Here is a 55734-nt window from a genome sequence, read left to right as displayed (position 1 = left end):
GGCCATGGTCGGCTGCGGGCCTTCCTCTTCCGGTTCCGCCTGCCGCAGCACGTGGATGACGCCCTGGAGGTCGACCAGCGCCTGGTACGCGCTGGACCGGATGACTCCGGCCGCCTGGCTGATCTCCTCCGGCGGCGCGTCCGGCCGGAACTCCAGCGCGCCCGCGTGCATGCTCAGCAGCGAGAGCCGGTGCGCCAGCACGTCGTGCATCTCCCGGGCGATGCGTTCCCGCTCGCGCAGCCTGCCCTGGCTGACGCGCAGTTCCTGTTCCGCCTCGGCCCGCTCCGCGCGTTCCGCCAGCGACACCACGAGCTGCCGCCGCGCCCGGACGCCCATCCCCCACAACACGGCGAGCACGCTGAGCGTCGCCGCGATGCCGACGGCCATCCAGTACACGAGCGGCGTGTCCGGCTCCAGGCGGTAGATCCGGAACTGCACGAGCGGGGACAGCACGCCCAGCACGAGCAACGGGATCACGGTGGCCGTCTTGCGGTGCACGGCGACGGTGAACAGCGCGATCGCGCTCGCCCCCGACGCGTGCACGAACCAGACCGACAGCACCATGAGCACGAGCGCCAGCTGCACCGGCCACCGCCGCCGGAACCACAGCGAGAGGCAGGCGGCGATCGAGACGGCCAAGCTGAGCGGCAACGAGATCGAGGGGACCACGTCCGGGTCCCGCACCCACAGCGACAGCAGGCCCATGATCAAGGCGCACAGCACGCACAGCCCGTCGGTCAGCCAGTCGCGCAGCGAGCGGCGCGCCCGGCCGCCGCCGGGGTGCGCGGTCGCCTCGAGTGTCGCCGGGAGCATCGCCGGGTACTCCGGTCCGCGCCCGGCGGCCCGTTCCGCGCTCACCGGCGTGCGGGTTCGGGTTCGGGGGCCTGCCCAGCGGCCACGAAGGGCGCCAGCAGCCCGGGGACGGCCTCGCCCGCGAACGCCACGCCGTCCGGAAGCCGGACGTCACGCACCTGGTACGCACCGCCCTTGCCCGCCGCGGTCACGGCGCTGACGGTGACCAGCCCGGACAGGCGCTGGCCCGGGGAGCGCGAGATCCGCCACCCGATCACGCCGTCGCGGCGCAGGGCCACGGTGTGCCGCCGCAGCGTCCCGTACCGGGTGACCAGGTAGTCGCCGGAGACGTCGTGGCCGAGGGCCCGGTAGGCGTCGACACCGAGCAGGACCCCGAGCACGACGCCGGCGGCCGCGACGATCCCCACGCTGGGCAGCACGGCCGGGGCGAAGGTCCAGCCGAGCACCGCGAGCACGGCGGCCGGCACGAGCGCGGCCAGGACCGCGCGAAGCAGCCGGCGCCGCAGCGCGGCGGGCGGGTGCGGCCGCAGCCGCGTGGCCGCCGTCGGCGACGGCGACTGTTCCGCGATCGCCGCCGCGATCCGGTCGGCTTCCCCGCGCGGCACGGCGGGGGTGACCACCTGCATGCCCGTGTAGTCGTCGTCCGAGGCGCCGAGGCCGGTCGCGAGCACCTCGACCCGGCCGGCCCCGAACAGCCGCAGCGGCAACGGTTGCGTCACCTCGACCCCGCGGACGCGCCGCCGGTCGATCGCGATCTGCCGGGTCGTGAGGAGACCGCGGCGAACCCGGTAGGTGTAGCGCCCCTCGATCTCGAAGCGGTAGCGCCACCACTGCTCGCAGAACAGCAGCAGGCTGCTCAGCGCGCTGAGGACGGCGAAGACGGCCCCGAAGGAAAGGATCACCTGGACGGGCGAAGCCTCCTGGAAGAACCGGGCCAGCCACCGGAAAACCCCGTCGAGGCTCAGGCCGAACCAGTCCGCCACCCGGGTCGCGAGCGCGACGAGCCCGACGATCGCGAGCCCGCCCCACATGGTGAGCGGCGCGTAGCGGATCCACGACCACCGCAGCGCGGCGATCGTGCCGTCCTCGGCCGGGTCATCCTCCGCCGCCGTACCGGCGCCCGCGAGCAGTTCCGCCTGCAGGGCGAGCGCGTCCCGCTTCGACAGCGCCGACAGCGTGACTTCGTGGTCCTTGCCCTGCGGCCCGCTGCCGGTGCCGATGCGCACGATGACGAGCGCGAACAGCTGCTGCGCGGGCCCGGCGGTCAGGTCGACCCGGCGCACGCGGTCGCGCCGGATCGAGCGGTGCCGGCGCAGCACCAAGCCCTTGCGCAGCTCGAACACCTCGCCGGTCACCCGGAAGTGGGTGGTGAGCAGCTGAACGACCTCGTACACCGTGACCGCGGCGAAGGCGACGCTGACCATCCCGAGCTTGTACAGCGACGCGACCTCGAGCTCGCCGCCGGTCCACAACGCGTACGCGCCCAGCGAGGCGGCCGGCGGCACGAGCCATTTCAGGTGGACGCCGAGCGTCCGGAGGCTCAGCCGCCGCCAGCCGGCGCCGGCGTCGGCCGGGCGTTCTGGCATCCCGTCACGCCCCTCCCCAGTGATCACTGGGCTCGACGATAGCAAACCGGCCGATCTCGCTGTAACCGCCGGAACACGCACGGGAATCGCCGAGCGGGAAGGAAAGCGACGCGAAAGACTAGGGGTTTCGCCCCGGTCCCGGGCCCAGGGTTGCCGGTGGGCCCGGCAGCACAGGAAAGTCCGGGACATTCCTCGTACCCCGACCGCAGGAGAGTGACGTCCGTGGCCGACACCCCGGAGGCGCAGCCGTGGATCCGGCGCTACCACCCGATCCCCGACGTGCCGGTCAACCTGGTCTGCCTGCCCTACGCCGGCGGCTCGGCGAGCTACTTCTTCCCGGTCTCCCGTGCACTCGCGCCGCGGGTCGGCGTGCTCGCCGTGCAGTACCCCGGACGCCAGGACCGCAGGCGCGAGCCGAGCGTGTCGAGCATCGGTGAGCTCGCCGACGCGGTGACCGCCAACTTGCTGCCCCACACGGATGTGCCGCTGGCGATCTTCGGCCACAGCATGGGCGCGACGCTGGGCTTCGAGGTCGCGCTTCGGCTGGAGAGCGCGGGTGTCGCCCCGCTGGCCCTGTTCGCCTCGGGTCGCCGGGCGCCGTCCTGCCACCGGGACGAGCGGTACCACCTGCTCGGCGACGCCGAGTTCGTCGCCGAGATCAAGTCGCTCAGCGGCACGAACGCGCACCTGCTCGACGACGAGGAACTGCTGGCGACGGCACTGCCCGCCCTGCGCAGCGACTACCGGGCCGCGGAGACGTACCGCTACGAGCCGGGACCGCCGCTGCACTGCCCGATCCACGCGCTGGTCGGCGAATCGGACCCGAAGGCGACCGTGGCGGAGGCCCGAGCCTGGGCCGGCCACACGACGGCGGACTTCACCCTGCACACCTACCCCGGTGGGCACTTCTACCTCGACGAGCACGCGCCGCGCGTCCTGGACGTGATCTCGCGGACGCTGACCGCACGCCCGCGGGATCTTTCGAATACCGCGAAATAGCCACAGGTCGTCTTGACGGCGCGAACGCCTGACCATCGGCGGCCTCGGTCAAGACCGTTGCCACCTAGGCACGCGACCGGGCACTGGGCTTCAATGGGACGCGCCGAGCGCGGGAGTACCCGGCCCGGCATCCGGAGCACCATGCCATCCCTTAGGGATACCAGCGCTGGTGCGGCAAAACAGACACCCCCAGCTGGATTGCCGCGCCAGCGCGCTTCTCCGGCGCCGAAGCGTCCTATGTGGACATTCATGACCCCCTCGACGATCCGCGAACCGCACCCTCGACGACTGTGACCCACGCCACTGACTGACCAGCTGACCGATCTGGTCAGTATGGTTGAGTCATGGACGACAACACCACACGCCGGGTACTGGTCGTAGGAATGGGCGTCAGCGGGATCGCCACCGCGGCGCGGTTGCGGGCCGCGGGCTGGACGCCCGTGCTGGTCGAACGCGCGCCGGGGCGTCGCTCCGGCGGCTACTTCGTCGCCCTGTTCGGGGCGGGCAAGGCGGCGGCCACCCGCCTGGGCCTCGGTGCGCACCTGCACGACCGCGGCAGCCCGCAGCCGCCGGTGAACCTCGACCGGAGCGGGCGCCACCGGCCGGGCGCGGGCTTCGGCGACCTGCCCGGCAAGCCGTGGCTGATGTTGCGCGGCGACGCCGAACAGGCCGCCTTCGAGGTCCTGCCCGGCGACGTCGAGATCCGCTACTCCACCGTGCCCACCGCGATCGAGCAGGACGCCACCGGGGTCGACGTCACCCTGCGGAACACCGTGACCGGCACCGAGGTCACCGAGCGGTTCGACCTCGTGGTCGGCGCCGACGGGCTGCGCTCGACCGTGCGGTCACTGGTGTTCGGCCCCCACGATGACCACCTGCGCCGGCTCGGCTACATCGTCGTGGCCTTCGAATACGACGGCACCCCGGCCGGCCTCGCCCCCGGGCAGGGCGCGACGCTGCTCGAGCCCGGCCGGTCGATGTGGGTCTTCGCCTTCACCGACCACAACCCCACGATCATGCTGACCTACCGCACCGGCGACGTCGACGCCGAGTTCACCGCCACGCCCGCCCAGCGCGTCCGCGCCGCCTTCGGCCCGCAACCACTGGGTAGCACGCTCGGCGACGTCATCGACCACCTGGAGTCGGCCGGCAACGTCCTCTTCGACTCCGTCGAGCAGGTGCGGATGCCGCGGTGGCACCGCGGGCGTGTCGTCCTGGTCGGCGACTCCGCCTGGTGCGTCACGCTCTACGCGGGCATGGGCGTCTCGTCCGGGCTGACCGGCGCCGACCTGCTCGGCACCATGCTCGAGCGCCACGACGACGTCGAAACCGCCCTCACCGAATGGGAACGCGCCCTGCGCCCCTACATCGACCACTACCAGGACAGCGCGTTCAGCGACCGCAAGATCTTCATGGCCGACAGCCGGCCGGAGGTCGTGTTCCGCCGGGTGCTCCCGAAACTGGCCAAGACCCGGCTCGGCGGGCGCCTGCTCGAACGCGTGCTGCGCGTGGAGGACATCGAGAAGTTCAAGAATGCCGATATCGTCGGCGGGGTACTCGACGCCACCCCACCCGGAAGGACCAGCGTTGCCGGACCTGCCTGAACACAGCTCGCCCAAGGCGGCGCGCATCCTCGCCGCCGCGGGTGAACTGCTGCTCGCCCGCGGCAGCAAGGGCGTCACCATCTCCGACGTCGCCACCCGCGCCCACATCGGCAAGGGCACCGTCTACCTCTACTGGAAGACGAAGGAAGATCTCCTGCTCGGCCTGATCAGCCGCGACTTCATCGGCCTCGCGGACGCCGTCACCGAAGCGGTCACCGCCGACTCCGACCTCGCCCGGCCGTCCCGGCTCATCCCCCGCATGCTGACCACCGCGGCCCGGCACCCGTTCGTCGACGCCCTGCGCCGCGGCGACGACGGCCTCCTCGGCGCGCTCACCGAAGACCCGCGTGCGGCGAAACTCCTGGAAACCCTGAGCCCGGACGCGATGATGTCCGGCGTGCTGCCGATCTGGCGCCGGCACGCGCTCGCCCGGACCGACTGGCCACTGGCCGAGCAGGCGCTGGCCCTCCACGCCCTGCTCACCGGGTTCATGGCGGCCCCCGTACCGAGCCGGTTCCGGCCGGAGCCCGTGGTCCCGGAACAGGTCCTCGCCAAGTCGGTCACCGCGTTGCTCGGCCCGGAGCGCGCGACCCCGGCGCAGGTCCGGGCCACCGCCGCCGAAGGCAGCCAAGCCCTCGCCGAGGCGCGGGAGACGGCGCTCGAGCTGATCTCCGCGCCGGTCTCCGCCGGCTGAACACGCTCTCCCGCCGCCGGCACCGGAAATTTTCACCGCGCGCCGCACCAGGTCAGCGCGCCGAATCGGCGACGACCGCCCATCGGCCGATTGACGACCGGGCCGCGGCCGGTAGCGTATGGGAGCGCTCCCACAAGCCGGCGGCAGGAGTTTCCTCATGGGTGCTCGACGACGACACCACCTCAGGTCCGGAACGGCGAGCGGCTGCGTGCTGGCCGCGGTGCTGACCGCCCAGGCCATCGCCGCACCGCCGGCGTCCGCCGCCGAGCTCAGCCTGTCGGTGGACGTGTCCGCCGCCCGGCACCCGATCAGCCCCGGCATCTACGGCCTCAACGGCGGCGATCCGGCGTTCAACGCCGAAATCGGCCAGACGGTCGCGCGCTGGGGCGGCAACGCCTCCAGCCGCTACAACTTCAAGAACCACACCTACAACACCGGCAGCGACTGGTACTTCGAAAACATCGTCGCCGACCAGGAACACACCGTCGAAGGCATGGTCGGGGCCAACCTCGGCCGCGGCATCAAGCCGGTCGTCACCGTGCCCCTCAGCGGGTGGGTGGCCAAGGACTCGCCGTCGTCCCACCCGTTCGCCTGCGGGTTCCCGGCGACCCGGTTCCCGCAGCAGGACAGCTTCGACCAGTGGGACCCCAACTGCGGCAACGGTCAGCTCGGCCAGCAGAACCTGACCGGCGTTCCCACCGACACCTCGGTCCCGGCGGACGCGGCGTTCGACGGCGAGATGGTGTCGCACCTGGTGGACCGGTTCGGCACGGCGGACCGGGGTGGCGTGCCGATCTACGAACTCGACAACGAGCCGGTGCTCTGGTCCAGCACGCACCGGGACGTGCACCCCCAGCCGGTCTCGGACGACGAACTGGGCGGCAAGGGCACCGCGGCCGCCGCGGCGATCAAGGCCGCCGATCCCAGCGCGGCGGTGCTCGGTCCGTCCGGCTGGGGCTACTGCGAGTGGGTCGCGTCCGGAGTGGACGGTTGCGGACCGGGTGCCGATTCGGCCGCGCACGGCGGGCTCAACCTGTCCCAGTGGTACCTGAAGAACATGAAGGACTACAGCGACGCCCACGGCGGCAAGCGTTACCTCGACTACTTCGACCAGCACTTCTACCCGCAGATCAGCGGCGACAAGACACCTGAGGCCAATGCGCTGCGGCTGCGGTCCATCCGGTCGCTGTGGGACCCGACCTACGTCGAAGAGTCCTGGATCGGCCCGGGCGGCGTCAACGCGCCGCCGCTGCAGTTCATCCGCACGATGAAGTCGTGGGTCGCCCAGTACAACCCCGGGACGAAGACCGCCATCACCGAGTACAACTGGGGCGCGCTGGACGACATCAACGGCGCGCTGGCGGAGGCCGACATCCTGGGCGTCTTCGGCCGGGAGGGCCTCGACCTCGCCACGATGTGGGGCGAGCCCAAGCCGACCGACCCGGGCGCGTACGCGTTCCGGATGTACCGCAACTACGACGGCGCGGGCAGCCGGTTCGGTGACGTCAGCGTGTCGGCGACCGCCGCCGACCAGGGTCAGCTGGCGGTGTACGCGGCCCAGCGGTCCGCCGACCAGGCGCTGACCGTGATGGTCGTCAACAAGACCGGCGGCGACCTCACCGCGCCGCTGTCGGTGGCCGGGTTCGACAACGCCGGTGCGGCACAACGGTTCACCTACAGCCCGGCCGACCTGGGCGCCATCGTGCGCGGCGCCGACCTCCCGGCGACCAACGGCCGGGTCGACGCGACCTACCCGGCGAACTCCATCACGCTGCTGGTCCTGCCGCCGGCCGGGTGCACCGCGAGCCTCCAGGTCAACGGCGGCTGGGGCACCGGCCACGTCGCGACGGTGACGGTCACCAACGACCGCCGCACGCCGATCACCGGCTGGCGAGTCGGCTGGACCTGGCCCGGCGACCAGCAGGTCACCAACTCGTGGAACACCACCCTCAAGCAGAACGGCGCGAGCGTGGTGGCCGGCGACGCCGGGTGGAACGGCCCGATCGGCCCGGGCGGCAGCACGACCTTCGGGTTCCAGGCGAGCGGGACAGCACCCCCACCGAGACTCACCTGCACACCCGCCTGAGAACACCCGACCCTCAACGCGCCCTACGGCAGCGTGCGGGCAAGCGCCCGGCCCGCCGCACGGCCGGAAAAGATGCAACCGCCGAGGAACGTGCCTTCCAGCGCGTTGTAGCCGTGCACCCCACCGCCGCCGAAGCCGGCGACCTCGCCGGCGGCGTACAAGCCGGGGAACGGGGAGCCGTCGGCGCGCATGGCCTGGGAATCCAGGTTCGTCTGGATCCCGCCCAGCGTCTTGCGCGTCAGGATGTTGAGGCGGACCGCGATCAGCGGACCGTGCTCCGGGTCGAGGAGCCGGTGCGGCTTGGCCACGCGCGCCAGCCGGTCACCCAGGGTCCGGCGGGCGTTGGCGATCGCCATGAGCTGCAGGTCCTTCGAGAACCGGTTGCCGACCTGGCCGTCGCGGGCGGCGATCTGCCGTTCGATCGCCGCGACCTCCAGGGCCGGGCCACGGGCGATCTTGTTCATGCCCGCGACGAGCTCGCCGAGGGTGTCGGCGACGACGAAGTCCACGCCCCGGTTCTTGAAGGCGTCGACCGGTCCCGGCGCGCCCTTGCCACCGCGGCCGACCAGTGTGCGGCGGAGGTCCTTGCCGGTGATGTCGGGGTTCTGCTCGGACCCGGACAGCACGAATTCGCGGTCGATGATCGTCTGGTTCAGCACGAACCACGAGTAGTCGTAGCCGGTCGACAGGATGGCCTTCATCGACTGGTTGGTGTCGAAGCCGGGGAAGTTCGGGGCGGGGAGCCGTTTCCCGGTGGCGTCGAACCACATCGACGACGGACCCGGGATGATCCGGATCGCGTGACCGGGCCAGATGGGGTCCCAGTTGTGCAGGCCTTCGGTGTAGTGCCACATCCGGTCGCGGTTGACCAGGCCGGCGCCGGCCTGCTCGCTGATCGCGAGCATGCGGCCGTCGACGTGGGCGGGCACGCCGGGAATCATCGTCTCCGGGCACGGGCCGAGGCGGGCAGCCGGCCAGTTGGCGCGGATCAGGTCGTGGTTGTGCCCGATCCCGCCCGAGGTGACGAGCACGGCCTTGGCCCGCAGTTCGAAGCCGCCCACGCCGGTCCGGGACGACGCCTGGCCGCGGTCCAGTTCCGACGGCTCCAGCACGGTGCCCCGCACCCCGGCCACGGCGCCGTCCTCGACGATCAGCTCGTCGACCTGGTGCCGGAACGCGAACCGCACCAGCCCGCGGCGTTCGGCCGCCAGCACCGGCTCGGCGAAGATCCGGACCACCTCGGGGCCGGTGCCCCAGGTCAGGTGGAACCGCGGAACCGAGTTGCCGTGGCCGTCCGCCGTGCCGCCCCCGCGCTCGGCCCAGCCGACCACGGGCGTGAACCGCAGGCCCAGGTCGTGCAGGTAGGGCCGCTTCTCGGTGGCGGCGAACCGGACGTAGGCCTGCGCCCACTGCCGGGCCCAGTGGTCCTCGTCGTCGCGGTCGAAGCCGGCGGAGTCCAGCCAGTCGCGCAGAGCCAGCTCGTAGGAGTCCTTGATGCCGTTGCGCCGCTGCTCCGGGCTGTCGACGAGGAACAGGCCGCCGAGCGACCAGAACGCCTGGCCGCCGAGGTTGGCGCGGTTTTCCTGCTCGACCACCAGCACCCGGCGTCCGGCCTTGGCGAGCTCGTGGGTCGCGACGAGGCCGGCAAGGCCGGCTCCCACCACGATGACGTCCGGTTCTCCGGTCATGATCAGTCCTTGCTTCCGGTGCTGTAGGCGGTGACGACGCGGGCGAACAGCTCGGCTCGGCGCTGCCACACCACGGGGTCGCCAGGTTCGGTGAAGCACTGGGCGGCGGTGCCGTCGTGCACGGCGATCAAGGCCTGCCCCAGCGCGTCCGGGTCGGGCACGGTCCGGCCGATGCGCTCGAGGAGGGCCAGCAGGAAGGGCAGGAACGACGCGGCGATCGCCCGCTCCCGGCCGGCGATCACCTCGCGCAGCCCGGGGGTGCGGAGGGCGTGCGCGGTGAACTCGGCGCTCACCCGGTACCACTCCTCGTCCATCGGCACGACCCGCAGGACCTGGTCGACGACGTCGTCCACATCGGTCACGGCCGGCACGCCGCCGGTCTCGAACACCTGCCGGGCCTCGGCGATCTGCGCGGTGGACCGCTGCTCCCACATGGCGAGGAACAGCTCGTCCAGTGACGCGAAGTTCGAGTAGAAGGCTCCCCGCGTGTAGCCGGCGTGGGCGCACACCTTGTCGACGGTCGCCCGGCCGAACCCGTCCCGGGCGAAGACCTCGAGGGCGGCATCCAGCAGCCGGCCCCGGGTTTCGGCGCGTCGCTTCGTCACCCGTGGCTCGCGGGCTCCCCGTCCTGCGGTCATCGCTCCTCCTGTTCGATACAATAATGCATCGGATACGTCCGCGTATGCAAGCCGGGCGACGCCGGAGTGACGCGGCGCACCCGCCGGCCCGACCTCTCCGGCGGGCTCCGGCGCGGGCCCGGGTGATCACTGAAAGCGTTTTCAGTGCAGACGACCCGCTTGGCCCACTCGGGGCGCCGCCGGCCGGTGCTACCGTCGCCTCACCGGAGATCCCGCTCCCGGTGGGAGCGCTCCCGGATCCGGTGTCCGGCACATTCTTGCCCGCAAGGAGGCGTGCAATGGGTTCGCACGGAAGCATTCCCCGCAAGAAAGCGCTTGCAGTGAGCGCCGCGCTCGTCACGATCACCGCGTTGGCACCGCCATCGGCCGCCGCGGCCACCACCCTCTACGTGGCACCGAACGGCAAGGACTCCGCCGCCGGTACGCAGGCGGATCCGACCACCTTGCCTTCGGCGCTCACGCGAATCGGTTCCGGTGGCACGATTTCGCTGCGCGGCGGGACTTACTCCTACGCCCAGACCGTCACCATCGCGCCGGGCAACAGCGGCACCTCGAGCGCACGCAAGACCCTCTCCGCCTACCCCGGCGAGACGCCCGTGCTGAACTTCTCGGCCATGACGGAAGACCCGGCCAACCGCGGGCTCGCCGTCAACGGCTCCTACTGGCGCGTCGCCGGCATCGTCGTCGAACGGGCCGGGGACAACGGGATCTTCGTCGGCGGGAGCAACAACGTCATCGAACGCGTCGTCACCCGCTTCAACCGCGATTCCGGGCTGCAGATCTCCCGGATCGCGTCGAGCACGCCGAAGGACCAGTGGCCGGCGAACAACCTCGTCGTCAGCTCGGAATCGCACGACAACGCCGACTCCGACGGCGAGGACGCCGACGGGTTCGCCGCGAAGCTCACCGCCGGCCCCGGCAACGTCTTCCGCTACGACGTCTCCCACCACAACATCGACGACGGCTGGGACCTCTACACCAAGACCGACACCGGCCCGATCGGCCCGGTGACCATCGAGGATTCCCTCGCCTACGCCAACGGCACCCTCAGCAACGGCACGGTCAACAAGAACGGCGACCGCAACGGCTACAAGCTCGGCGGCGACAAGATCGCGGTCAACCACATCGTCCGGCGCGACATCGCCTACCGCAACGGCCACCACGGGTTCACCTACAACAGCAACCCCGGCTCGATGTCCATTTCGGACAACGTCGGCATCGACAACGCCGAGCGCAACTTCTCCTTCGACACCGGCACTTCGGTGTTCCGCAACGATACTTCGTGCCGCTTCGCCGGCGGCGGTTCGAACGACAAGACGGTCGGCAACGTCGACAGCTCGGACCAGTTCTGGACCGGTAAAAACGGCTCCCGCTGTTCGGCGTACGCCGGAACGATGAAGTGGTCCTTCGCCTCCGACGGCCGCCTCGTGGTCACCTTCGGCTGAGCTCCGAGCGCAATCCGTGCGCGGGCCGGCCCGAGCCGGCCCACGCACGGCGTCGGTCACCAGGCCAAGTGCCGCCAACCTGTTGAAATGCTGTGAACCGGACAGAACTGGCACTCCCCGCACCGCCCGCGCGTTCACCGGGTAGTGGAAACGGAGGGACCATGGGTGCACTAGGGACACTGCTCGGGTTCGCGTTGAGCCTGTACCTGCTCGTGCTGATCGCGCGGATGGTGCTGGACTGGGTCGCGGTGGTGGCGAACACCCCGCCGTGGGCGCGGCGCGCCCGGGGCCTGGCCTACGCCGCGACCGAGCCGGTGATCGGGCCGGTGCGGCGGGTCGTGCGGCCGGTGCGGCTCGGCGGGTTGTCGCTCGATCTGGCCTTCACGCTCGTCTTCATCGGCGTGATCGTGCTGCGGAGCATCGTGTACGCCCTTTAGAGCGTGCCGCGGAAGCTCGCGGACAGCCGGTCGACGCCGCGCTCCAGCTCGGCGCGGAGCCCGCGCAGGTCGACGCCGTCGGGGTCGATCAGGGCCTGCATCGAGATCCCGCGCAGCTGGGCCAGCATCGCCGAAGCGTAGGAATCGGGGTCGCGGACGCCGGTGATGGACCCGTCCGCGACCCCGCTGGCCACGGTCTGCGCGATGGCGAACCGGAACCGGCGGTCGGCCTCCGTCAGCGCGCCGCGCAGGGCCGAGGACTCCGCCGCCGCGTCGCCCCACAGGGCGAGGAACGCTTGGTTGAGCGTCGGCATCGTGCGGATCAGCTCGAAGATGATGTCCAGCAGCGCGCGCAGCATGTCCATCGGCGTCGCGTTCGCCGACCCGGTGCGGGCCGCGACAGCCTCGCTGTAGACGTTGGTGAACTCCTCGACGGCGTGCTCGACGAGCCGTCGCCCGAGCCCGTCCTTGTCGCCGAAGTGCTGGAAGACGACCGACCGGGCGTAGCCGGAGCGGGCGCAGACGCCGCCGATCTTCAACCTGCCGAAGCCCTCTTCGGCGATCAGGTGAGCGGCGGCATCCAGGATGCGTGCCTCGACGGCTCCCTCGCCGTCCTCCTGGATCCGGCCTTCGGTGGCGCGGTCCACGCGGGTCATGTTAGCGACTGCAACCGCGGCGCACTGGCCGAGCCGTCAGCGGATGGTGCGAGGACCGTCAGCGGCCGCCCGCAATCTCGGCGTCGGCACCCACCGACCCGAGAGGAACCCCTCCGATGACCGCCAAGACCGTGCTCGTTTCCGGGGCCGGCATCGCCGGCCCGTCCGCCGCCCACTGGCTGCACCGCGGCGGCTACCGCGTCACCGTCGTCGAGTCCGCCCCCGCGCCACGCCCCGGCGGCCAGGCCGTCGACTTCCGCGGTGAGCAGGTGAAACTGCTGGTCGCGATGGGGGTCCTCGACGAGATCCGCCGGTACGAGACGGCGATGGGCGACCAGACCGTGCTCGATCTCGACGGCCGGCCCGCGCTGACCTTGCCCGGCGCCGCGTGGAGCGGCGAGGTCGAGATCCTGCGCGGCGACCTCGCGCGCATCCTGTACGAGCACACCGCGGACCACACCGAATACGTCTTCGGCGACCGAGTCACGAGCCTCACCGAGACCGCGGACGGCGTCGAAGTCACCTTCCGCCACGGCCCACCGCGCACGTTCGACCTGGTGGTGGGGGCCGACGGCGTGCACTCCGGCGTGCGGGCCGCGGCCTTCGGGCCGGAGCCGGACTTCCGCACCGACCTCGGCTTCGGCATCGCCGGCTTCACCGCGCCCAACCACCTCGGGCTCGACCACACCAGCATCTCGTACAACGAGCCCGGCCGCGGCGTCAGCGTGGGCAGCCACCGGCTGCCGGACCGGCTGCACGTCAACCTGGTCTTCGCGGCCGACGGCGTCGAGTTCCACCGCCGCAGCGCCGCCGAGCAGAGCGGGCTGCTCGCGCAGTTGTTCGCGGACACCGGCTGGGAGACGCCGAAGCTGCTCGAAGCGCTGCCCGCGGCCGACGACCTGTACGTCGACTCGATCAGCCAGATCCACCTCGACCGCTGGTCGAAGGGCCGGGTCGTGCTCCTGGGCGACGCCGCTTGGTGCGCCGGGCCGGGCGGGTCCGGCACCGGGCTCGCGATGATGGGCGCCCAGGTGCTGGCCGGGGAGCTCGCGGCGGCCGGCGGCGACCACGTGACGGCGTTCGCGAAGTACGAGCAGCGGCTGCGCAAGCCGGCCGCGGTCGGGCAGAAGAACGGCAAGGGCTCCGGCAACTTCCTCGCGCCGCGCACGGCCGCGAAGATCCGCAGCCGCAACCGCGCCTACCGGATGCTGAGCACGCGGCTGTTCGGCGGCATCTTCACCTGGATGACGGACCGCGCGGCCAACGCGCTGGACTACCGTGAATACCCGGCGCTCACCACCGCGTGAGCCCCGATCTTCGTCTCATCGGGGGACACCGGCAGCGGCCCGGCGTGACGTGGGTCACTCTTGACGCCATGTCAATACGTCGGGCCGCCGACGCCCCGGTCCGGACAGGGCTCGCCGGCCTGACCCTGCTCGCCCTCGGCGTGGTCACGGCGTTGAACGTGCGCGCCCTGCCGGTGCTCGGCGACGGGACGGCCTACTCGGCCGAGTTCACCGAAGCGGCCGGGCTGATCGAGGGCAACGACGTCCGCGTCGCCGGCGTCGAGGTCGGGCACGTGTCGGCCGTCCGGCTGCGCGGCGACCACGTGCTGGTTTCCTTCCGGGCCAAGGGAGCGTGGCTGGGCGACGCGACGAGCGCGGCGATCCGGCTGAAGACGCTGCTGGGCCAGAATTACCTCGCCCTCGACCCGCAGGGCGAAGGCACGCTCGACCCGGGCCAGCCCATCCCGCGCTCACGCACCACGGTGCCCTACGACATCCTCGCGGCGTTCGGCGAACTGTCGTCCACAGTGGACCGCATCGACACGACACAGCTGGCGAAGAGCTTCGACACGCTGTCGGCGACGCTGGCGAACACCCCGCAGAGCGTCCGCGCCGCCCTTACCGGGCTCTCGCGGCTGTCGGATTCGCTCGCCTCACGCGACAGCCAGCTCGCGAGGCTGCTCGGCAACACCCGCGTGGTTTCGCAGACACTCGTCGACCGCGACGCGGCGGTGCGCCGGCTCCTCGAGGACGGAAACCAGCTGCTCGAAGAGGTGATCAACCGCGAGACGGCGATCAGCACCCTCCTCGACGGCGCCCGGAGGCTGTCGACGGAGTTGTCCGGGCTGATCGCCGAGGCTCCCGTCGGCCCCCTGCTCACCCAGCTCGACCAGCTGACGTCGATGCTGCAGCGCAACCAGGACGCGCTGGCCGCGGGGATCCGGGGTTTCGCACCGTTCGTCCGCCTGGGCACCAACCTCGCCGGAAGCGGCCGGTGGATCGACGGCTATCTGTGCGGGCTGGTGCTGCCGTCGTTCGGGCCGGTGAACGAAGAAGGCTGCCACGGTTAGGGTTTCGGTTCTGCTTGGCCGGAGTTCGGGCGGCACGCCTTTGGTTCGGGCGGTCGGAGGCCGGGCATACCGCCGCCGGTTCCGGCGACCGGCGACCGGCGACCGGCGACCGAGCCAACCGCCTCCGACTCCGCCGACGACCGGACCAACCACCCCGACTCCGCTGACCGGCCGGACCAACCACCCCGACTCCGCTGACCGGCCGGACCAACCACCCCCGTCTCCGCTGACCAGCGACCGAGCCAACCACCTCCGGCTCCACCGAACGACGACCGGACCAACCACCTCCGGACCCGCCGACCAGCGACCAGCGACCAGCGACCAGCGACCAGCGACCAAGCCAACCACCTCCGGCCCCGCCGACCGGCGCCCGGCCCAACTGCCGCAGCCGGTTTTCCACAAGCGGGGCTCGCTGTGGACAGGGTGGGCACCTCGTGGCAGTTTCGGCGATTCCGTCGGTGTGCGCCGATAGACTGGACTTGGGCACGCCCCCCTTGGGAGGGCGGGGAGCTGCCCGCCGGCTCCGCAGGTGCGCATGAGGTGCGGGAACGCGTCCCCGGCCTGGCCGGGACCACCCAGAGCGACCAACGGTCGGCTGTTGCCGTCGCAAGGTGGTGCACTGAGGTGCTCGAGCCGCCGATCGCGTGGTCAGGCAGCCCACAGCAGTCAGATGAGCGGGAACCTCGGCGTTCTGCGCACTCGCGGCAGCACAGCCCCCGTGATCCCTGCACCTGCCGTTCTCCCGGTATGCCGTGATCCCCTGGACAAAAGCATGGTCAGACCTAAGCTCTCCGGCGCGCACTCCCCTGCGCCGCGGCGCACATCAAAGGCTCGCGACCTTCGTCCAGTGTGTACACCTCGCACCTGCAGGTGGCCCGCGACCGCCCGGCCTGCACGACGACGGCGCGGGCGCGCAGGACCGCGCCGACCGCCGGCCGGAGGTAGTCGATCGTGAAGCCGGCCGTGAGCAGCGCGGGTCCGAGGGCGGTGCCCGCGGCGAAGGTCAGCGCGTTGTCGGCGGCGTAGGCGAGGACACCTCCATGGAGGTAGCCGTTCTGCTGCTGGAGTCCTACGCGGATGTCCAGTTCGAGCGTGGCCGCACCGTCGCCGAACTCGGTCAGCCGGGCGCCGAGCAGTCGGCTGAACGGCTGGCTCGCCAGGCCGTCGCACGCTGCCGCGAAATCGAGCATGACCCCTCACTTCACTAGTGAAGTCAGCATGGCGCCGCGCTGCTCCGGCTGTCAAGATCGGGGCGTGCCCGAACCCGATCAGCGCTTGTTCTTCCTGCTCCAGCGGGCCGCCCACCGGCTCCGGGTGGCCGCCGACCGCCGCTGTCTCGCCGCGGCCGGCATCACCACCGCCCAGCTCGGGGCGCTCTTCGCCGTCGGGGCGGGTGGTTCGACCCAGCGAGAGCTCGCCGAGCAGCTCGGCCAGCGCGAATCGGCGGTGACCGCGATGGTGACCCGGCTCGTCGAGGCGGGCTTGGTCGCCAAGCAGCCTCACCCGCGTGAACACCGGGCGGTGGTGCTGCGGCTGACGGCGGCGGGCGAGGAAGCATTGGCCCGCGCCGCCCCGGCGATCGAGGAGTTCAACGCACGGCTGCTGGCCATCCTGGGCGACGACGGGTTCCGGGACACCGCCGAAGGCGTCGGCAAGCTCGCGCGCAGCGAGTGGTGAACCGGCTAGGCCACGATCAGCCGGAAGCCCGCATCCCACTCCGGCAGCTCCACCAGCTCAGCATGGTCAGCGTGCCACCGCCCCGACTCGAGATCCTCCCGCAGCCGGCCGATCCCCCGGGCCACCGCCGCCGGGTCGGTCTGGGCCAGTGCCGAGCACGACCGGCGCACCCCCGGGTCCAGGTAGGCCTCCGGCCGGCGCCAGTACGCCGGGAACACGCCGTCCGTGAAGTCCCAGGGCACCGGCAACGGCAGCACCGAAGCCGCCCCCAGGAACTCCGCGATCTCCGGGGCCGAAGGGCGTGAACGCTCGAGCGAAGCGACCTCCGGCACGTACTCCCGCACGAACCAGAAGTCATTGTGCAGCGCCGTGTCGTACGCCAAGACCACCTGACGGCGCGAGACCCGGCGCAGCTCGGCGAGGCCTCGCCGCCAGTCGGGCCAGTGGTGCACCGTCAGCACCGCCAGCGTGGCGTCGAACGCCGAAGACCCGAACGGCAGCGCCTCCGCGACCGCCCGCACCACCGGCGCCGCCCCGGGACGTCGTTGCCGGATCATCTCCGCCGATGGCTCGACCGCGATGACGTGCCGCGAAGGCGGCTCGTACGAGCCCGTCCCCGAACCGACGTCCAGCACCGAAGCCGCCGGGCCCAGCGCGGACAGCACCGGCGTGAGCCAGCGCGGGTCCGTCCGCCGCCCCCGCGCGTAGCCGACGCCGATCTCGTCGTAGCGGGTCATCAGCGCTCGGGTCCGTCGCCGCCGTTCTGCTCGGCGAGGAACCGCTCGAACTGCGAGCCGAGCTCCTCGGCCGTCGGCATGTGCTCGACCGACTCGGCGAGCAGGCTGCCCCGGTCGGAGGCCTCGATGAACGTGTCGTACTGGCGCTCCAGGGCGCGGACGACGTCGGCGATCTCGTCGGACTCGGCGACCTGCCGGTTGATCTCGGCGTCGGCCAGGTCCGCGGCCGCGCGCAGCTCGCCCTCGGGCAGGCTCAGCCCGGTCGCCCGGCTCAGCGCGTCGAGCACGATCAGCGACGCCGCCGGGTACGTCGACTGGGCGAGGTAGTGCGGCACGTGCGCGGCGAAGCCCATGGCGTCGTGGCCCCACTCGCCGAGCCGGTACTCCAGCAGCGCGGCGAGGCTGCCCGGCACCTGCAGCCGGTTCGGCAGCGGCTGGTTGTCGCCGACCAGGTCCTTGCGGGTGGCGTGCGCGGTGACGCCGAGCGGGCGGGTGTGCGGCGCGCCCATCGGGATGCCGTGGAAGCCGGCGGTCAGCCGGACGCCCCAGCGCTCGACGAGGTTCCGGACCGCCGCGCTGAACCGCTCCCAGTCGTGGTCCGGCTCCGGGCCGGACAGCAGCAGGAACGGGATGCCGTCGGTGTCGTGCAGCAGGTGCACCACCAGCTCGGGCGCGTCGTAGTCCTCCCAGTGGTCGACCGCGAAGGTCATCGTCGGCCGCCGCGAGCGGTAGTCGATGAGCCGGTCGACGTCGAAGCGGGCGATCACCCGGTGCTCGCCGCCCAGCAGGTGCTCGGCCAGCAGACGGCCCGCCGAGCCGGCGTCCATGAACCCTTCGAAGTGGTGCAGCAGCACCGCCCCGGTCAGGTCGGGGACGTCCGAGTCCACCTCGTACAGGTCGTCGGGATCGAGTCCCACCTGGTCCTCCTGCTCACCCTGCTTCGGTCCTTCAAGCACAACACACGCCTACGGGGATTCCATTCCGCCGACGGTGTCGCTGATCGTAACGCCATGCGATCGACGCCGGTTCGGATCGCCATCGTGACAAGTGTCGTGGGCACGCAAGGCATCGATCGGGCACGCTTGAGCCGTGAGCGAACACACCACGAACACAGCGCCCGGGCTGCGGCCACCGGCGCACCGGGTCAGCCCCCGGGCCATCGGCTACTGGACGGTGACCGCCTCGATCCTGTGGATCATCCTGATCGGCGTGCAGACGCTCATCGTCGTGACCAGCGACGACGCGCCGTCGTTCCTGACCGTGACGCTGGTGCTCTCCTGCGTCCTCGGCCCGCTCCACCTGATCGTGATGCCCCAGTGGCGCTACCGCGTGCACCGCTGGGAGGTCACCGGCGAGGCCGTCTACACGCAGTCCGGCTGGCTGAAGCAGGAGTGGCGGATCGCGCCGGTCTCGCGGATCCAGACCGTCGACATCGAGCGTGACCCGTTCGAGCAGCTGTTCGGGCTGGCGAAGATCACCGTGACGACGGCGTCCGCGGCGGGCCCGCTGCGCATCTCGGGCCTGGCCCACGACCGCGCGCTCGTGCTGGCCGATGAGCTGACGAAGACGACCCAGGCCGTCCGCGGGGACGCGACGTGACCCCCACGGAAGCGGCGGAGAGCACCGAACCCGCGGTCACCCCGCCGGCCGAAGGCACGCAGGACGCGCCGTGGCACCGCCTCGACCGGCGCATGCTGCTCATCCGGCCCGTGCTGGACCTGGCGAAGTCGCTGCCGGTGCTGCTGGGCGCGCTGCTGTTCGGCCACGGCGAACCGTGGCAGTGGATCGGTCTCGTGTTCACCGCGATCGCCGTGTTCACCGGCGTCTCGCACGTGCTGACCTCGCGCTACCGGATCACCGCGTCGCAGGTCGAGTGGCACACCGGCCTGCTGCTGCGCAAGCAGCGGGCCATCCCGCGCGACCGGATCCGCACGGTCGACGTCACCTCCGAACCGAAGCACCGGCTGTTCTCGCTGGCCGCCGCGCGGATCGGGACCGGGCGGCACTCGCACGGCAAGGGGCCGGGCAAGGACGAGCTCGTCCTCGACGCCGTCACTATCGCCGAGGCCCAGCGGCTGCGGACGCTCCTGCTGCACCGGAAAGCCGAGGCCCAGGCCCAAACCCAGACCGAGGCGACGGAGGCCGCCGCGCCGCCGGAGCAGCTGATCGCCGCGGTCGACAAGCGGTGGCTGCGGTATGCGCCGTTCACGCTGTCCGGGCTGGCCGTGGTCGGCGCGGCCGTCGGCACCGTCTACCACTTCGCGCACGAACTGCACTTCGACCCGGTCGAGTTTTCGCTGGTCCAGACGGTCGTCGGGCACTTCGCCGACACCCCGGTGTGGCTGAGCCTGGTGCTCGCCGCGGCCGGGCTGCTGGTGCTCGTCTCGCTGCTGTCGATCGGCGGGTACGTGCTGTCGTTCTGGAACTTCCGGCTCACCCGCGAGCCGGCCGGCACGCTGCACGTCCGGCGCGGGCTGATCACGACGCGGTCGGTGTCGATCGAAGAGGACCGCTTGCGGGGCGCCGAAATCCGGGAGCCGCTGCCGCTGCGGCTGGCCGGCGGTGCCCGCTGCGTCGCCATCGCCGCCGGCCTGCGGGAAGGCAAGAGCGCGGACAAGGGCGGGAGCCTGCTGCTGCCGCCGGCGCCGCTGGCGCGGGCGCACGAGGTCGTCGCCGAGGTGCTGGGCGAGGACCCGGCCGCGACGCCACTGGTGCGGCACCCGCGCCGGGCGTTGTACCGGCGGCTTTCGCGGGCGGTCCTCGGCGTGCTGCTGCTCGCCGCGGCGCTCTACGGCCTGGCGTGGCTCGGCGCGCTGCCGGACTGGCCGTGGCAGGGCGCGCTCGTGCTGGTGCCGTTCGCCGCGCTCGTCGGCTGGGACCGCTACCGCGGCCTCGGCCACGCCTTCACCGGCCGCTACCTGGTGACGCGGTCGGGCTCGCTGGACCGCGGCACGGCGGCGGTCCGCTGCGACGGGCTGACCGGGATCGTCCTCGAGCGCTCGTACTTCCAGCGCCGGGCCGGCCTGGTCACGCTGATCGCGCCGGTCGCCGCGGGCAAGGGCAAGTACCCGGTGCTCGACGTCGGCGAGGCGGACGGGCTGGCGCTGGCCGACCGGGCCCTCCCCGGCCTGCTGACGCCGTTCCTCACCGGTGACCGGGACCGCGGTTGACGGTCCACCCGCGCGGCTCCTAACGTGAAAATCCGCCGTCCGAACCCTCGATTCGCGTTCACGAGAGGACGGCAGGAATGTTCCGGAAGCTCTTCGGTGTGCTGGCCGCGGGGATCTTGCTGACGTCGTTCGCGGCCCCGGCCGCGACCGCCGCCACCGTCGCGGAAAACCCCTACGGCGACCCGAATCTGGTCTCGATGTTCGACGGCACGGACCTCAGCCCGTGGACTTCGTCGAAAACGGGCCTCTGGTCGGCGAAAAACGGGGTCATCCACGGCAATGGCACCGCGCGCGGCTGGTTGTACTACAACAAACAGCAGGTCGGCACGTTTCGGTGGATATTCAATGTCCGGCAGGTCAAGGGCAACCACAAACCGACCGTGCTGATCTGGGGCACCACCGACCCGATCCGCGACGCGCTGAGCGCCATCCAGTTCCAGCCGCCGAACGGCGGGCACTGGGACTACCGGCCGGGGCACAACGACGGCGGCGGGAAACTGTTCAAGCAGCTGTCGCACACGACGATCGACATCAAGAAGTGGGCGCAGTGCGAGCTGATCGGCGACGCGGCGACCGGGGTGGCGCGGATGGCGTGCTGCCCGCTCACCGGCACCGCCGTCACCTGCAAAGGCGTCGAAGTGCTGCGGTTCACCGACAAGACCGCCGGGCGCGTCGGCCCGCTGGCGCTGCAGGTGCACAACTCCGGCATTCAGGACGAGTACCGCGGGCTCTACGTGGAGTCACCCGTGGTGACGAAACCGGGCGAGTTCCTCACGATGTGACCCGGCACGCCGGCGATGGCCCTTTTTCCCGGGCCATTGCTGGCCTTCCTTTCACACTACGTGCTAATTTATTCACCCCGTGTGATAGCGAAGGTCGTTTTTGTCTCACCGAGAGGTCACGATGACGCCTGCCGTCAGTAGCGTCGACGGTTCCGCCACCACTTCCCCCCGACGCACCCCCGGTGCCAGCAGTTCCCGCAAGGTCCTCCAGCTGCTGCTGGCCTTTTCGGAGCGCCGGTGGGAGGCGAGCGTCGCCGAGCTGGCCGCGACGATCGGTACCCCGGTGGCGACGACCTACCGGTACGTGGCCCTGCTCAAGGAACTCCAGCTGCTCGAAGAGGGCCGGGCCGGGCACTACCACCTGACCAGCCAGGTGATGCCGCTGGCGCGGGCCGCGCAGCTGGCGAACGACATGGTGCGGCTGGCGCGGCCGGCCATGGAAACCGCGGCCCAGGAGCTCGGCGAGACGGTGATGCTGTTCCAGCGGTTCGGCGACTCCGCCGTGTGCGCGGACCGCGTCGAATGCGACCGCGCCATGCGGTTCACGTTCGAGCCGGGGCATTCGCTGCCGCTCGGGGTCGGCGCGTCCGGGAAGATGCTGCTCGCGCTGCTGCCGGAGATCGAGCGCGACCGGCGGTGGGCCGCGATCGTCGAGCAGCGCGGCCCCGCCGTGCGCGACGAACTCAAGCAGGCGCTGGAAAACCGGTACGCGGTCAGCTCCGGCGAGCTGGACGAAGGCGTCTGGGCCTGTTCGGTGCCGGTGCAGACGATCGGCAGGCGGCCCACCGTGCTGAGCATGGCCGGGCCGGCCGCCCGGATCGGCGAGGAGACCCGGCAGACGGCGATCACCGCCATGCAGGAGTACGCGATCCGGATCCAGCGGGCGATCGCGTCTTATTCGCTGTGAGAATTCCGCGCGGGCGCGTAGAACTGCCCGGGTGATCCGGCTCGCGCGTCCCGACGACCTGCCCGCGCTCATCGACGTCGAGCGCGAGGCCGGCGGCCTCTTCCGCGAGGTCGGCATGGCGGCGATCGCCGACGACGACCCCGGCACGGTGGCCGAGCTGGCGGTGTACCAGTCCGCCGGCCGCGCGTGGGTGAGCGTGGACGGCGACGACCGGCCGGTGGCCTACTTGGTCGCGGAGGTCGTCGACGGGTGCGCGCACATCGAGCAGGTCTCGGTCCGGCCGTCGCACGCGCGGCGCGGGGTGGGCAGCGAGCTGATCGAGACGCTCGCCGGGTGGGCTCGTTCGCGGGGGCTGGCGGCGCTGACGCTGACGACGTTCGAAACCGTGCCGTGGAACGCGCCGTACTACGAGAGGCTGCGGTTCCGGGTCGTCCCGGAGGCGGAAATCGGTGCCGGGCTGCGCTCGATCCGCCGTGCGGAAGCGGCCCGCGGCCTGGACGCCTGGCCGCGCGTCGCCCTGATTCGACCACTCTGACCTGCGGTTTCTTGGAGTTCTCCCCTAGTTGGGGGAGAGAGTGGCGCGGCCGGTCGAACATGTGTTCTACTGTGCCTGCCGGTCCCGGAGGGGGAAGCTCCGCGGGCCGGCCCACAAACTCGGGAGGTAGTCGTGGCGGTCAAGATCACCCACCTGACGAACGGCCAGCAGGTGCGGTTCGCCAACGCCGACGGTGCCCGCCGGTACGCCGAAATCATGGGCGGCGGCGTGGACAAGTGGCGTTTCACGGTCGTGCCCGAGGACCCGATGCTCCGGAAAATGTCGGACTCGGTCGTTAATGTGCCGGTATGGCGCATGACTTCCAGGTAGTGGTGGATTCGGCCGACCCGCACGTGCTCGCCGAGTGGTGGGCCGAAACCCTCGGCTGGTCCGTGGAACCGACGGACGAGGACTTCATCCGCGAGATGATCGCGAAGGGGTACGCCAAGGAGGAGGACACCCGGACTTACCGCGGTTCGCTGGTGTGGCGCGCGGGAGCGGGGATCCGCCACCCGGACTCGCCACCGGAGGGACCACCGCGGCGGATCCTGTTCCAGGAGGTTCCCGAGGCGAAGACGGTGAAGAACCGGGTCCACCTGGACGTGTGGGTGGGCGCGGAGAACGTCGAGGCAACGCTGGAGAAGCTGAAGTCCCGCGGCGCGGAGTACCTGTGGCGAGGGCGGCAGGGGCCGCACAGCTGGGTGACGATGGCTGATCCGGAGGGGAACGAATTCTGCATCTCCTGACCCGGCCCGGGGCCGCGCCGAGCCGGGAGGCCGGGCGGAGCCGGGAGGCCGGGCGGAGCCGGGAGGCCGGGCCGGGCAGGGGTGGAGCCGGGGGTCGAAGTCGGGAGTCGGGATGAGACCCGGCCAGGCGGGGGCCGGGGCCGGGGCGGAGCCGGGAGCCGAGGCGTGGCCGAGCCGGAGCCGGAATGAGGCTGGGCCGGGGCCGCGGGGCCGGGATGAAGCCGAGCCGGGGCCGGGATGAGGCTAGGCCGGCGACGGGGCTGGGGGCCGCCGCCGGTGGGTGGTGCTTTCCTGCCGCCGGAGGACAGGAAAGCACCACTCCCCCTCCCTCACACCTGCGCCGCCAGGCGGTCCAGCGCCTTGGGCAGGGCCGTCGCCAAGATGTCCAGCTCCGGCTCGGCCGCCACCAGCGGCGGCGAGACAGCCACGCCACGGCCCAGGTTCCGCACGATCACGCCCTCGTCCCGGCACGCCCGCTGCAGCTTCACCGGGGCGCCCGGGTCCGCGTCCAGCACCTCCGCCGTCAGCTCCACCGCCGCGAGGAAACCCAGTCCGGCCCGGACCTCCGTCACCAGCGGGTGCCCGCTGACCCCCGACACCGCGTCCGCCAGGGGTTTCTCCAGCTCGCGACCGCGGGGGATCAGCCCGTCGCGCTCGTAGATGTCCAACGTCGCCAACCCGGCCGCGCAGGCCACCGGGTGGCCCGCGTACGTCGGGCCGTGGCGGAAGATCGGCGCGCCCGGCGCCCCGGTGAAGAACGGCGAAGCCACCTCCGGTGACACCACCAGCGCGCCCAGCGGGATCGTTCCGCCCGTGATGCCCTTCGCCGTCGTGATCAGGTCCGGCCGCACCGGCCAGCGATCGATCCCGAACCACGTGCCGAGCCGGCCCCAGGCCGCGATCACGCAGTCCGCCACGAACAGCACCTCGTGGCGGCGGCAGATCGCCGCCACCTCCTCGAGGTAGCCCTCCGGTGGGAGCAGCACCCCGCCCGCGCCGATCACCGGTTCGCAGAAGAACGCCGCCACGTGAGCGGCGCCGACCCGCTGGATCTCCGCCTCCAGTGCCGCCGCGTCGTCATACGCAACGTGGGAAAACTCCGGCGGCTGCGGGCCGACGCCGGCCGCGTTCGCCGGGATTCCGCCCACCGCCGTGCCGAATCCGTGCGTTCCGTGGTAGCCCTGGGCCCGGCCGATCACGTGCACCTTCTCCGGCCGCCCCGTCTGGGCGAAGTACGCCCGCGCGAGCTTCACCGCCGTGTCGATGACGTCGCCGCCGCCCGAGCCGAAGAACACCTTCGAGCCCGGCTCCGGCGCCAGGGCCGCGACGCGGTCCGCCAGCTCGATCGCCGGCCGGTTCGCGTTGTAGCCGAACAGGTTCCACGAGTCGAGCTCCCCCAGCTGGCGGGAGACGGCTTCGGTGATCTCCGGGCGGCCGTGGCCGAAGTTCGCGTACCAGAGCGACGCCGTCGCGTCGAAGTACCGGCGGCCCGCGTCGTCCCAGACGTACGAGCCCTCGCCACGGGTGATGACCATCCGGTCGCCGTCGACCGCGCCCATGTCGGCGAACGGGTGCCACAGGGCGTGCTGTGCTGACATCGGTCCTCCATAAGTCCTGCCCCCATCCCTACCATCAGTCCAGGAACTCCGCGATCTCGTCCGCCGAGTACCCGAGCTCGGCCAGCACCTCCGCGGTGTGCTGCCCCAGGGTCGGCGGGGCGGACGTCGGCCGGGCCGGGGTGTCCGACGCCTTCACCGGGAAGCCCGTGCCCACGTAGGTCCCCACCGTCGGGTGCGGCAGCCGGACCACCTGCTCGCGCGCGGCCGCCCACGGGTCCGCGTAGACGTCGTCGAGCTCGTTGATCGGGGCCGCCGGGATGCCCGCCGCGTCGAACGCCTTCATCCAGTCCGCCGCCGGGCGGGTCAGGAGCACCGGTTCCAGCAGCGCGTTCAACGACTCGCGATGAGCCGAGCGCGCGGCGTTCGAGGAGAACCGCGGATCGGAAGCGATGTCCAGGCCGAGCACCCCGCAGAACGCGTGCCACAGCTTTTCGCTGCCGACCGCGATGATCAGCCAGCCGTCGGCGACGTGGTACCCCTGGTACGGGACGATGCTCGGGTGCGCCGAGCCCATCCGGCGCGGGCGTGGCGCGTCGTAAAACACCGCGCCCGCGGCGTACACGTGCCAGGCCAGCTGACTGTCCAAGAGGGACACGTCGAGGTACTGGCCGCGGCCGGTCGTGTGCCGGGCCTGCAGCGCCATCAGCACGCCGATGATCGCCCACGTCCCCGCGTTCAGGTCCGCCACCGGCAGCCCGACCTTCGCCGGCGCGCCGTCCGGCTCGCCGGTCAGCGACATCACGCCGCCGAGGGCCTGCGCCACCAGGTCGTACCCCGCGCGGTCGCGGTACGGGCCGGTCTGCCCGAACCCGGTGATCGACACGTGGATCAGCCGCGGGTTCAGCGAAGACAGCTCGTCGTACCCGATGCCCCACTTCTCGAGCGTCCCCGGGCGGAAGTTCTCGACGAGCACGTCGGCGTCCGCGACCAGCCGCCGGAGGGCTTCGCGGCCGCGGTCGCTCTTGAGGTCGAGCACGATCCCGCGCTTGTTCCGGTTCGCCGCCAGGTAGTAGACGGCTTCGTCGCCGACGAACGGCGGCCCCCAGCCGCGGGTGTCGTCGCCGTGGCCCGGCGGCTCGACCTTCACCACGTCCGCACCCATCTCGCCGAGGTACTGGGTGCAGTACGGCCCGGCGAGGATGCGGGAGAGGTCGACGACCTTGATCCCGTCCAGCGGGCGGACAGCAGGGGGCATCGACGGCTCCTCCTCGAGCTCGGGGTCGGGCCCCCTTTCTACCCGGACACGTCCCCTTCGAGGAGCGTGCCGGCCTGGGCGGTCCGCCGGTAGAGCACGTACCGCCCGTCCCGGACCTTGCTGACCAGGCCCGCTCGGTGCAACGCGCTCAGGTGGTAGGAGACGGTGCCCGGGCTGTACCCGGTCCGGGTGGCGAGCTCCGCGGTCGACCGCGCGGGTTCGAGGTCGGCCAGCAGCGCCGCCCGGGCCGCGCCGACGACCGGCGCGATCCGGCCCGGCCGGTGGCCGGCGCCGGTGCCGACCCCGTGGGCCGGGTAGCGGAGGACGACCTGGCCGGGGACGTCGATCTGGATGCTGATGACGGGCCAGCTGAGCACGCCCGGCGCGAGGACCAGCTCCCGGCCGGAGACGTCGGCCTCGCCGTCGAACGGCTTCACGACCGTGATCGTGTCGCCGGCCCAGCCGATGGTGGGGTGCAGGCCGCCGAGCACGCCGCCGACGCCGTGCCGGGCGATGGCGTGCGCGCGGTGGGTGATGTCCCGGTCGAGGACCGCGTGCAGGCCGGCCCAGTCCTCGGCCAGCGCGTCCCGCCAGAACCGGGCGAGGCCGTTGGCCAGGCGGCGCGGCAGCGTCCCCGACTCCACGCTCCGCCGGGCGGCGACCGGCACCGGCCGGGCCCAGTGGACCTGCGTGTGGGCCAGCACCTGGGCCTCGACCTCGTCCTGCGTGGTCGCCTCGATCCGCGCGATCTGCTCGTCGAGCAGGTCCCGGTGCCGGGTCGCCGTGCCGGGCTGCGGGGTGAGCAGGTCCGGGGTGTACACCTCGCCGTGCCGCGGCAGCAGGTCCAGGAGCAGGGCGACGTCCGGGTGGGACAGCGCCGCGCGGGCGAGCGGGCCGGGATCGCCGAACACCGGGTGCCGGCCCGCGTCGGCGGCGAGCTTCAGCCAGGCGAGCGACTCCGCCGCCAGCGACGGGGAAAACCGGGTCCTCGCCACCGTCTCGGCGTCGACCCGCAGCTTGAACATTTGAAGCTTATTCAGCCGTCGGCCGCCGCATGGCTTTTGCGGCGATCAGCAGTGGGCGGGCGGGGTGCGGCGGCCTAACCAGAATAAGCTTCACTAACCGACGGTAGCAGCCGCAACGGTGGATTTGAACCGGCTCGAATCCTTTCCGGCCGGGGCTTGTCCCGGGGTTGAGTGGGGTGGTGTGCTTCCGACGTGCGGGGATCGTCGTCACCGTGGCCGCTGTGCTGCTCGCCTCGGCACCGGCCGCCACGGTCCGCGCCGCCGGGCCGCCCGCCGCCGGCTACCGCGCGTGTTCCGTCTTCCGCACGATCGCCTGGCACACCTGGGCGGCCGGCGCCGACGGGCGCTACCACCTCGTCACCGTCCGCCGGCCCTACTCGTTCAGCGTGGTGTTCCCGGTTTCCGGCCCCGGCGCACTGAGCTCGAGCAGCCGGGCTTCGGCGTCCCGCAGGTAGCGGTCCAGCGCGGCCTCGGCGGCGTCGAACCGGCCGCGGCGCAGGTCCCGCAGGATCTGCTCGTGGCAGTCCAGGAACGGCTCGTAGAACTCGCGCGTGTTCTCGTTGAGCACGAAGAACAACCGCGTCTCGGCGAGCACCTGGCGCATCGTCGCGGACAGGCGCTCGCTGCCCGCCAGGTCCGCGAGGGCCTGGTGGAAGTGGATGCTGGCGGTGCCGACCGACGGCCAGTCCTCGGCCGCCGCCGCCGTCCGGCCGTCCCGCAGCGCCTGCTCGACCACCGAAAGATCCACTGTGGACAGCTCGGCCGCGCGGCGCAGGGCCCCGCATTCGGTGGTGCGGCGCACGACGTAGAGGTCCTCGATGTCCTCCGTCGTCAGCTCGCGCACGAACACGCCGCGGTTCAGCTCGTGCACCGCCAGGCGCTCGTGGGCGAGCAGCTGGAACGATTCGCGCAGCGTGTTGCGCGAGACGCCGAGCGCCGAGCTGATCACCGGCTCGGACAGCCGTTCACCGGGGGCGAAGACACCGTCGGTGATGTACTGGCGCAGGATGGCGGCGACCCGCTCGGCCGTGCCGCTGCGCTCGAGCCGGTGCCGCGCGCTCGCCAATCCCGAGGCATCGACGGTCACGGCACTACCTGACGCCGAGTTCGAAGTCGAGGCTGTACCGGTTGCCCGGCATCGCCCCCGCGGCCTTCGCGCCGTCGATCGGCAGCACGACGCCGTTGACGAACCGGGACTCGTCGCTCGCCAGGAAGACCACGGCCTTCGCGACCTCCCAGGCCTCGCCGACCCGCGCCGCGGGCGTGCTCGCGACCAGCTGGTGCTGCCTGGCCTCGAAGTCTTCCGGCGACGCGAGGGTGCTGCGCAGCATGTCGGTGTCGATCGCGCCGGGGTTCACCGTGTTCGCCCGGATGCCCTGGTGCGCGTGGGCGACGGCGAGGGACTTCGTGAACCCGACCAGCGCGTGCTTGGTGGCGTTGTACACCGGGTCGCCGGGGCGGCCCATCACGCCGCCGTTCGACGACGTCGTGATGATGCTGCCGGCTTTTTGCCCGATCATGTGCGGCAGCACCGCGCGGGTGCCGAGGAAGGCGGCCCGCACGTTGAGCGCGAAGATGTGGTCGAACTCGGCCAGCGTGGTGTCCACAAGGGACTTCCCGAGGTGGATGCCGACGTTGTTGAACAGCACGTCGATGCGGCCGGCTTCGGCGATGACGCCGGCCACGAACGCCGCCACGGCGTCCTCGTCGGTGGCGTCCACTATGGAGTGGCGGTAGCCGTCGAGCGCTTCCGCGGGCTCGCGGATGTCGGAGGCGAAGACCGTCGCGCCCTCGGCGAGGAACTCCTTCACCGTGGCGAGGCCGATGCCCCGCGCGCCGCCGAAGACCACCGCAACCTTGCCGGCCAACCGACCCATGTTCACTGCCCCGCTCTCAGTCGTGCTGTCTGCTCTTCGTCGACCGCGTAGTCCTCGGGCAGCCGGACGAGCGCGTCCGGGTCCCCGAGGTAACGCACTTCGACGCCGTACACCTCGCGCGCCGCCGCCACCGAGACGTACCCCTCGACGACGTCGGCGAACACCGCCGCCACCGGCCGCGCGGACGGCGGCCCGTACCCACCACCGCCCGGCAGCGTGATGTCCACGACGGACGCCGCCGCCAGCGGCACCCGGCTCTTCGCGGGCAGGTCCGCCCCGCCACGCAGGCCGAAGCGACCCGGCATACCCGGCTGCCCACCGTCCACACCGGACGCCGCGGCGCGCACCCGGTCCACGTTCCCGTTGACGCTCCAGGAGCCCGAACCGAGTCCTGCCGCTCGTCGTGAGTGGTAAGGCGGGTTAGAACCCGCCTTACCACTCACGAGGCCGCGCAGCGCCATCGTGGTCACCTGTCCGAGGCCGCCGCGCCACCGGCCGGCGCCACCGGAGTCCACCCGCAGTTCCCGGGTGTGCTGGATCAGCGGCGCCATGGTTTCGATCACCTCGGTCGGCGTCGACCGCAGGCCGCTCGGGAACCCGGTGGTGGACAGGCCGTCCTTGGCCGCCCGCGCGCCCATCCCGCCGGTCTGGAAGACGTTCAGCATGAACCCGGGCCCGCGCCAGATGGTCATCCACAGCGCGTCCGCGCTCGGCGCGATCGCCGTGCGGGGCAGCGCACCGATCAGCAGCGACGGCAGGAAGTGCCCGATCAGGTGCCGGGACGCGACCGGTGCCGGCGGCCGGCAGTTCAGCACCGAGCCTTCGGGCGCGGTGACGTGCACCGGCCGGAACGACCCGGCGTTGTGCGGCACCTCCGGCGAGATCGCCGCCTTGACCGCGAACGATGCATAAGCCCGCGTGTAGTTCAAGACCACGTTGATCCCCCGGCGGCTCTGCGGCGAGGAACCGGCGAAGTCGAGGTGGATCTCCTCACCGTCCACAGTGGCCGTGACGCGCAGGACGATCTCTTCGTCGTCGAAGCCGTCGGTGACGATCTCGTTCGTGTACGTGCCGTCGGGCAGTTCCCGCAGCGCGTCGCGCAGCGCCCGCTCCGAGCGGTCCATGATCTCGGCCGCGACTTCGTCCAGGCTGTCCAGGCCGAGCTCGTCCAGCAGCCGCAGCAGGCTCGCCGCGCCGACCTCGTTGCCGGTGACCTGCGCGTACAGGTCGCCGATGGTCTCCTCCGGCGTCCGGACGTTCGCCCGGATCAGCCGTTCCAGGTCGGCGTTGACCTCGCCCGCGCGCAGGAACTTCAGGATCGGCAGGCGCAGGCCCTCTTCGAAGACCTCGTGGGCCTCGGCGGACACCAGCCGCCCGCCGATGTCCGGGGCGTGGCAGCACGAGGCGAACCACGCGACCAGCCGGCCGTTCCGGAACACCGGGGTCGCCACCGTGATGTCGTTGATCTGCCCCGCGGTCTGCCACGGGTCGTTGGTGAGCAGCACATCGCCCGGTTCGAGGGCCTCCGGCGGGTACGCCGCGACGAAGTGGTGCATGCCGGTCGCCATCGCGTTGATGTGCCCCGGCGTGCCGCCGACCGACTGGCCGATCATCTCGCCGCGCGAGTCGAACACCGCGCAGGCGAGGTCGAACGACTCCCGCACGACCGCGGAGAAGGCGGTGTTGACCAGCGCGTTCTGCTGCTCGGCGAGGATCGAGTGCAGGCGGTGGCCGAACAGCCCGGCGACGATGGGGTCGACGCTCACACCGTCACCTCCAGCGCGCCGTCATCCCGGACGACGCAGTGCGCGCCGGGCGGCACGACCACGGTGGACTCGCGTTCCTCCACGATGGCCGGTCCGTCGACGCGGGTTCCCGGCACCAGCCGGTACCGGTCGAACACCGCCGTGTCGGCAAATCCCCCTGCCGCCGGGAAGTACGCCTGGCGAGAGCCCTTGCGCGCGTCTCCCGGCGCGTCGGACGAGGTCAGGCGGAGGGTCACGGCCGGTTTCGGCCCGCTCGAGACGACCCGCCAGTTCAGCACCTCGACGCCGACCTCGGGCCCGCCGCGCCGGTAGAGCGCGCGATAGGTGCGGGTGAACTCGTCGACCAACGTTCGCGGCCAGGGCCCGCCGTGGACCGGAACACGGATCTCGTAGCCCTGCCCGGCGTAGCGCATTTCGGCGATGCGCCGGTGTGTCACCTCGTCCACGCCGGACTTCGCGAGCAGCGCCGTGCCCTCGGCTTCCATCTCGGCGAACAGCGCGTCGACCTGCTCCCACGCCAGGTCGTGGACGGCCGCGTGCGCCGACCGCACGAAGTCGAACGCCAGCGGCGCGGTGAGGAACCCGGCCGCGCTCAGCACTCCAGCGACAGGCGGCGCGACGACCGAGGGCGCCCCGAGGGCCCGCGCGACGCCGACGCCGTGCACCGGGCCCGCCCCGCCGAAGGTGTACATCGGCAGCTTCGCCGGGTCGTGCCCGCGCTCCACGGCGTGCACCCGCGCGGCGTTGGCCATGTCTTCGTTGACGCTCGTGTGGATGCCCCAGGCGGCCTCTTCGACGCTCACGCCGAGCGGATCGGCGATCTTTTCGCGGAGCACTGCTCTCGCTGCCTCGGCGTCCAGGCGCATGCCACCGCCGAGGAAGTAGCCCGCGTCGAGGTAGCCGAGCACGAGGTCGGCGTCGGTGACCGTGGGCTCGGTGCCGCCGCGGCCGTAGCAGACCGGGCCGGGTTCGGACCCCGCCGAGTCGGGGCCGGCGGTGAGCAGGCCCAGCGCGTCGATCCGGGCGATCGAGCCGCCGCCGACGCCGATCTCGATCATGTCCGTGACCGGCACCCGCACCGGCAGCCCGGAGCCGGGCAGCAACCGGTACTTGCGGTCCACTTCGAACTGGTGCGTCACCAACGGCGTGCCGCCGGCGATCAGGCACAGCTTTGCCGTGGTGCCGCCCATGTCGAAGGCCAGCAGGTCGGCCGGGCCCACCGCGGCCGCCGCGAGCGCCCCGCCCGCCGGCCCGGACTCCAGGATGCGGATCGGGTGCCGGGCCGCGGTGTCCACCGTGGCCAGCCCGCCGTTGGACAGCATGATGTGCGGCGCGCGGCCGATCCCCAGCCGGCGCAGCCGCTGTTCGAGGTCGCGCAGGTAGCGTTCGGTGAGGTCCTGGACGTAGACGTTGGCGACCGTCGTCGAGGCCCGCTCGAACTCGCGGATCTCGGGGACGACTTCGGACGACAGCGCCACCCGCAGCGAGGGCGCGACCTCGGCGAGGATCTCGCCCACCCGGCGTTCGTGCACCGGATTCGTGAAGGCGTGCAGGAAGCAGACCGCCACGGCCTCGATCCCGCGGTCCGCCAGCTCCCGGCCGAGCCGGGCCACGTACTCCTCGTCGAGTCCGATGTGGACGGACCCGTCGGCGAGGATCCGCTCCGGGACGTCGAACCGCAGGTGCCGCGGCACGAGCGGGGCGGGCAGTTCCAGGTGCAGGTCGTAGAGCTCGTACCGGTGCTCGCGGCGCATCTCCAGGACGTCGCGGAAGCCGGCGGTGGCCAGCAGCGCGGTGCGCGAGCCCGTGCGCTCGATCAGGGCGTTCGTGACCAGCGTCGTCCCGTGCACCACCTGCTCGACGGCGCCGAGGTCCGGCAGCAGCGCGGCCAGGCCCTCCTCGACCGCCCGGGCCGGTTCGTCGTGCGTGGTCAGCACCTTGCCGACGGCGACGATCCCGGTTTCGTCCACCGCGCAGAGATCGGTGAACGTGCCACCGATGTCGACGCCGATCCTCATGTCCGGTACCACCGCGGCGAGGTGTTGAGCGGCGGCTTGAGCTTGGCCTTCACGACCAGCACGTTCGGCTCGTCCGACTCGACGAACTCGCCCAGCAGCCGCCGGAACGCGCGCCCGAAGCCGGAGACGCGGTCGGCGTGGATCCCGAAGGAGCGGGCGAGGCCGACGAAGTCCGGGCTGTCCCAGTCGACGCCGCGGTGCGGCAGGCCCTCGCGGTCCTGGTCGTAGCGGAGCATCCCGTACCCGCCGTCGTCGACCAGGACGACGGTGACCGGCAGCTGCTCCTGCGCCAGCGTCGCCAGATCTCCGCAGGCGTAGAGGAAACCGCCGTCGCCGGTGATGCAGATGGCGCGCCCGACGCCGGCTGCGGCGGCGCCGAGCGACGCCGGGAAGCCGTAGCCGAGGGTCCCCCAGCCCATCGGGTAGGCGAGCTTGCGCGGCGCCCGCACCCGGTGGAAGCCGCCGACCCAGTACCCGGCGACGCACATGTCCGAGACCAGCACGGCGTCCGTCGGCAACACCTCGTCCAAAGTGGACAGGAAGTCGTAGGCCTGCGGTTCCTCGTCACGGATCCGCTGGCGCACGCGCCGGCCGATCCCGGCCAGCCGCAGCGTCATGTCGTCGAGCCCGGCCCGCTGCTTCGGCAGCAGCCGCTCGACGATCGAGCGCGCGTCCCCGACGAGCGTCAGCTCGGGCTGGTAGTTCTTGGCGGCGTCGTCGGCGTCGACGTTGACCGCGATCAGCTGGGGCGGCTTGGGCATCCGCCAGTTCTGCGTCATCAGGCCGTCGAAGTCGGTGCCGATGGCGAGCACGACGTCGGCTTCGTCCCACAGCTCGCCGACCTCCGGCGTGTGCACCGGGTTCGGCGCCAGGCACGGGTGGTCGAGCGGGAGCAGCCCGCGAGCGGCGAACGTGGTGATCACCGGCGCGGCGAGCTTCTCGGCGAGGGCACCGATCGCGTCGCCCGCGCCCGACCGCAGCGCGCCGCCGCCGGCCCAGATCAGCGGGTGCCGCGCGTCGGACAGCATCGCCTCGGCCCGCGCGAGGTCGGGCACGTCGACGTCGGGCTTGCGGTGCGGCGCGGGCGGACGGCGGTGCGGCACCTGTTCGCGCAGGTAGTCGGTGGGCACGCCGAGGTAGACCGGGCCGCTCTGCGGCAGCTGCGCGAGCCGGGCGGCGCGGTGGACGGTGGTGCCGATCTGGTCCGCGGCCCGGACGGTGAAGCCGCCCTTGGTGACCGGCGCGAACATCGCCTGCTGGTCGGAAGTCTCGTGCAGCACGCCGCGGACGACGCCGGGCCGCCGCAGCGTCGAGGGGATGTCGGTGGCGATGACCAGCACCGGGGCCGCGGACGCCATGGCCTCGCCGACCGCGCCGAGGGTGTTCGCCGCGCCCGGGCCGGTGGTGACCAGCGCGACGCCGAGCTTGCCGGTGGCGCGGGCGTAGCCGTCGGCGGCGTACCCGGCGGTCTGTTCGTGGCGGACCCCGACGAGCTTGATGCCGGTTTCCCCGAGCGCCTCCCACAGTGGCAGGTTGTGCACCCCCGGAAGGCCGAAGACGATCTCCGTTCCGAGCGCTTCCAGCGCGTCCACCAGCTCCCGAGCACCACTCACAGCCACGACCCGGATACTGCCAGATCGTTGAACGATCTGGCAGTCGCACCCCCTGGTCCGCCGGTCTGCCGCAGCTCGTCGTGAGTGGTAAGGCGGGTTCTAACCCGCCTTACCACTCACGACCGCCAGCCACGGCGGATGGTGACTAGACGATGTTGAGCTCGGCCGTCGCCGCACCCGTGGCGAACCGGCGGACGTCGAGCTCGGCGATGTCCACCGCCGGCCGTCGTCGCAGGTAGAGGTCCCGGATCAGCTCGCCGGTGGCCGGGCCCAGCTGGAAGCCGTGGCCCGAGAAGCCGGTCGCGTAGAAGAACCGCGACAGCAGGACGCTTTCCCCGATGATCTGGTTGCGGTCCGGCGTCATTTCGTACAGCCCGGCCCAGGCCGTCCGGACGCCGGCGTCGAGCACGGCGGGGATCCGGCGGCCGGCCAGCTCGGCCAGCCGCGGCAGCCACTCGCCCGGCTCGTACCGCGTGCCGAAGCCCGGGACGCCGTCGTCCTCCGAGAACGACATCGCCAGCCCGGGGCCCTCGCGGTGGAAGTAGAGCGCCGACGGCATCTCGATGGTGAGCGGAACCGAGTCCGGCAGCCCGGGCACCGGCCCGGTGAACACGACCTGCCGGCGGAACGGGCGCACCGGCAGGTCCAGCCCGGCCAGCTCGCCGATCCGGCCCGACCACGCACCGGCCGCGCACACCACCGCGCCGGTCCGGACGAACCCCGCCGTCGTGACCACGCCGGTCAGCCGGTCGCCGTCGCGCTCGATCCCGGTGACTTCGACGCCGGTCCGCAGCGTCGCGCCGTGCGCGCGGGCCGCTCTCGCGTAGCCCTGGACGACCGCGTCCGGCGTCGCCTTGGCGTCATCCGGTGACCAGAGGGCCGCGACGACGCCGTCGGTCTCCACCAGCGGGAGCACCTTCTTCGCCTCGCCGGGGTGGAGCAGGTGGCTGCGGACGCCGTACTCGCGCTGCAGCTCGGCGCAGCGTTCGAACGCGGGCACGTCGGCCGGGTCGGTGATGAGGTAGAGGTAACCGTCGCGGCGGAAGTCGATCTCGGTGCCGAAGTCCCGGGAGAAAGCGCTGTACGCGGCCAGCCCGCGCAGGCCGAGCTCGACGTTGACGCGGCTGGTGAACGACGACCGGATGCCGCCCGCGGCCTTCGCCGTCGAGCCGCCGCCCAGCTCGCCGCGCTCGAGGAGCAGCACGCGCACACCGGCTTCGGCGAGCCGGAACGCGCAGCTGACGCCGATCACGCCCCCGCCGATCACGACGCAGCCGGCCGTCGGTGGCAAGGACGTTTCCCCGGCGCCGCGGGTGGTCATACTCGCCAGAGTAGAACGTGATCCACCGGCGGCCACCGAGCGCGTAGAGTCGGCGTGCCGAGCTTGAGAAGGTGATGTCCCATGGCGATGATGCCCGTGACCGATTCGATGTTCCTCCTCGTCGAAACGCGCGAGCATCCGATGCACGTGGGCGGTCTGCAGCTGTTCAAGAAACCCGAGGGCGCCGGCGACGACTACCTCCGCGACGTCCGGGCCAACCTCCTCGAATCGGACAACATGCGCTCGGTGTTCCGGCGCCGCCCGGCGCGGCCGGTCAACACGATGGGGCACGTCGCCTGGGCGAACGACGCCGCACTCGAACTCGACTACCACTTCCGGCATTCGGCGCTACCGCGGCCGGGCCGCGTCCGCGAGCTGCTCGAGCTGACGTCTCGCTGGCACAGCACCCTGCTCGACCGGCACCGGCCGCTCTGGGAGACCCACCTCATCGAGGGGCTCGACGACGGCCGGTTCGCCGTCTACACCAAGGTCCACCACGCGCTGATGGACGGCGTTTCGGCGCTGCGCCAGCTGCAGGGCACGCTGTCGGACGATCCCGCGGACCTGGATTGCCCGCCGTGGTGGGGCAGCCGGCGCAAGCCCGGGGAAGAACGCGTGAAGCGCCCGCGGTCGTTCCTGCAGACCGCGGGCAAGACGGCCAACCAGCTCGCGAGCCTGGCGCCCGCCGCGATGAAGGTGGCGCGGGAGGCGTTCGGCGAGCACACCCTGACGCTGCCGGGGCAGGCGCCGAAGACGATGCTCAACGTGCCGATCGGCGGCGCGCGGCGGTTCGCGGCGCAGAAGTGGCCGCTGGACCGCGTCCGCCAGGTGGCGACCGCGGCCGGGGTTTCGCGCAACGACGTCGTGCTCGCGATGTGCTCGGGCGCGCTGCGGGACTACCTCATCGAACAGCGCGCGCTGCCGGACGCGCCGCTCATCGCGATGGTGCCGGTGTCGCTGCGGCGCCGGAACGACCCCGGCGAGGCGGCGGGCAACAACATCGGCGCGCTGCTGTGCAACCTGGCCACCGACCTGCCGGACGCGGGCAAGCGGCTCGTCACGATCCACCAGTCGATGCGCAACGGCAAGCGGCTGTTCTCCGAGCTGACTCCGTTGCAGACGCTGCTGCTCTCGGCGGTGAACGTCGCGCAGCTCGGCGCCTCGCCGATCCCGGGCATCGTCAAGAACACCCGTCCGCCGTTCAACCTGGTGATCTCGAACGTCCCCGGCCCGCGCAAGCAGATGTACTGGAACGGCGCCCAGCTCGACGGCATCTACCCGGCGTCGGTGCTGCTCGACGGCCAGGCCGTGAACATCACGCTGACCAGCAACGGCGACCACCTCGACTTCGGCGTCACGGGGTGCCGCCGCAGCGTCCCGCACCTGCAGCGGATCCTGACCCACCTCGACACGGCCTTGGTGGAACTCGAAGCTGCGGTAAGGTAGCCCGCTCACCGACACGTCGGCTCCCCCATCGGAAGGAATCTTTCCGAAAGCGGGGCGAAAATGCTGTCCGGAAACTCTTCCCGCTCCTAGGGTGGCGACGATCAGCCCCCGGAAAGAGGAGCAGGACATGACCGAGGAGTGGACGACCCCGGACTTCGTCGAGTACGAAACCCCGATGGAGGTCACCGCCTACGCGGCCCGCATGGCGGACTGACGGATGCCGGTCGAGCCACTCTCGGAAAGCGCATTCATCGACGCCCTGCGCGGTCTGTCCGGCCGGTACTGGGGAACGCACCCGTTCCACCGCCGGCTGCACGCGGGCCGGCTCGACGAGCGCGCGCTGCGGATCTGGGCGGCGAACCGCTGGTACTACCAGTGCGTGCTGCCGCAGAAGGACGCGGCGATCATCAGCAACTGCCCGCTGCCGGAGATCCGCCGCCAGTGGCTCGACCGGATCGTCTACCACGACGGCGTGAGCGCCGGCACCGGCGGGATCGAACGCTGGCTGCGGCTCTGCACGGCGGTCGGCTTGGACCGCGACGAGGTTCTCGACGAACGGCACGTCGCTCCCGGCGTCCGCTTCGCCGTGGACGCCTACGTGACCTTCGCGCGGACGAAACCCTGGTGGGAGGCCGTCGCGTCGGGACTGACCGAGATGTTCGCCGGGCACCTGATGCAGCAGCGGGTGGCGGACATGCTCGCGCACTATGCGTGGATCGACCGGGAAGACCTCGCCTACTTCACCAACCGGATCGACAAGGTCGCCGGCGAAGGCAAGGACACCCTCGACATCGTGGTCCGCCACTGCGTCACGCGCGAACAGCAGGACCGCGCGATCGCCGCGCTGGCGTTCAAGTGCGACGTCCTGTGGTCCATGCTCGACGCGATCGAACGGGCGGCCGCGTGATCACCGCCGATTCGGTTCCGCAGCTGCGCCGCGGCGTGCGGCTGTCCTTCGACCACGTGAGGGAGACGCACGTGCTGCTGTTCCCCGAGGGCGTCCTGGTGCCGAACGCCACCGCGGCCGCGGTGCTCGAACTCTGCGACGGCGCCCGGTCGGTCGCAGAGATCACGACGGCGCTTTCCGGGCGGTACTCCGGCGTGGTCGCCCAGGACGTCCTTTCCGTGCTGTCCCGGCTGGGCGAACGGCGGGTCGTCGCATGGACGTGAGCCCGCCGCTGGGCCTGCTGGCCGAGCTGACCCACCGCTGTCCGCTGCACTGTCCTTATTGCTCGAACCCGGTGGAACTGGCTTCCCGCTCCGCGGAGATGTCCACTGAGGACTGGCTGTCGGTGCTGTCCCAGGCCCGTGCACTGGGTGTGCTGCAGGTGCACATGTCCGGCGGCGAGCCGTTGCTCCGGCCGGACCTGCCCTCCCTGGTGTCGCACGCGAGTGAGCTCGGCTGCTACGTCAACCTCGTCACTTCCGGGCTCGGCCTGACGGCTTCGCGGCTCGACGACCTCGTCGAGCGCGGCCTGGCGCACGTCCAGCTGTCGGCGCAGGGCGCGACCCGGGAGCGGGCCGACCTGCTGGCCGGCGCGAAGGCGCACGACCGGAAGCTGCTCGCGGCCGCGCTGGTGAAGGAGTCCGGGCTGCCGCTGTCGCTGAACGTGGTGCTGCACCGGCGCAACCACGACCAGCTGGCCGGGATCATCGAGCTGGCCGAGCGAATGGGCGCGGACCGGCTGGAGCTGGCGAACACGCAGTACTACGGCTGGGCGTTGCGCAACCGGGACGCGCTGATGCCGACGGCTGCGCAGCTGGCCGCCGCCGAGCCGGTGGTGCGCGCGGCGATCGCGCGCTTGCGGGGCACGATGGAGATCGTCTACGTCGTCGCCGACTACCACGAGCCGTACCCGAAGCCGTGCATGTACGGCTGGGGTGCGCGGCAGCTGACGGTGGCCCCGGACGGCACCGTGCTGCCGTGCCCGGCGGCGTCGGCGATCTCGACGCTGTCGCTGTCCTCGGTGCGGGACACCCCGCTGGCCGAGATCTGGTACGACTCGTCGTCGTTCAACGCCTACCGCGGCGAGGAGTGGATGACCGAGCCGTGCCGCACGTGCGACCGCCGCGAAGTCGACTTCGGCGGCTGCCGCTGCCAGGCGTTCCTGCTCACCGGCGACGCCGCGGCCACGGACCCGGTGTGCTCCCGCTCGCCCGAACGCGGCGCGGTCGACCTGCTCCTGTCCCGTCCCCCGGCGGCCGACCTGGTCATGCGCCGGTGAAGGTGATCCTGCTGGGTACCGCGGCGGGCGGCGGGTGTCCACAGTGGAACTGTGCGTGCCGCCTCTGCACGTCCGGGCTGGTGCCCCGCTCGCAGGACTGCGTAGCCATCAGCGCGGACGGCGTCGGCTGGTACCTGCTGAACTGCTCGCCGGACATCCGCGCGCAGATCCTCGGGACGCCGGAGCTGCGGGCCGGGCCGGGGCCGCGTGAGATCCCGCTGCGCGGGGTGCTGCTGACGGACGCCGAACTCGACCACGCGCTGGGCCTGCTGATGCTGCGCGAGTCGGGCGGGCTCCCGGTGTGGGCGCCACCGGCGGTGCTGTCCGCGCTGTCACCGTTCCGTGCCATCGTGGACGGCTACGGCGGCTGGACGTGGTCGTCCGTGGTGGACGTTCCGGGGTTGCGGGTCGAGGTGCTGCCGGTGAGCGACAAGCGGCCGAAGTACGCCCGGGCCGATTCCGGCGGCCCGTGGGTGGTCGCCTACCGCATCTCGGACCCGGCGACGGGCGGTGTGCTGGTGTACGCGCCGTGCCTGCGGAGCTGGCCCGCCGGGTTCGACGCGTTCGTCGCGGACGCTTCGCTCGTCTTGCTGGACGGGACGTTCTACGCGCCGGACGAGATGGCCGGGGTGGGCGGCCCGGACCAGCTCGCGATGGGACACCTGCCGATCACGTCGATCCTGCCCCGGGTGGCCGGGCGGCCCTGGGCGTTCACGCACGTCAACAACACGAACCCGGTGCTGGACTCGGCATCGGCCGAGCACGCCGCGGTGCTGGCCGCGGGCGCTTCGCTGCCTTTGGACGGCACGGCGTACGTACTTTAAGCCGTTGACAGCGGTGGTTGGCTGAAGCCATGTGCCTCCCGGGTGCCCAGCGCCGATGAGCGCTCCCCTCCGCTGCCTGCCACGTCCTCTCCGGCCGGGGCCGCGCCCGTGACCACCTCACTCGTCGCGCCGCTGCGGGAAGCTCCGTTCCGGGCCCTCGTCACCGGCCGGAGCCTGGCCCAGTTCGGGAACGCCGTCGCGCCCTTCGCGCTCGCCTTTGCCGTCGTCGATCTCACCGGGTCCGCCGTCGATCTCGGGCTCGTCGTCGGGGCTCGTTCGCTCGCCAATGTGCTTCTGCTGCTGTTCGGCGGGATGCTGGCCGACCGGCTGCCGCGGTCGGTCATCCTGCAGGGCACCGAAACCGCCGCCGCCCTCACCCAGGCCGCCGTGGCCGCGAGTGTCCTCTGTGGATTCGCCTCGATCCCGCTGCTGGCCGGGCTCGGGTTCGTCAACGGCGCCGTCTCGGCCATCTCGCTGCCCGCGGCCGCCGCCCTCACGCCGTCGACCGTGCCCGGCGCCCAGCTCACCCAGGCGAACGCCCTGGTCCGGCTGCTGGCGAACACCGGCCGTATCGCCGGGGCCGGCCTGGCCGGCGTGCTCGTCGCCTTCGCCGGCTCCGGGTGGGCGCTCGCCGGGAACGCGCTGCTCTTCCTCGCCGCCGCGGTGGCTTACCGGCGGATCCGGCTGCCGCGCGGCGAACGCGTTCCGGGCAGCCGCCCGCTCGCCGAGCTCGCCGAAGGCTGGCGGGAGTTCCGCGCCCGCGCGTGGGTGTGGCTGGTGGTGCTGCAGTTCATGATCGTCAACGCGGCGACCGCCGGTGCGCTGCTGGTGATCGGCCCGCTCGTCGCCGACGACACCTTCGGCCGCACCGGCTGGGGGTTCGCGCTGGCCACGCAGACCGCGGGCTCGCTGCTCGGCGGCGTCCTCGCCGCCCACTGGCAACCGCGGCGGATGCTCTTCACCGGCGTCGCGGTGGTCATGGCCGCGGCGCTGCCGATGCTGGCCCTGGGTCAGACGCCGTACCTGCTGCCGCTGCTGGCCGCGATGTTCCTCTCCGGTGTCGCGCTCGAACAGTTCTCCGTCGCGTGGGACGTGTCGCTGCAGGAGAACATCCCGCCGGACAAGCTCGCCCGCGTCTACTCCTACGACATGCTCGGCTCGTTCGTCGCGATGCCGCTCGGCCAGATCACCGCGGGCCCGCTGGCCGAACACGCCGGCCGGCCGGCGACGCTCTTCGGCGGCGCGGCCCTGGTCGTCGTCGCGACGGCGCTCGTGCTGTGCAGCTCGCAGGTGCGGGGCCTCGTCCGCCGGGTGCCGGCCGGCCCGGGTCGAAGCTAACGGCCCACGCGCGGCCCGGACGTCAGGTCGCGGTGGCCGTCGAGGCGCCACCAGCTCTCCAGCGTCTCGCGTAAAGCCTTCAGCAGCTCGCCCCCCGTTTCCAGCGGGACCAGCGCCGCCTTGCCGTCGTCCACCCTGAGCGCCGCGGCCAGCCTGTCGCCCTGCTCGATCAGGCCGACCACCACCCGCGTCGGCTCGCCGGTGCTGTCGACGGTCGGGATGGCTTGTTCGTAGCGCCAGCCTGGAGCGTTCATCCGGCCGAGAGTGGCACAGCTTCGCCGGCTCCGGTCCGGCTTTCACCCTCACGTGTGCCTCAGGCGAGCGCCCAGGGCCGCACTTCCTCCAGCAGCTTCGCCACGGCCAGCACGAGGTCGTCCGAGTGCCGCGGCCCGACGATCTGCAGGCCGACCGGCAGTCCCGCCGACGTGCGCCCGGCCGGCACGCTGATCGCCGGCTGCTGGGTCATGTTGAACGGGTACGTGAACGGCGTCCACTCCGGCCATTCGCTCAGCCCGCTGCCCGGCGGCACGTCGTGCCCGGCCTCGAACGCCGCGATCGGGATGGTCGGCGTGATCAGCACGTCGTAGCGCGTGTGGAACTCGCCCATCCGGATGCCCAGCGCGGCGCGCTCGGCGGTCGCGTCGAGGTAGTCGCTCGCCGTCCACTTCTTGCCGAGTTCCCAGACCCGCCGCAGCCCGGGGTCGGTCCGCTCCTCGGAGCCGGGCGGGAACGAGTCCAGCAGCTTCGCCGCCCCCGAAGACCACAGGACGTCGAACGCCGGCTTCGGGTCGGCGAACCCGGGGTCGGTCTCCTCGACGTGCAGGCCGGCGTCCCCCAGCGCGCGGACCGCGGCCGCCACGATCGCGGCCACCTCCGGGTCGACGTCGACGTAGCCCAGCGTCGGCGAGAACGCGGCGATCAGGCCGCGCACATCGCGCCGGACGGCCTCCCGGAACGACCCCACCGGCGGCGCCAGCGCGGCCGGGTCGCGGGGGTCGGGCAGCGACAGGACGTCCAGCAGCAGTGCGGTGTCGTCCACCGACCGCGCCATCGGGCCGGCGTGCGAGAGCGGGCCGAACGGGCTCGCCGGGTAGAGCGGGATCCGGCCGTGGGTCGGCTTCAGCCCGACGATGCCGCAGAACGACGCCGGGATCCGCACCGAGCCACCGCCGTCCGTGCCGACCGACAGCTCGCCCATCCCGGCCGCGACGGCCGCGGCGCTGCCGCCGCTCGACCCGCCCGCCGTCTTCGACGGGTCGGCCGGGTTGCGCGTGATGCCGTACAGCGAGCTGTCGGTGACGCCCTTCCACCCGATCTCGGGCGTGGTCGTCTTGCCCAGCAGCACCAGGCCGGCCTCACGCATCCGCGCGGCGACCGGGCTGTCGACGTCCCACGGCTGGTCCGGGTCGATGCTCTTCGAGCCCCGGACGGTCGGCCAGCCCTGGGTGAGGAACATGTCCTTGATCGACGACGGCACGCCGTCGAGCCACCCGATCGGGTTACCGTCCCGCCAGCGGACCTCGGACGCCTTCGCCTGCTCCAGCGCGCGATCGGCGTCGACGAGGCAGAACGCGTTGCACTCGCCGTCCCGGGCTTCGATGGCCTGCAGGGCGTTCTGCGTCGCCTCGACCGGTGAAAGCTCACCGGTCGCGTAGGCGGCGACGAGCTCGCTGGCGGTCAGCATCCTGTCGTTCATCCGGCTCCCTGGTTCCCCGACGGCACGTAGCCGAGCGTCTTGTCGACGACATTGCGCAGCGGCTCCCCAGCGCGCCACCGGCGGAAGTTTTCGGTGAACACCTCGACCAGCGCGTTGCGCCAGCCGACGAAGTCCCCGGACATGTGCGGCGAGATCAGCACGTCCGGCAGCGTCCACAGCGGGCTTTCGGCCGGCAGCGGCTCGGTGTCGAAGACGTCGAGCGCGGCCCCGTCGATGGTCTTGCTTTCGAGCGCTCTTACGAGATCCGACGTCACCACGAGCTCGCCCCGGCCCACGTTGACGAACCGCGCCGACGGCTTCATCGCGGCGAACGCGCGCGCGTCGAACATGCCCTTCGTGTGCTCGGTCAGCGGCGCGACCGCGACGACGTAGTCGGCGTGCGGCAGGATTTCGGTGAGCCGCGCGGACTCGTGCACCACGCCGAAGTCGGGGTCGCCGATGCGCTCACGGCGCCCGGCGCCGCTCACCCGCATCCCGGCCGCGCGCAGCAGCCGCGCGATGGCCCGGCCGATCGGCCCGGTGCCGACGACCACCACCTCCCGCCCGGCGATCCGCTCACTCTCGCGGTGCAGCCAGCGGCCCTCGCGCTGCAGGTCGTGCGAGCGCGCGAAGTCCTTCGCGAAGGCGAGCACGACGCCCAGCACGTACTCCGCGATGGCGTCGTCGAAGACGCCCCGCGAGTTCGTCAGGACCACGTCGCTCTCCCGCAGCCCGGGGAACAGCACGGGGTCGACCCCCGCGCTGGCGATGTGCAGCCAGCGCAGCCGGTCGGCCGCGTGCCACGCGCCGGGCACGGCCGTGGAGAGGAAGTCGTAGACGAAGAGGGCGTCCGCTCCGGACAACGCTTCGGCAAGGCCCGCGGCGTCCGTGTAACGCACGACCGCCCCGGATTCGACAGCACGCATGTCCGGTGGGCGGGACTCGCCGCAGAGCACGGCCAGGACGGGAGCTTCCCGGTGTTCCGAGGCGATCACGTTGACACGGTAAAAGTCACTCGTATGATTGTCAACAATCCGAGGAACGACCCCCGGAGCACCGGACGTGTCAAGTACGGACGTATTCCGGAGGCTGAGCCTTGGATTTCGACTTCCTGGCGTTCGACGGCCCGCTGGCGCAACGCGGCATCGGCGTCATCGCCCCCTTCGACCTCGCGCTGGAGCGCGAGCTCTGGCGCTGGGTGCCGATGGAGGTGTCCCTCCACCTCGCCCGCACGCCGTACGAGCCGGTGCCGGTCAGCATGGAGATGGCCCGCCTGGTCAGCGACAGCCACCACCTGGCCAGCGCGACCCGCGACGTGCTGCACGTCGAGCCCGAGGTCGTCGCCTACCTCTGCACGTCGGGCAGCTTCGTCAACGGCGTCGACTACGAGCGCTCGCTGACCAAGGCGATCTGCGACGCCGGCGCGCCGGACGCCGTCACCACCTCGGGCGCGCTGGCCGAAGTGCTGCACCAGCTCGACCTCCACCGCGTCTCCGTGCTCACCCCCTACGACGCCGACCTGACCGCCGCCCTGCACGGCTTCCTCGCCGAGCTGGACGTCGCGACCGTCGCCAGCGACCACCTCGGCCTGGGCGGCGGCATCTGGAAGGTCAGCTACCGGACCATCGCCGAGCGCATCCTCGCCGCCGACCACGGCGACGCCGAAGCGATCTTCGTCAGCTGCACCAACCTCCCCACTTATGACCTGATCGAGCCCCTGGAAGCCGCGCTCGGCAAACCGGTGCTCACCGCCAACCAGCTGACGATGTGGGCGTGCCTGCGCCGGATGCACCTCCCCATCGTCGGACCCGGGAGGTGGCTCCGTGACGTGTCGTGACGGTTTTCCTTGACCTTCCCTCTAGGATTGTCGACAATTTGCGTCCCCTCCGGAGGTTCCGTGACCACCATCGGTTTCATCTACCCCGACCACGCGGCCGAAGACGACTACCCGCTGGCCGAGCAGCTGCTCGGCGGCATGGCCGTCGACGAGGGCGACATCCGGCTGGCGGTCGAGCACATCTACGGCACCGACAAGCACGCGGTGGCCGAGCTGCTCGACCTCGGCAGCGAGGCCCGCCTCGCCGACGGCGCCGCCCTCCTCGCCAAGCACGAGCCCGACGCGGTCATCTGGGCATGCACCAGCGGCAGCTTCGTCTACGGCTGGGAGGGCGCCCGCGACCAGGCCGACCGCCTCGCCGCCGTCGCCGGTGTCCCGGCCTCCAGCACCTCCTTCGCGTTCGTGCACGCCGCGCGCGCCCTGGACGTCAAGCGGGTCGCCGTCGCCGCCAGCTACCCGGACGACATCGCCCGGCTGTTCGTCGACTTCCTCAAGGCCGGCGGCATCGAGGTCGTCTCGATGGCCAGCGCGGACATCGTCACGGCGGCCGAGGTCGGCGCGCTGAGCCCGGAAGCCGTCCTCGCGCTCGCCGTGAGCCACGACCACCCGGACGCCGACGCGGTGCTCGTGCCGGACACCGCCATGCGCACCCTCGCCGAGATCAACGCGGTGGAGGCCGCGCTCGGCAAGCCCGTGCTGACCGCCAACCAGGTCACGGTCTGGGAGGGCCTGCGCCTGACCGGCCGGCACCGGCTCGTCCGCTCGCTCGGCGCGCTCTTCCGGCACCTGCCGCACGGGAGCGCCTGACATGGCCCTGCCGCCGGGCATGCTGCCCGAGATCGAACCGGTGAGCCGCGAGTCGACGGCCGCCGTCATCGCGCGCCAGCTGCGTGACGCGATCATGACGGGCGCCCTCCCGCCCGGGACCCAGCTCGGCGAGAGCGAGCTGGCCGCGCGGTTCCAGGTGTCACGGGGGCCGCTCCGGGAAGCCATGCAGCACCTGGTGTCCGAAGGGCTGCTGCGCAGTGAACGGCATCGCGGGCTGTTCGTGATCGACCTCGAGCCGGGCGACGTCTACGACATCTACGCCGCCCGGTCCGCGATCGAGCGAGCCGCCATGCTGCGCGCCCTGCGCGGCGGCGACCGCGACCGGATCGCGGACGTGCTCGAGCAGACCGTCACCGAGATGGCGACCGCGGCGAGCGAGGACGACCCCACCGCCCTCTCCACCGCGGACCTCAAGTTCCACGAGGCTCTGATCAACGCCTCCGGCAGCAAGCGGCTCGTGCGGATGGCCCGGACGCTGCTGATCGAGACGCGGATGTGCCTGACGGCGTTGCAGAGCACGTACCAGCGGGTCGAGGAGCGCGTGGACGAGCACACGAAGCTCATCCAGGCCCTGCGCGACGGCGACGAGGAGACGGCGCTGGCGCTGCTGGAGGCCCACATGGAGGACGCGGTGCAGCGGCTTGCGCCGGGCACGAGCCTGACGGACGGGGAAGCTCCGCCGGTACCGGGAAACGCGTGATTGGACAGTCGACACGCGTGATTGAAGGGTCGACTCGCGTGATTGAAGGGTCGACTCGCGTACCTGGGCGGTCGGCTCGCGTACCTGGACGGACGGCTCGCGTACCTGGACGGACGGCTCGCGTACCTGGGCGGACGGCTCGCGTGATTCGGCGGGCATCTCGCGTGGCTGGGCGGGGGTCTCGGGGGTGGGGTTAGTGGGCATGGCGGGGTCCTAGGACTGGCTGGCCGGCGCGGCCGTCGCGGTAGTCGGGGGACCAGGGGAAGCGGCCCTGGGCGTCCGCGTGGACCAGTTGCAGCGCGCGGATTTCCGGGCCGTACAGCGCTGCCGCGAACACCAGGTGCACCGACGGCTCCGTGAGCTCGACGACCTCGACCAGAGGGCCGTCGGGCAGCGGGATGCGTTCGCCCGCCGTCGGTGGTGAGCCGCGCAGGACTTGGGCGGCCAGGTTGTTCAGCAGGCCGCCGGCCGCGAGGGGCGGGAGGCCGGTCACGACCAGCTCCGGCAAGCCGTACCCGCTCAGGCCGATCGTGTACGCCCACGGCGGGTACGGCCCGGCTCCCTCCACTCCCTGCACCAGCCAGCCCCGGTCGGCCACGCCGCCGCGAAGCCGCTCCAGGTAACCGGATCTGTCCCGGTTCTCGCACTCGAAGCACATCGGTGTCTCCTCCCCCTCGGTGGGCTCGGGAACCACCGTGCCGGAGGGCACCGACAAAAACTCAGCCCAGCGCTTCGGCCACCGCCGTGCCGAGCCGTTCTGTGGTATCCGTGCCGCCGAGGTCGGGCGTGCGCACCCGGCCCTCGTCGAGCACCCGGTCCACCGCGGTGCGGATCGCTTGCGCCGCAACGGTTTCGCCCAGGTGTTCGACCAGCATCGCGGCCGCCAGGATCTGGGCGACGGGGTTGGCGATCCCTTGCCCCGCGATGTCCGGAGCGCTCCCGTGGACCGCCTCGAACATCGACGGGAATTCACCCGATGGGCTGATGTTGCCGGACGGTGCCATGCCCAGCCCGCCGGTGATCGCGGCGGCGAGGTCGCTGAGGATGTCGCCGAAGAGGTTCGACGCCACCACGATGTCGAGCCGGTCCGGCGCCTGCACCATCCGCGCCGCCAGGGCATCCACGTGCATCTGTTCACTGTGGACATCGGGGAACTCGGCCGCGACCTCGGCGAAGATCTCGTCCCAGAACGGCATCGAGTGGATCAGGCCGTTGGACTTCGTCGCCGAGCAGACGCGGGAAGACCGCGTCCGGGCCAGCTCGAACGCGTACCGGATGATCCGGGTGACGCCGACACGCGTGAAAACCGACTCCTGCAGCACGAATTCGTCCGGCCGGCCGGCGTTGTGCCGCCCGCCGATCGCCGAGTACTCCCCTTCGGAGTTCTCGCGGACGATGACGAGCTCCAGCTCCTCGGCCTTCCGCCCGGCCAGCACGGACGTCGTGCCCGGCAGCAGCCGCACCGGGCGCAGGTTGACGTACTGCTGGAACGCCCGCCGCAGCGGGATCAGCAGGCCCCACAGGGAAACGTGGTCCGGGACGCCGGGGAAGCCGACCGCGCCGAGCAGGATCCCGTCGAACGCCGAGAGCCGCGAAACCCCGTCGTCCGGCATCATCGACCCGAGCCGCGCGTACCGCTCGCAGCTCCAGTCGAACTCGGTCCACTCCAGCGAAAAATCGAACAAAGCGGCCGCCCGGTCGAGGACCTTGCGGGCCTCGACCGTGACGTCCACGCCGATCCCGTCGCCGGGGATGCTCGCCAGGCGGTACACGCTCACAGGGCCACCGCGATGTACTTGATCTCCAGGAACTCCTCGATGCCGACCGAGCCGCCTTCGCGGCCGAGCCCGGACTGCTTGATCCCGCCGAACGGCGCCGCCGGGTTCGACACGATGCCCTGGTTGAGCCCGATCATCCCGGCTTCGAGCGCTTCCGAAACCCGCAGCGCGCGATTGAGGTCGCTGGTGAAGAGGTAGGAAACGAGCCCGAACTCGGTGTCGTTCGCCTTCGCGATGGCCTCTTCCTCGGTGTCGAACGCCGTGATCGGGGCGACCGGCCCGAAGATCTCTTCGTGCGTCAGCCGCGCTTCCTGCGGGACGTCGGCGAGCACGGTGGCCGGGTAGAAGTGGCCCGGCCCGTCGACGGCGGACCCGCCGGTGAGGATCCGAGCGCCGCGGTCGGTGGCGTCCTTGACCAGTTCGGTCACCTTCTCGACGGCCTTCTCGTCGATCAGCGGGCCGACCACGACGTCCTTCTCGGTGCCGCGGCCCATCGGCAGCGCCCGCATGCGCTCGGTCAGCCGCCGCGCGAACTCGTCGACGACGCCGCGCTGCACGTAGAACCGGTTCGCCGCGGTGCAGGCCTCGCCGATGTTGCGCATCTTCGCCTGCATGGCGCCGTCGATGGCGGCGTCCATGTCCGCGTCCTCGAAGACCAGGAAGGGGGCGTTGCCGCCCAGCTCCATCGACGTGCGCAGGACCTTGTCGGCGCACTGTTCCAGGAGCTTGCGGCCGACCCCGGTGGAGCCGGTGAAGGAGAGCTTGCGGGCGCGGCCGTCGCGGATCAGCGGCTCCATCACGCCGCCGGAGTCGCTGGTCGTGACGACGTTGAGCACGCCCTCGGGCAGGCCCGCCTCGGCGAGGATGCCGGCCAGCGCGAGCATCGACAGCGGCGTCTGGGCGGCGGGCTTGATCACCGACGTGCAGCCGGCGGCGATCGCCGGGCCGATCTTGCGGGTGCCCATCGCCATCGGGAAGTTCCACGGCGTGATCAGCAGCGCCGGCCCGACCGGCTGCTTGGTGATCAGGAACCGGCCGGCGCCGTTGGGGGCGGTCGCGTAGCCGCCGTCGATGCGGACGGCCTCCTCGGCGAACCAGCGGAAGAACTCCGCGGCGTAGGCGATCTCGCCCTTCGACTCGGCGATCGGCTTGCCCATCTCCAGGGTCATCAGCAGCGCCAGTTCCTCCTGGCGCCGCATCAGCAGCTCGAAGGCGCGGCGCAGGATCTCGCCGCGCTCACGGGGGGCCATCTTCGCGAAATCGGCCTGCGCCGCGACGGCGGCGTCCAGCGCCGCGACGCCGTCCGACGGCGAGGCGTCGGCGACGTGACAAAGCTCGTTGCCGGTGGCCGGGTCGACCACCGGGAAGGTCTTGCCGTCCTGGGCGGCGACCCACTTGCCGCCGATGAACAGTTCCTTGCCGACCGCCTCGACGACGCCGGACTCGGTGCTCGCGCTCATCCCGACTTGCTCCTCACGTGTTGTCCCGAAAGCCATGCTATGGATATTGTCAACAATCGACAACCAGATCGGACCGACCGAGGAGCACGCTGTGGCCCAGCTCTCTCCGCTGCTCAAGCAGGCAACGCCCGTCGTGGTCGACCACGGTGAAGGGGTTTACCTCTACGACGTCGAGGGCAAACGCCACCTCGACTTCACCGCCGGCATCGGCGTCACGAGCACCGGGCACTGCCACCCCCACGTCGTGCGGGCCGCGCAGGAGCAGATCGGCAAGCTCGTCCACGGCCAGTACACGACGGTCATGCACAAGCCGCTCCTCGAGCTGACCGAACGCCTCGGCGAGGTCCTGCCGAGCGGGCTCGACTCGCTCTTCTACGCGAACTCGGGCAGTGAAGCCGTCGAAGCGGCGTTGCGGCTTTCGCGGCAGGCGACCAAGCGCCCGAACGTCATCGTCTTCCAGGGCGGCTTCCACGGCCGGACGGTCGCCGCCGCGTCCATGACGACGTCCGGGACGCGGTTCAGCGCCGGCATCGGCCCGCTGATGGCCGGGGTGCACGTCGCGCCGTTCCCGTACGCCTACCACTACGGCTGGGACGAGCGGACGGCGACGAAGTTCGCCCTGCGCGAGCTGGACTACCTGTTCCAGACCGTCTGCGCGCCGAACGAGACCGCCGCGTTCTTCGTCGAACCCGTGCTGGGCGAGGGCGGGTACGTCCCGGCGAACACCGAGTTCCTGGCCGGGCTGCGCGAGCGCGCCGACCGGCACGGCATCCTGCTCGTCGTCGACGAGATCCAGACCGGCTTCGGCCGCACCGGGAAGTTCTGGGGCCACGACCACTTCGACGTCTCCCCCGACGTCGTCCTCATCGCGAAGGGCCTGGCCAGCGGCTTCCCCTTGTCCGGCATCGCCGCTTCGCAGGAGTTGATGGCGAAGGCGTACCCGGGGTCGCAGGGCGGGACGTACGGTGGCAACGCGGTTTCGTGCGCCGCGGCGATCGCGACGCTCGAGGTCATCCAGCAGGAGAACCTCGTCGGGAACGCCGCCGAGCGCGGCCGCCAGCTGCTCGAAGGTGCGCGGGTGATCGCGGACAAGACGCCGTCGATCGGCGAGGTGCGCGGGCTCGGGCTGCTGGTCGGCTCGGAGTTCAGCACCGCCGACGGCGAGCCCGACACGGCCACCGCGCAGGCCGCCCAGCAGGCGGCGGCGAAGAGCGGTCTGCTGCTGCTCACCTGCGGGCCGTACATGAACGTCGTCCGGATGGTGCCGCCGCTGGTCGTCACCGCCGAGCAGGTCGACGACGCGCTGCGGATCTGGGGCGACGTCGTCGCCTCGGTCACGGGGAGCTGAGCGTGGCCCGGTACATCACGATCACCCTCGACAAGCGCGGCGTCTCCTGCCGCGCCCGGCTGCTGGACGACGAAGCACCGCGGACCTGCAAAGCGGTCTGGGACGCGTTGCCGCAGAGCGGTTCCGCCTACCACGCGAAGTACGCGCGCAACGAGGTCTACACGCTGGTGCCGCCGTTCGCGGAACCCAAGCCGGGCCGGGAGAACCCGACGATCACGCCGATCCCCGGCGACGTCGTCTACTTCGGTTTCGAGGCCTGGGAAATCGGCAACCCGGCGTACGGCTACGACGAGGACAGTGAGGCGCACAGCGACCAGGGCGCGACCGACCTGGCGATCTTCTACGGCCGCAACAACCTGCTGATCAACGGCGACGCGGGCTGGGTGCCCGGCAACGTGTTCGCCACGATCGAGGAGGGCCTGGCCGAGATGGCGGCGGCCGCGCAGGACCTGTGGCTCCGCGGTGTCGAGGGCGAGACGCTCTCGTTCGCGCGCGCCTGAAACAGCGCCTGACCACGGGCCCGGCCGCGGATTCCCCGCGGCCGGGCCGCGGTCAGCCCAGCGCGGTCAGCTGCGCGAAATCATTGTCGGAGAGCGTGACGTCCGCGGCGGCGCAGTTTTCCTCCAGGTGCGGGATCGACGACGTCCCCGGGATCGGGATCACGACCGGTGACCGGTGCAGCAGCCAGGCGAGGGACACCTGCGCGGGCGTCGCGCCGAGGCCGGCCGCGACCTTGGCGAGCACCCCGCCCGCCGTGGCGTGGTCACCGCGGGCGATCGGGAGCCACGGGACGAACGCGATGCCCTCGCGTTCGCAATAGCCGAGCACGTCGCCGGACGCGCGATCGGTCAAGTTGTAGCGGTTCTGGACGCTCGCGATCGGGGCGATGGCTCGCGCTTCGGCCAGCTGCGCGACGCTGACCTCGGACAACCCGATCCGGGCGACCTTGCCCTCGTCCCGCAGCCGGGCGAGCGCGCCGATCTGGTCGGCGAGCGGCACCTGCGGGTCGAGCCGGTGCAGCTGCAGCAGGTCGAGGCGGTCGACGCGCAGGCGCCGCAACGAAAGTTCCGCCTGCTGGCGGAGGTATTCGGGCCGGCCGAGCGGCACCCACTCGCCGCGGCTCGGGCGCGCGTGGCCGCACTTCGTCGCGATGAGCAGCCCGGGGTAGGGGTGGAGCGCATCGGCGAGCAGCTCTTCGTTCAGGCCCAGGTCGTAGGCGTCGGCGGTGTCGAAGAACGTCACGCCGAGCTCGGCCGCGCGGCGCGCGACGGACTGGGCGCCGTCCTTCACGTGGTCCCACTCGGTCAGCCGCATCGCCCCGAAACCCAAGCGGTGCACGGAAAGGCCGTCTTCGAAGGTGTACGTCGAGGTCATGCCGGAAGCTTCGCCGCCAGCGCCGTCACCCACCAGAGATTTAGTCTGAGCTAAATCCACGGCTTCTACGTTGCGTGACCTGATAGCGCGAACAGAGCAGTCCGATTACGCCGTTCGGGGATATCCGGACAGATCAAGCGACCCTAGGGTGATCGGACCTGACCACTGGGGTCGGCACGTCGCGGCGTCGGGACCAAGGAGAAGACGAGCCACATGAACATCGAAACGGCGTTGAAGGAAGCCCTTTCCATCTCCGGCGCGGTGGGAGCCGCCCTGGTCGACTACGAAAGCGGGATGGCGCTCGGAACACTGGGTGGCGGCGACTGGCTGGACCTGGACACCGCGGCCGCGGGCAACACCGAGGTCGTCCGCTCCAAGCTGCGGGTGATCGCCGCCCTCCGGCTCAACGACGAGATCGAGGACATCCTCATCACCCTGGGCCGCCAGTACCACCTGATCCGCCTGCTGCGGCCGGCCAAGGTCGACTCCGCGCTGTTCCTGTACCTCGTCCTGGACCGGGAACGGGCCAACCTCGCACTGGCCCGGCACTACCTGAAGAACATCGAAGCCGAGCTGGTCGTGTGACGGGGATGCCCGCCGAGGTACCCGGCACCCCGATCCCCCTGCCGACGCGCAGGCAAGGCGCAGCCCACACTTTCCCGCCGCCACAGCAGGTCCCGCCGTCCCACCCCGAGGCCGCGGCCGTGGCCAAGGCGCTGGCGGAGATCCGCGACAAGGTCGACCGGGCCAACATCACCGGGCTCCTGCTGGCGAGCCGCGACGGCCTGCTGCTGGCCAGCGACACGCAGGAGATCGAAGACGACAGCGTGGCGGCCATGGCGGCCGCCGCGGTCGGGCTCGCCGCGCGGTTCATCGACCAGGCCGGCCTGGGCGAGGCACGGGGAGCGATGTTCCAGGGCTCGCTCGGGCACGTCTGCGTCTTTCCCGTGCAGGGCGCCGTCCTGCTGGTCCTCTTCGCCCGGCCGGACACGACCATGGGCCTGTTCAACGTCGTCGCCCGGCAGGCGCTGGCGCTGCTCCAAGACGCCTTGACCACGGCGGACTGACCACCGGATCTCCTCCGCGCAGAAACGTGAAAATCCTTCATGGCGGCGTACCGCCGGTACGTACTACGCTGCGGTAACCACAGCGACTGCGCGGAGGAGAAACTGCCGATGGGCGACGTGGCGGCACGCCTGGCCGAGATCGTCGGGGACGGAAACCTGCTCACGGGCGAGGCGATCTCGGAGGACTACGCGCACGACGAAGCGCTGACGGCGGAGCCGCAGAAGCCCGCGTACGTCGCGAAGCCGGCGACGGCCGAAGAAGTCGCGGAGCTGCTGAAGACCGCTTCGGAGCACAACGTCCCCGTGACCGCCCGCGGCTCCGGCAGCGGGCTGTCCGGGGCGGCCCGGCCGGTGGCGGACGGGCTGCTGATCTCCTTCGAGCGCATGAACACCGTCCTCGAAGTCGACACCGGGAACCACGTCGCCGTCGTCCAGCCCGGCGTGACGCTCGCCGAACTCGACGCCAAGACCGCCGAAGCCGGGCTCGGCTACACCGTCTACCCCGGTGAGCTGAGCGCGAGCGTCGGCGGGAACGTCGGGACCAACGCCGGCGGGATGCGCGCGGTCAAGTACGGCGTCACCCGCAACAACGTGCTCGGCCTGCAGGCCGTGCTGCCGACCGGCGAGATCATCCGGACCGGCGGCAAGACGTCGAAGATCTCCACCGGCTACGACCTCACGCAGCTGATCATCGGCTCCGAGGGCACCCTCGCGCTGGCCACCGAAATCACCGTCAAGCTGTACCCGCGGCTGGCCCACGGCGCCACGGTGCTCGCCCCCTTCGGCGACTTCGGCCAGGTGATGGCCGCCGTGCCGGAGATCCTTTCCAGCGGGCTCGCGCCGCACATCCTCGAGTACATCGACAACCTGACGATGGCCGCGATCGTCTACAACGAGAAGCTCGAACTGGGCGTGCCGGACGAGATCCGCGAGACCAGCGAGGCGTACCTCGTGGTGGCGCTGGAAAACCGCGAGACCGGCCGGCTGGAGGAGGACGTCGAAACCGTCGGCGAACTGCTCGGCGAGCTGGGCGCCACCGACGTCTACGTCCTCGAAGGCAACGCCGCCCGCAAGCTCATCGAAGCCCGGGAAAAGGCTTTCTGGACCGCGAAGGCGGTCGGCGCCGACGACGTGATCGACGTCGTGGTCCCCCGGACCGCGATGCCGCAGTTCATCGCGAAGGCGCGGGAGCTGGCGATGGCCGCGGGTGGCGGCGCGCTGGGCTGCGGGCACGCCGGTGACGGCAACGTCCACCTCGGCATCTTCTGCAAGGACGACGCCAAGCGGAAGCAGCTGCTCACCGGCATCTTCGCGTACGCCATGGAACTCGGCGGCGCGATCTCCGGCGAGCACGGCCTCGGCCGCACCAAGGCGCACTACCACCAGGAACTCGAAGACCCGGCGAAGATCGAGCTGATGCGCCGGATCAAGCAGAGCTTCGACCCCGCCGGGATCCTCAACCCCGGCGTTCTCTTCCCCGAAGGAACGGCATGAGTGAACAGAACGGCGCCCAATCCCTGATCCGCACGCTGGTCGACGCCGGTGTCGAGGTGTGTTTCGCCAACCCCGGCACGTCGGAGATGCACTTCGTCGCCGCGCTCGACACCGTCCCGGAAATGCGGGGCGTGCTCGCGCTGTTCGAAGGCGTCGTCACCGGTGCGGCCGACGGGTACGCGCGGATCGCGGACAAGCCCGCCGCGACGCTGCTGCACCTCGGCCCCGGCCTGGGCAACGGCCTGGCGAACCTGCACAACGCGCGCCGCGCGAACACGCCGATCATCAACGTCGTCGGCGACCACGCGACCTACCACAAGCAGTACGAC

Annotated in this window: 57 protein-coding genes (2 of these 57 running past the window's edge); 33 read left to right on the top strand and 24 right to left on the bottom strand. The window is 71.6% G+C overall.

The window, feature by feature from the left end; genetic code table 11:
* Both C2L58_RS00515 and C2L58_RS00510 read right to left on the bottom strand, forming a co-directional pair.
* A protein-coding gene (locus C2L58_RS00515) for a sensor histidine kinase (protein ID WP_233225492.1) crosses the window boundary here: on the bottom strand, window positions 1–858 show its 5' portion. The gene continues 393 nt to the left of window position 1, outside the view; 858 of the gene's 1251 nt are visible here — the first part of the coding sequence; it begins with the start codon at window positions 856–858; its stop codon lies off the left edge, out of view.
* Window positions 855–2399, bottom strand: coding sequence for a PH domain-containing protein (locus C2L58_RS00510; RefSeq protein ID WP_158264064.1), 1545 nt, complete (start codon window positions 2397–2399; stop codon window positions 855–857). Before C2L58_RS00510 ends, C2L58_RS00515 begins: the two co-directional genes overlap by 4 nt.
* Before the next feature lie 222 nt (window positions 2400–2621).
* Between C2L58_RS00510 and C2L58_RS00505 the strand changes: the two genes are divergently transcribed.
* From C2L58_RS00505 to C2L58_RS00490, 4 genes are all read left to right on the top strand, one after another.
* Complete coding sequence (locus C2L58_RS00505) at window positions 2622–3398, top strand: thioesterase II family protein (RefSeq protein WP_199191030.1); 777 nt, start codon at window positions 2622–2624, stop codon at window positions 3396–3398.
* A gap of 344 nt (window positions 3399–3742) precedes the next feature.
* A complete protein-coding gene (locus tag C2L58_RS00500; RefSeq protein WP_233225491.1) occupies window positions 3743–5002 on the top strand; it encodes an FAD-dependent monooxygenase in 1260 nt (419 codons plus the stop codon).
* Entirely contained in the window at window positions 4986–5696 is a 711-nt protein-coding gene (locus C2L58_RS00495; protein ID WP_103334844.1) for a TetR/AcrR family transcriptional regulator, read from the top strand. The genes C2L58_RS00500 and C2L58_RS00495 overlap by 17 nt, the downstream gene beginning before the upstream one ends.
* Window positions 5697–5853: 157 nt before the next feature.
* A complete protein-coding gene (locus C2L58_RS00490; protein WP_233225490.1) occupies window positions 5854–7782 on the top strand; it encodes a glycoside hydrolase family 44 protein in 1929 nt (642 codons plus the stop codon).
* A 23-nt stretch (window positions 7783–7805) separates the two neighbouring features.
* Here the strand turns inward: C2L58_RS00490 and C2L58_RS00485 are convergent, their stop codons facing one another.
* Complete coding sequence (locus tag C2L58_RS00485) at window positions 7806–9470, bottom strand: FAD-binding dehydrogenase (protein WP_103334841.1); 1665 nt, start codon at window positions 9468–9470, stop codon at window positions 7806–7808.
* Window positions 9471–9472: 2 nt separating this feature from the next.
* On the bottom strand, window positions 9473–10108 hold the full coding sequence (locus C2L58_RS00480) for a TetR/AcrR family transcriptional regulator (RefSeq protein WP_103334839.1): 636 nt from the start codon (window positions 10106–10108) through the stop codon (window positions 9473–9475).
* A 278-nt stretch (window positions 10109–10386) separates the two neighbouring features.
* Between C2L58_RS00480 and C2L58_RS00475 the strand changes: the two genes are divergently transcribed.
* Together C2L58_RS00475 and C2L58_RS00470 are read left to right on the top strand one after the other, a co-directional pair.
* Window positions 10387–11553, top strand: a complete 1167-nt coding sequence (locus C2L58_RS00475; protein WP_199191029.1) for a right-handed parallel beta-helix repeat-containing protein — start codon at window positions 10387–10389, stop codon at window positions 11551–11553.
* A 161-nt stretch (window positions 11554–11714) separates the two neighbouring features.
* Window positions 11715–11990, top strand: coding sequence for a YggT family protein (locus C2L58_RS00470; RefSeq protein ID WP_103334836.1), 276 nt, complete (start codon window positions 11715–11717; stop codon window positions 11988–11990).
* Here the strand turns inward: C2L58_RS00470 and C2L58_RS00465 are convergent.
* Complete coding sequence (locus tag C2L58_RS00465; RefSeq protein WP_103334834.1) at window positions 11987–12646, bottom strand: TetR/AcrR family transcriptional regulator; 660 nt, start codon at window positions 12644–12646, stop codon at window positions 11987–11989. The genes C2L58_RS00470 and C2L58_RS00465 overlap by 4 nt on opposite strands.
* A 116-nt stretch (window positions 12647–12762) precedes the next feature.
* On the opposite strand from C2L58_RS00465, the gene C2L58_RS00460 reads away from it, so the two are divergent.
* Together C2L58_RS00460 and C2L58_RS00455 are read left to right on the top strand one after the other, a co-directional pair.
* Window positions 12763–13953: an FAD-dependent monooxygenase gene (locus C2L58_RS00460; RefSeq protein WP_103334833.1), complete on the top strand. Its 1191-nt coding sequence runs from the start codon at window positions 12763–12765 to the stop codon at window positions 13951–13953.
* Window positions 13954–14021: 68 nt separating this feature from the next.
* A complete protein-coding gene (locus C2L58_RS00455; protein WP_103334831.1) occupies window positions 14022–15002 on the top strand; it encodes an MCE family protein in 981 nt (326 codons plus the stop codon).
* A 782-nt stretch (window positions 15003–15784) separates the two neighbouring features.
* Here the strand turns inward: C2L58_RS00455 and C2L58_RS00450 are convergent.
* Window positions 15785–16192 carry a PaaI family thioesterase gene (locus C2L58_RS00450; RefSeq protein ID WP_103334830.1) on the bottom strand — a complete coding sequence of 136 codons (408 nt, stop codon included), beginning with the start codon at window positions 16190–16192 and terminating at the stop codon, window positions 15785–15787.
* Between the two features lie 64 nt (window positions 16193–16256).
* Between C2L58_RS00450 and C2L58_RS00445 the strand changes: the two genes are divergently transcribed.
* Complete coding sequence (locus C2L58_RS00445; RefSeq protein WP_103334828.1) at window positions 16257–16679, top strand: MarR family winged helix-turn-helix transcriptional regulator; 423 nt, start codon at window positions 16257–16259, stop codon at window positions 16677–16679.
* 5 nt (window positions 16680–16684) lie between these two features.
* On the opposite strand, the gene C2L58_RS00440 is transcribed toward C2L58_RS00445, so the two are convergent.
* Both C2L58_RS00440 and C2L58_RS00435 read right to left on the bottom strand, forming a co-directional pair.
* Complete coding sequence (locus C2L58_RS00440) at window positions 16685–17416, bottom strand: class I SAM-dependent methyltransferase (RefSeq protein ID WP_103334826.1); 732 nt, start codon at window positions 17414–17416, stop codon at window positions 16685–16687.
* The gene (locus C2L58_RS00435; protein ID WP_103334890.1) at window positions 17416–18333 is read right to left on the bottom strand and encodes a proteasome assembly chaperone family protein; all 918 of its coding nucleotides are present in this window, start codon (window positions 18331–18333) and stop codon (window positions 17416–17418) included. The genes C2L58_RS00440 and C2L58_RS00435 overlap by 1 nt, the downstream gene beginning before the upstream one ends.
* Window positions 18334–18505: 172 nt before the next feature.
* Between C2L58_RS00435 and C2L58_RS00430 the strand changes: the two genes are divergently transcribed.
* From C2L58_RS00430 to C2L58_RS00400, 7 genes are all read left to right on the top strand, one after another.
* The gene (locus tag C2L58_RS00430; RefSeq protein ID WP_103334825.1) at window positions 18506–19015 is read left to right on the top strand and encodes a PH domain-containing protein; all 510 of its coding nucleotides are present in this window, start codon (window positions 18506–18508) and stop codon (window positions 19013–19015) included.
* Complete coding sequence (locus tag C2L58_RS00425) at window positions 19012–20586, top strand: PH domain-containing protein (protein WP_103334823.1); 1575 nt, start codon at window positions 19012–19014, stop codon at window positions 20584–20586. Before C2L58_RS00430 ends, C2L58_RS00425 begins: the two co-directional genes overlap by 4 nt.
* Before the next feature lie 77 nt (window positions 20587–20663).
* A complete protein-coding gene (locus C2L58_RS00420) occupies window positions 20664–21368 on the top strand; it encodes a family 16 glycoside hydrolase (protein ID WP_103334821.1) in 705 nt (234 codons plus the stop codon).
* 121 nt (window positions 21369–21489) lie between these two features.
* A complete protein-coding gene (locus tag C2L58_RS00415) occupies window positions 21490–22275 on the top strand; it encodes an IclR family transcriptional regulator (RefSeq protein ID WP_103334819.1) in 786 nt (261 codons plus the stop codon).
* Window positions 22276–22306: 31 nt separating this feature from the next.
* Window positions 22307–22810, top strand: a complete 504-nt coding sequence (locus tag C2L58_RS00410) for a GNAT family N-acetyltransferase (protein WP_233225489.1) — start codon at window positions 22307–22309, stop codon at window positions 22808–22810.
* Between the two features lie 132 nt (window positions 22811–22942).
* Window positions 22943–23140, top strand: coding sequence for a hypothetical protein (locus C2L58_RS00405; protein WP_004561810.1), 198 nt, complete (start codon window positions 22943–22945; stop codon window positions 23138–23140).
* Window positions 23140–23556, top strand: coding sequence for a VOC family protein (locus C2L58_RS00400; protein WP_103334816.1), 417 nt, complete (start codon window positions 23140–23142; stop codon window positions 23554–23556). Before C2L58_RS00405 ends, C2L58_RS00400 begins: the two co-directional genes overlap by 1 nt.
* 329 nt (window positions 23557–23885) lie before the next feature.
* On the opposite strand, the gene C2L58_RS00395 is transcribed toward C2L58_RS00400, so the two are convergent.
* Genes C2L58_RS00395 through C2L58_RS00385 form a run of 3 tightly spaced genes read right to left on the bottom strand, consistent with a single transcriptional unit; the run spans window position 23886 to window position 27395 of the window.
* On the bottom strand, window positions 23886–25154 hold the full coding sequence (locus tag C2L58_RS00395; RefSeq protein ID WP_103334815.1) for an aminotransferase family protein: 1269 nt from the start codon (window positions 25152–25154) through the stop codon (window positions 23886–23888).
* 34 nt (window positions 25155–25188) lie between these two features.
* Entirely contained in the window at window positions 25189–26370 is a 1182-nt protein-coding gene (locus C2L58_RS00390) for a CaiB/BaiF CoA transferase family protein (RefSeq protein ID WP_103334813.1), read from the bottom strand.
* Between the two features lie 38 nt (window positions 26371–26408).
* The gene (locus C2L58_RS00385; protein WP_103334811.1) at window positions 26409–27395 is read right to left on the bottom strand and encodes a helix-turn-helix domain-containing protein; all 987 of its coding nucleotides are present in this window, start codon (window positions 27393–27395) and stop codon (window positions 26409–26411) included.
* A 179-nt stretch (window positions 27396–27574) separates the two neighbouring features.
* On the opposite strand from C2L58_RS00385, the gene C2L58_RS00380 reads away from it, so the two are divergent.
* Window positions 27575–27850, top strand: a complete 276-nt coding sequence (locus C2L58_RS00380; protein WP_146073507.1) for a hypothetical protein — start codon at window positions 27575–27577, stop codon at window positions 27848–27850.
* Here C2L58_RS00380 and C2L58_RS00375 read toward each other — a convergent pair.
* The 6 genes from C2L58_RS00375 to C2L58_RS00350 form a co-directional block, all read right to left on the bottom strand.
* Window positions 27769–28482 (bottom strand): GntR family transcriptional regulator, encoded by a 714-nt coding sequence (locus C2L58_RS00375; RefSeq protein WP_103334808.1) that lies wholly within the window; start codon window positions 28480–28482, stop codon window positions 27769–27771. The genes C2L58_RS00380 and C2L58_RS00375 overlap by 82 nt on opposite strands.
* A 4-nt stretch (window positions 28483–28486) precedes the next feature.
* Window positions 28487–29272 (bottom strand): SDR family NAD(P)-dependent oxidoreductase, encoded by a 786-nt coding sequence (locus C2L58_RS00370; protein WP_199191027.1) that lies wholly within the window; start codon window positions 29270–29272, stop codon window positions 28487–28489.
* A 2-nt stretch (window positions 29273–29274) separates the two neighbouring features.
* Window positions 29275–31038, bottom strand: a complete 1764-nt coding sequence (locus C2L58_RS00365; protein ID WP_103334804.1) for a hydantoinase B/oxoprolinase family protein — start codon at window positions 31036–31038, stop codon at window positions 29275–29277.
* Window positions 31035–33056 carry a hydantoinase/oxoprolinase family protein gene (locus C2L58_RS00360; protein ID WP_103334803.1) on the bottom strand — a complete coding sequence of 674 codons (2022 nt, stop codon included), beginning with the start codon at window positions 33054–33056 and terminating at the stop codon, window positions 31035–31037. Before C2L58_RS00360 ends, C2L58_RS00365 begins: the two co-directional genes overlap by 4 nt.
* The gene (locus tag C2L58_RS00355) at window positions 33053–34648 is read right to left on the bottom strand and encodes a thiamine pyrophosphate-binding protein (protein ID WP_103334801.1); all 1596 of its coding nucleotides are present in this window, start codon (window positions 34646–34648) and stop codon (window positions 33053–33055) included. Before C2L58_RS00355 ends, C2L58_RS00360 begins: the two co-directional genes overlap by 4 nt.
* A gap of 166 nt (window positions 34649–34814) precedes the next feature.
* Window positions 34815–35990: an NAD(P)/FAD-dependent oxidoreductase gene (locus C2L58_RS00350; protein ID WP_103334799.1), complete on the bottom strand. Its 1176-nt coding sequence runs from the start codon at window positions 35988–35990 to the stop codon at window positions 34815–34817.
* Between the two features lie 81 nt (window positions 35991–36071).
* On the opposite strand from C2L58_RS00350, the gene C2L58_RS00345 reads away from it, so the two are divergent.
* The 7 genes from C2L58_RS00345 to C2L58_RS00315 all read left to right on the top strand — a co-directional run bounded on the left by C2L58_RS00345 (window position 36072) and on the right by C2L58_RS00315 (window position 41823).
* Window positions 36072–37436 carry a WS/DGAT/MGAT family O-acyltransferase gene (locus C2L58_RS00345; protein WP_103334797.1) on the top strand — a complete coding sequence of 455 codons (1365 nt, stop codon included), beginning with the start codon at window positions 36072–36074 and terminating at the stop codon, window positions 37434–37436.
* A gap of 127 nt (window positions 37437–37563) precedes the next feature.
* Window positions 37564–37650, top strand: coding sequence for a pyrroloquinoline quinone precursor peptide PqqA (gene pqqA, locus C2L58_RS00340; RefSeq protein WP_043776987.1), 87 nt, complete (start codon window positions 37564–37566; stop codon window positions 37648–37650).
* Between the two features lie 3 nt (window positions 37651–37653).
* Complete coding sequence (gene pqqC / locus C2L58_RS00335) at window positions 37654–38343, top strand: pyrroloquinoline-quinone synthase PqqC (protein ID WP_103334796.1); 690 nt, start codon at window positions 37654–37656, stop codon at window positions 38341–38343.
* Window positions 38340–38606: a pyrroloquinoline quinone biosynthesis peptide chaperone PqqD gene (gene pqqD, locus C2L58_RS00330; RefSeq protein ID WP_103334794.1), complete on the top strand. Its 267-nt coding sequence runs from the start codon at window positions 38340–38342 to the stop codon at window positions 38604–38606. Before pqqC ends, pqqD begins: the two co-directional genes overlap by 4 nt.
* On the top strand, window positions 38597–39661 hold the full coding sequence (gene pqqE / locus C2L58_RS00325; RefSeq protein ID WP_103334792.1) for a pyrroloquinoline quinone biosynthesis protein PqqE: 1065 nt from the start codon (window positions 38597–38599) through the stop codon (window positions 39659–39661). Before pqqD ends, pqqE begins: the two co-directional genes overlap by 10 nt.
* Window positions 39658–40485, top strand: coding sequence for a pyrroloquinoline quinone biosynthesis protein PqqB (gene pqqB / locus C2L58_RS00320; RefSeq protein ID WP_103334790.1), 828 nt, complete (start codon window positions 39658–39660; stop codon window positions 40483–40485). The genes pqqE and pqqB overlap by 4 nt, the downstream gene beginning before the upstream one ends.
* 108 nt (window positions 40486–40593) lie before the next feature.
* Complete coding sequence (locus tag C2L58_RS00315; protein WP_103334788.1) at window positions 40594–41823, top strand: MFS transporter; 1230 nt, start codon at window positions 40594–40596, stop codon at window positions 41821–41823.
* Here the strand turns inward: C2L58_RS00315 and C2L58_RS00310 are convergent.
* The 3 genes from C2L58_RS00310 to C2L58_RS00300 are packed head-to-tail and all read right to left on the bottom strand — an operon-like array spanning window position 41820 to window position 44514.
* Window positions 41820–42077, bottom strand: coding sequence for a hypothetical protein (locus tag C2L58_RS00310; RefSeq protein ID WP_103334786.1), 258 nt, complete (start codon window positions 42075–42077; stop codon window positions 41820–41822). The two genes, C2L58_RS00315 and C2L58_RS00310, sit on opposite strands and share 4 nt — an antisense overlap.
* 59 nt (window positions 42078–42136) lie before the next feature.
* Window positions 42137–43519 (bottom strand): amidase, encoded by a 1383-nt coding sequence (locus C2L58_RS00305; protein ID WP_103334784.1) that lies wholly within the window; start codon window positions 43517–43519, stop codon window positions 42137–42139.
* Window positions 43516–44514 (bottom strand): D-2-hydroxyacid dehydrogenase, encoded by a 999-nt coding sequence (locus C2L58_RS00300; RefSeq protein WP_103334782.1) that lies wholly within the window; start codon window positions 44512–44514, stop codon window positions 43516–43518. The genes C2L58_RS00305 and C2L58_RS00300 overlap by 4 nt, the downstream gene beginning before the upstream one ends.
* Before the next feature lie 101 nt (window positions 44515–44615).
* On the opposite strand from C2L58_RS00300, the gene C2L58_RS00295 reads away from it, so the two are divergent.
* From C2L58_RS00295 to C2L58_RS00285, 3 genes are read left to right on the top strand one after another with little or no spacing between them, the layout of a single operon-like run.
* Complete coding sequence (locus tag C2L58_RS00295) at window positions 44616–45356, top strand: maleate cis-trans isomerase family protein (protein WP_103334780.1); 741 nt, start codon at window positions 44616–44618, stop codon at window positions 45354–45356.
* Between the two features lie 60 nt (window positions 45357–45416).
* Entirely contained in the window at window positions 45417–46163 is a 747-nt protein-coding gene (locus C2L58_RS00290) for a maleate cis-trans isomerase family protein (RefSeq protein WP_103334779.1), read from the top strand.
* A 1-nt stretch (window position 46164) separates the two neighbouring features.
* Window positions 46165–46884, top strand: coding sequence for a GntR family transcriptional regulator (locus C2L58_RS00285; RefSeq protein WP_103334778.1), 720 nt, complete (start codon window positions 46165–46167; stop codon window positions 46882–46884).
* A gap of 193 nt (window positions 46885–47077) precedes the next feature.
* Here the strand turns inward: C2L58_RS00285 and C2L58_RS00280 are convergent, their stop codons facing one another.
* The 3 genes from C2L58_RS00280 to C2L58_RS00270 all read right to left on the bottom strand — a co-directional run bounded on the left by C2L58_RS00280 (window position 47078) and on the right by C2L58_RS00270 (window position 50122).
* Window positions 47078–47542, bottom strand: a complete 465-nt coding sequence (locus C2L58_RS00280; protein WP_103334777.1) for a DUF4262 domain-containing protein — start codon at window positions 47540–47542, stop codon at window positions 47078–47080.
* Between the two features lie 61 nt (window positions 47543–47603).
* A complete protein-coding gene (locus C2L58_RS00275) occupies window positions 47604–48662 on the bottom strand; it encodes a tartrate dehydrogenase (protein ID WP_103334776.1) in 1059 nt (352 codons plus the stop codon).
* Window positions 48659–50122, bottom strand: coding sequence for an NAD-dependent succinate-semialdehyde dehydrogenase (locus C2L58_RS00270; protein ID WP_103334774.1), 1464 nt, complete (start codon window positions 50120–50122; stop codon window positions 48659–48661). The genes C2L58_RS00275 and C2L58_RS00270 overlap by 4 nt, the downstream gene beginning before the upstream one ends.
* A 91-nt stretch (window positions 50123–50213) precedes the next feature.
* Here C2L58_RS00270 and C2L58_RS00265 point away from each other — a divergent pair, with 91 nt between their 5' ends.
* Both C2L58_RS00265 and C2L58_RS00260 read left to right on the top strand, forming a co-directional pair.
* On the top strand, window positions 50214–51470 hold the full coding sequence (locus tag C2L58_RS00265; protein WP_103334773.1) for an aspartate aminotransferase family protein: 1257 nt from the start codon (window positions 50214–50216) through the stop codon (window positions 51468–51470).
* A gap of 2 nt (window positions 51471–51472) precedes the next feature.
* A complete protein-coding gene (locus C2L58_RS00260) occupies window positions 51473–51970 on the top strand; it encodes a DUF3830 family protein (RefSeq protein ID WP_013229621.1) in 498 nt (165 codons plus the stop codon).
* Between the two features lie 52 nt (window positions 51971–52022).
* Here the strand turns inward: C2L58_RS00260 and C2L58_RS00255 are convergent, their stop codons facing one another.
* On the bottom strand, window positions 52023–52844 hold the full coding sequence (locus tag C2L58_RS00255; protein WP_103334888.1) for an aldo/keto reductase: 822 nt from the start codon (window positions 52842–52844) through the stop codon (window positions 52023–52025).
* A gap of 213 nt (window positions 52845–53057) precedes the next feature.
* Between C2L58_RS00255 and C2L58_RS00250 the strand changes: the two genes are divergently transcribed.
* The 4 genes from C2L58_RS00250 to C2L58_RS00235 all read left to right on the top strand — a co-directional run.
* Window positions 53058–53429: a hypothetical protein gene (locus C2L58_RS00250; RefSeq protein ID WP_103334771.1), complete on the top strand. Its 372-nt coding sequence runs from the start codon at window positions 53058–53060 to the stop codon at window positions 53427–53429.
* Between the two features lie 5 nt (window positions 53430–53434).
* A complete protein-coding gene (locus C2L58_RS00245; protein WP_103334769.1) occupies window positions 53435–53911 on the top strand; it encodes a roadblock/LC7 domain-containing protein in 477 nt (158 codons plus the stop codon).
* 108 nt (window positions 53912–54019) lie between these two features.
* A complete protein-coding gene (locus C2L58_RS00240) occupies window positions 54020–55405 on the top strand; it encodes an FAD-binding oxidoreductase (RefSeq protein ID WP_103334768.1) in 1386 nt (461 codons plus the stop codon).
* Window positions 55402–55734 carry the 5' portion of an acetolactate synthase large subunit gene (locus C2L58_RS00235; protein ID WP_103334766.1) on the top strand. It continues 1230 nt past the right edge of the window, so the window shows 333 of its 1563 coding nt (coding positions 1–333); its start codon is at window positions 55402–55404; its stop codon lies off the right edge, out of view. Before C2L58_RS00240 ends, C2L58_RS00235 begins: the two co-directional genes overlap by 4 nt.

Origin of the sequence: Amycolatopsis sp. CA-126428 (assembly GCF_002904335.1) — a bacterium.
Taxonomy (GTDB): domain Bacteria; phylum Actinomycetota; class Actinomycetes; order Mycobacteriales; family Pseudonocardiaceae; genus Amycolatopsis.
This window is presented reverse-complemented; position numbering and strand designations above follow the sequence as displayed.

Excerpts from the sequence above, each read along its gene's own strand:
- C2L58_RS00510 (WP_158264064.1), bottom strand. The coding sequence starts at position 2,399 with ATGCCAGAACGCCCGGCCGACGCCGGCGCCGGCTGGCGGCGGCTGAGC.
- C2L58_RS00500 (WP_233225491.1), top strand. The coding sequence starts at position 3,743 with ATGGACGACAACACCACACGCCGGGTACTGGTCGTAGGAATGGGCGTC.
- C2L58_RS00490 (WP_233225490.1), top strand. The coding sequence starts at position 5,854 with ATGGGTGCTCGACGACGACACCACCTCAGGTCCGGAACGGCGAGCGGC.
- C2L58_RS00485 (WP_103334841.1), bottom strand. The coding sequence starts at position 9,470 with ATGACCGGAGAACCGGACGTCATCGTGGTGGGAGCCGGCCTTGCCGGC.
- C2L58_RS00480 (WP_103334839.1), bottom strand. The coding sequence starts at position 10,108 with ATGACCGCAGGACGGGGAGCCCGCGAGCCACGGGTGACGAAGCGACGC.
- C2L58_RS00475 (WP_199191029.1), top strand. The coding sequence starts at position 10,387 with ATGGGTTCGCACGGAAGCATTCCCCGCAAGAAAGCGCTTGCAGTGAGC.
- C2L58_RS00470 (WP_103334836.1), top strand. The coding sequence starts at position 11,715 with ATGGGTGCACTAGGGACACTGCTCGGGTTCGCGTTGAGCCTGTACCTG.
- C2L58_RS00465 (WP_103334834.1), bottom strand. The coding sequence starts at position 12,646 with ATGACCCGCGTGGACCGCGCCACCGAAGGCCGGATCCAGGAGGACGGC.
- C2L58_RS00460 (WP_103334833.1), top strand. The coding sequence starts at position 12,763 with ATGACCGCCAAGACCGTGCTCGTTTCCGGGGCCGGCATCGCCGGCCCG.
- C2L58_RS00455 (WP_103334831.1), top strand. The coding sequence starts at position 14,022 with ATGTCAATACGTCGGGCCGCCGACGCCCCGGTCCGGACAGGGCTCGCC.
- C2L58_RS00450 (WP_103334830.1), bottom strand. The coding sequence starts at position 16,192 with ATGCTCGATTTCGCGGCAGCGTGCGACGGCCTGGCGAGCCAGCCGTTC.
- C2L58_RS00440 (WP_103334826.1), bottom strand. The coding sequence starts at position 17,416 with ATGACCCGCTACGACGAGATCGGCGTCGGCTACGCGCGGGGGCGGCGG.
- C2L58_RS00420 (WP_103334821.1), top strand. The coding sequence starts at position 20,664 with ATGTTCCGGAAGCTCTTCGGTGTGCTGGCCGCGGGGATCTTGCTGACG.
- C2L58_RS00415 (WP_103334819.1), top strand. The coding sequence starts at position 21,490 with ATGACGCCTGCCGTCAGTAGCGTCGACGGTTCCGCCACCACTTCCCCC.
- C2L58_RS00395 (WP_103334815.1), bottom strand. The coding sequence starts at position 25,154 with ATGTCAGCACAGCACGCCCTGTGGCACCCGTTCGCCGACATGGGCGCG.
- C2L58_RS00390 (WP_103334813.1), bottom strand. The coding sequence starts at position 26,370 with ATGCCCCCTGCTGTCCGCCCGCTGGACGGGATCAAGGTCGTCGACCTC.
- C2L58_RS00385 (WP_103334811.1), bottom strand. The coding sequence starts at position 27,395 with ATGTTCAAGCTGCGGGTCGACGCCGAGACGGTGGCGAGGACCCGGTTT.
- C2L58_RS00370 (WP_199191027.1), bottom strand. The coding sequence starts at position 29,272 with ATGGGTCGGTTGGCCGGCAAGGTTGCGGTGGTCTTCGGCGGCGCGCGG.
- C2L58_RS00360 (WP_103334803.1), bottom strand. The coding sequence starts at position 33,056 with ATGAGGATCGGCGTCGACATCGGTGGCACGTTCACCGATCTCTGCGCG.
- C2L58_RS00350 (WP_103334799.1), bottom strand. The coding sequence starts at position 35,990 with ATGACCACCCGCGGCGCCGGGGAAACGTCCTTGCCACCGACGGCCGGC.
- C2L58_RS00345 (WP_103334797.1), top strand. The coding sequence starts at position 36,072 with ATGGCGATGATGCCCGTGACCGATTCGATGTTCCTCCTCGTCGAAACG.
- pqqA (WP_043776987.1), top strand. The coding sequence starts at position 37,564 with ATGACCGAGGAGTGGACGACCCCGGACTTCGTCGAGTACGAAACCCCG.
- pqqC (WP_103334796.1), top strand. The coding sequence starts at position 37,654 with ATGCCGGTCGAGCCACTCTCGGAAAGCGCATTCATCGACGCCCTGCGC.
- pqqE (WP_103334792.1), top strand. The coding sequence starts at position 38,597 with ATGGACGTGAGCCCGCCGCTGGGCCTGCTGGCCGAGCTGACCCACCGC.
- C2L58_RS00310 (WP_103334786.1), bottom strand. The coding sequence starts at position 42,077 with ATGAACGCTCCAGGCTGGCGCTACGAACAAGCCATCCCGACCGTCGAC.
- C2L58_RS00305 (WP_103334784.1), bottom strand. The coding sequence starts at position 43,519 with ATGAACGACAGGATGCTGACCGCCAGCGAGCTCGTCGCCGCCTACGCG.
- C2L58_RS00285 (WP_103334778.1), top strand. The coding sequence starts at position 46,165 with ATGGCCCTGCCGCCGGGCATGCTGCCCGAGATCGAACCGGTGAGCCGC.
- C2L58_RS00280 (WP_103334777.1), bottom strand. The coding sequence starts at position 47,542 with ATGTGCTTCGAGTGCGAGAACCGGGACAGATCCGGTTACCTGGAGCGG.
- C2L58_RS00270 (WP_103334774.1), bottom strand. The coding sequence starts at position 50,122 with ATGAGCGCGAGCACCGAGTCCGGCGTCGTCGAGGCGGTCGGCAAGGAA.
- C2L58_RS00255 (WP_103334888.1), bottom strand. The coding sequence starts at position 52,844 with ATGACCTCGACGTACACCTTCGAAGACGGCCTTTCCGTGCACCGCTTG.
- C2L58_RS00250 (WP_103334771.1), top strand. The coding sequence starts at position 53,058 with ATGAACATCGAAACGGCGTTGAAGGAAGCCCTTTCCATCTCCGGCGCG.
- C2L58_RS00245 (WP_103334769.1), top strand. The coding sequence starts at position 53,435 with ATGCCCGCCGAGGTACCCGGCACCCCGATCCCCCTGCCGACGCGCAGG.
- C2L58_RS00240 (WP_103334768.1), top strand. The coding sequence starts at position 54,020 with ATGGGCGACGTGGCGGCACGCCTGGCCGAGATCGTCGGGGACGGAAAC.